The sequence below is a fragment of the Actinacidiphila epipremni genome (genome assembly GCF_012034175.1).
Lineage (GTDB): Bacteria > Actinomycetota > Actinomycetes > Streptomycetales > Streptomycetaceae > Actinacidiphila > Actinacidiphila epipremni.
Window position 1 is genome coordinate 628,711 of sequence record NZ_JAATEJ010000001.1, and the last position, 56,488, is coordinate 685,198.

The following is a 56,488-nucleotide window of genomic DNA, read 5'->3' on the forward strand; positions in this document are numbered from 1 at the left end:
AGGCGCTGGCCGCGGCGGCGGCGCAGGTGCCGGGCGCGGTGGCGGTGAGCGCGGACACCGGCGACGACGCCTCGGTCGCCGCGCTGGCCCGCGAGGTGAACGAGCGGCTCGGCGGGGTGGACATCCTCGTCAACGCCGCCGCCACCCCGAGCTCCGGGCGCTTCGAGGAGAGCGACCTGGAGGCGGAGATCAACGTCAAGGTACGCGGCTATCTGCGCACCGCCCGGGCGTTCGCGCCGGGCATGACGGCCGCGGGGTGGGGCCGTATCGTCAACATCAGCGGCCTGGCGGCCCGGCAGAGCGGCAGCCTGGTCGGCTCGGTGCGCAATGTCGCGGTCGCGGCGCTGACCAAGAACCTCGCCGACGAGCTGGGCCCGCAGGGCGTCAACGTGGTCGTCGTCCACCCGGGCCTGACCCGCACCGAGAAGACCCCGCAGACGCTCGCCGCGATGGCGGCGGCCCGCGGGGTGGAGGCCGCCGACGTCGAGCGCGCCGCGGTCGCCGGTATCTCGATCGGCCGCATCGTCACCGCCGAGGAGGTCGCCTCGGTGGTGGCCTTCCTCGCCAGCCCGCTCAGCGTGGCCATCAACGGCGACGCGATCGCCGTGGGCGTCGGCGCCAAGGGCGCGATCCACTACTGACGCGGCCGGTCCGGGCGGCGGGGCCCCACCGCCCGGACCGGCGACGGGGCCCCTTCCCACCCCCTCACGCGGCTCCGTATGACTGCTGACCACCCAAGGGGCGGGGAAGCTGAGCCCCCAAGGGGCGGGGAATCAGCGCCAGTTCGACACGTTCACGTTCTCCAGCACGCCCAGCGCGTCCGGCACCAGGACCGCCGCCGAGAAGTACGTACTGACCAGATAGCTGATGACCGCCTTGTCGTCGATGCCCATGAACCGGACGTTGAGCCCCGGCTCGTACTCGTCGGGCAGGCCGGTCTGGTTGAGGCCGATCACGCCCTGGTTGTCCTCGCCGGTGCGGACCGCGATGATCGAGCTGGTCCTGGCCTCGGTGACCGGGATCTTGTTGCAGCTCAGGATCGGGACGCCGCGCCAGGCCGGCACGGTGTGGCCGTGCAGCTCCACCGGGTCGGGGTAGATGCCGGCCCTGGTCCACTCCCGGCCGATCGCCGCGATGGTGCGCGGGTGGGCGAACAGGAAGCGGGTGCCGCGCCGGCGGCTGATCAGCTCGTCCAGGTCGTCGGGCAGCGGCGGCCCGGCGTGCGGCTGGATGCGCTGGTCGTACTCGGCGTTGTGGAGCAGGCCGAACTCCGGGTTGTTGATGAGCTCGTGCTCCTGGCGCTCGCGCAGCGCCTCGATCGTGAGCTTCAACTGCTCCTCGGTCTGGTTCATCGGCTCGTTGTAGAGGTCGGCGACCCTGCTGTGCACCCGCAGCACGGTCTGCGCGACGCTCAGCTCGTACTCGCGCGGCCGGACCTCGTAGTCGACGAACGTGCCCGGCAGCTGCTGCTCGCCCCGGTGGCCGGAGGCGAAGGCGATGTCGGCCTCGCCCTTGCGGTTGGTCCGCTGCGAGGGGATGAGCCGGATGGCGGCGAGGTGCTCGCGCAGCGAGCCGGCCTGGGCGAGCAGCTGCTCCAGGTCCTGCCGGGACAGTGCCAGCGCCGTCGTCGCGGTGACCGCGCGGGCGGTGTACGCCCACTCGCTGTCCCCGTCGAGCAGCGCCTGCTCGCCGAAGTGGTCGCCGTCGGCGACCGTGCCGAGACGGTTCTGCTCGCCGTAGGAGCCCTCGCTGAGCTTCTCCACCTTTCCGTGCGCGATCAGGTAGACCGTGTGGGCCGGCTCCCCGGCCTGGGCCAGCACGTCCCCCGGGGCGAACTCGCGCTGCACGAAGCGGTCGGCGAGCGCGGTCAGCGCCTCCTCGTCGCCGAAGGACCGCAGCGCGGCGATCTCGCCCAACTCCTGCGGGATGACCCGGACATGCGACCCGGTCTTGACGAACGTCACCCGCCCGTCCCCGACGGCGTACGAAAGCCGCCGGTTGACGCGGTACGTGCCCGCGTTGACCTGCACCCAGGGCAGCGCCTTCAGCAGCCACCTGGACGAGATCCCCTGCATCTGGGGCGCGGACTTGGTCGTCGTGGCCAGATTCCGCGCAGCCGCGGTGTCGAGGCTCGTCCGCGCGTTGTCCGGGGAATTGCCGAGTGCGGTGTCCTGGCCCGCATCTACCGACATGGTGCCTGTCCTTCCCGTATGGGGGTGATACGGGAGAATTCTTGTCGTTACGCTGCGTGTTGCCTATTGCCGTATCGAGTGAGAATACTTTTGACGGAACGGGGCACTGGTGCAGGAAACGGGCGGCCTACGGCGAACTGCGGCGGCCTACGGCGACCTGCAGCGGCCTACGGCGACCTACAGCGCCTCGACGACCGAACTGCGGTCCGGCCCGGCGGTCCCCTGCGGCGGGATCGACAGCGGCACCGCGGCATACGTGGCGGCGGCCATCGCCGTACGGCGCTCCCGGCGGAAGACGTACGCGGCGAACGCGCCCGCGCCCAGCAGCGCCACGAACGACATCAGCGTCCCCAGCCAGCTCGCGCCCAGCCATTCGCCGCCGACCCAGCCCAGGCCCACGCTGTACGACGCCCAGCACACCCCGGCCAGCGCCGACCACGGCAGGAACTCGCGCGGTCGGCGGCGGGCCGTACCGGCGCCCAGGCTCACCACGCTGCGGCCCGCGGGGGCGAACCGGGCGAGCACCACCAGGGCGCCACCGCCGTGCGCCAGCACCTGGCCGAGGCGGTCGTGGGCGGCCTCCAGGCGGCGCGAGGAGGCCATCCGGCGGGCGAACCAGTCGCCGCCGCGGAAGGCCAGCCGGTAGGCGATCAGATCACCCAGGCAGGAGGCGACGGCCGCGCATCCCAGCAGCGCGAGCACGTCGAGCAGGCCGTCACTGGTGCCGGACGAGCCGGCGGTCGCGGCGCTGACGACGAGCACACCGCTCGGCAGCACGGGAACGAAGACGTCCAGCAGGACGGACAGCGCGACGAGCACATAGATCCACGGCCACTCGAAAAGAGAGCCCAGGCCTTGCAGCACCGCGCCTCCTCGTCTTCGCCGGTCCTACGCTTGCCATCTGGTCCTGTCGGGTCCTGCGGTGCCGTAACGAAGCGCGTTCGGTGACCGTTTGTGCTGGTCAGAGCCTTGCTGGGCTGTCCGTGCCGGTCTCGCGTCAACGGCGGCGGATCTTCATCCGCCGTCAGCCGTACAGGTTACGCCAGCACGGCCCGGCGGTCCCTGCCAGGGTGCGTGACGTACGAGACAATCACGACCTTGTCACGACAGGAATACCTGCCCGATCAACGTGCCGGCCGCCGTGGAAGTGCCTCCGGTACCGCGTCGGCATGCCGCCGCGGCACACGGCCGCGATCCCGCCGGTACCTGAATCTGCCCAGGTCCGGGGTCCCGTACACTGGTCGCAGCAGAAGGGGAGTAGCTCTTCGCCGGACCGTCGACATACTGCCGGGTTCCATGTGCTTCGCCGAACGGCGCGGCAATGGACCGGGCCGGCGCCCGGAGGCAGCGATACGTGATCGATACCGACCGCGTGCCGCCGCCAGCGAGACCTTCGGCCGCAGTGTCCCGACGCTGCCGTGCCGAAGCGACCCCGTTCTCGTGTGTCTCTCGGCAGGGCGGCCCCTACCGATCGAGGAACCCGACCCGTGCTCAGCCTGACCGTCATCGTCGTCGTCTTCGGCGTGATCTTCCTGGCCGAACTCCCCGACAAGACCGCGCTCGCCAGCCTGATGCTCGGCACGCGCTACCGCGCCTCCTACGTCTTCGCCGGCGTCGCGGCGGCCTTCGTGGTCCATGTGGCCCTCGCCATCGCCGCCGGCAGCCTCCTGACGCTGCTGCCGCACCGCCTGGTGCAGGGCGTGGTGGGCCTGCTCTTCCTCGGCGGCGCGGCGATGCTGCTGTTCTCCAAGGGCGAGGAGGAGGAAGAGGTCAGGCCGCCCGCCGACCAGTCCTTCTGGAAGGTCGCGGGCGCGGGCTTCATGCTCATCCTGGTGGCCGAGTTCGGCGATCTGACGCAGATCATGACGGCCAACCTCGCCGCCCGGTACGACAATCCGGTTTCCGTGGCCATTGGCGCGGTGCTCGGCCTGTGGGCGGTGGGCGCGCTGGGCATCTTCGGCGGGCGGATGCTGATGAAGAAGGTGCCGCTGAAGCTGATCACGAAGATCGCCGCCGGCGTCATGGTGGTGCTGGCCGCCTTCAGCCTTGCCGAGGCGATCGCCGGCTGAGCATCCGGGCCGGGCGTCCGGCGGGGCATCCGGCTGGGTATCCGGCATCGGCGTCCGGCTGGGTATCCGGCATCGGCGTCCGGCTGGGTATCCGGCATCGGCGTCCGGCCGGGCGCCCGGCGTCGGCGTCCGGCTCGGCATATTGCCGAGCCGGCTTGGCACATTGCTGCGGCTCAGCCCACGGTCACGGTGAGCAGCCCGCCGGCGGCGCTCACCGTGACGGCCTCCAGCGAGCCGGCGAGCGCGTCCGGCGCGAAGGCCGCGGCCCGCGCCCCGACGCCCACCACCGGCATCCCGGCGGCCCGGGCCGCGGCGATGCCGACCTCGGCGTCCTCGAAGACCAGGCAGTCGGCGGGCCCGAAGCCCAGTTCGGCGGCGCCCTTGAGGAAGCCCTCCGGGTCCGGCTTGCTCGCGCCGACCCGTTCGGCGGTCACCCGCACGGGCGGCATGGCCAGGCCTGCGGCGCCCATCCGCGCCCGGGCCAGGCCCTCGCTCGCGGAGGTCACCAGCGCGTGCGGGCAGCCGGCGAGGGCGGCGAGGAAGGCGGGGGCGCCGGGGATCGGGACGACGCCGTCCAGGTCGGCGGTCTCCTCGGCGAGCAGCACCGCGTTCTCGGCGTAGTTCTCCGCCATCGGGCGGCCCGGCAGCAGCGCGGCCATGGTGGCGTGCCCCTGCCGGCCGTGCACCACGGACAGGACGGCGGCCGGGTCGAGGTCGTGCGCCACCGCCCAGCGGGTCCAGCAGCGTTCGACCACGGCGTGGGAGTCGACGAGCGTGCCGTCCATGTCGAGCAGCAGGGCGCGAGTGGTGAACGTGACGGGCGCGGACGGCATGGGGCTCCTCGGCAGGCGTCGCGGGGTCCGGCGGCGGCCTCGCGGGACGTACGCAGTGGTTCCGCCCGACGGTCAGGGCGAGCGGGCGGAACCACTTTGTTCCTGCACGATACAAAACCGCGGGCCAGTACGCCAGCCCCGATTTCGGCGGCGCGCCGATCGCCGGCGGATACGGCCGACCACGTACGGCCGGCCACGTCGCCGGAACGTCAGCGGTCGGCGACGTACTGCAGCAGGCCCCACGTGAAGTGCGCGACCAGCCGCTCGCCCGTCACCGGCGCGGTGAAGGCCAGCCTCGCACGGCTCGGCGCGTCGGGCGGCAGCGGCTCGGTCGGCGGGAAGGCCCGCACCACGTCCTCGACGACGCACGACCACGGCGCCAGGTCCGCGACGTCCTCCAGCGCCGGCGGCGCCGCGCCCGGGGCGCGGACCAGCCACTCGTTCCACACCGCCTGCCCGCCCGGTGCGCACAGCACCTCGAAGCGCAGGTCGGGCCACAGCGGCAGCGGCCATTGCAGCGCGGTGCACACCAGGTCCCCGACCTGCCGCCGCACCTCACGCTCGGGCACGCCGAGCGTGATCCGGTACCGCTGGGCGCCGCCGGGATGCGTGCGCGAGCGCAGCCGCGCCTGCCAGTTGCGGTGCGCCTCGCGCAGGTCGGCGTGCGTGGCGCCGAGTTCGCGCAGGGCGTCGTCCACCAGCTCGGGGTGGTGGTCGGCCATCCTGCGCAACAGGACCAGCTGGAACTGCTCCCTCGTGAACCGCGGCATTCCGGTGACACTACCCGGACCGGGACGGACCGAGCCGGGAGGGGCGGTCGGGCCGGCGGCTCCTACGGGCGCGGCCGGCGGCCCCAGCGGGCCCATGGCGACGCCCCGGCGGAAGGCCCCGCGCGGAAGCGCTCAGCGGTGGTGGTCGTGCCCGTCGTCGGAGGCGGTCGCGGCCATCAGCGCGGTGCGCGTCGCGGGCCCGTAGACGCCCGACGGGTCGCCCTGGACGCCGTACCAGACCTGGAACATCGCGACGGCCTGCTGCACGCGCTGGTCGTACGTGCCGTTCTGCGGCCCGTGGTAGACCCATACGTCGGTCAGCCGGCGCTGGAGGTCCTGGACCGCCGGGCCGCTGTCGCCGAGCCTGAGCACGGACGGCTGGGAGGCCGGCGGCGGGGTGCCGGTCGGGCTCTGCGACGGCGTGGTGCTCGCCGGGGTGGTCGGCGGCGCGGTCGTGGTGGCCGAGGCGGAGGGCGTGGCGGAGGAGGGCGGCGTCGTCTTCGGCGCGGGCGTCGTCGTGGCCCGCATCGGGTGGTGCGTGACGGGCACCGGCTCGGAGGCCGCGCCCGGCGCCGCGTCGGCGGGCAGCGTGACGTCCGGCGAGGCGGCGGACGGCTCGGGCAGCGCGCGCTTGGCGGAGCCCTCGTCGCCCATCACCTGGCCGGTCACGGCCACCGCCCCGGCGGCCAGCGCGGACGCGGCGACGGCCGCCGCGGCCACCACGATGCCGCGCCGCCTGCGCCGGTGCCGCCCGTGCGCGGCGCCCGTGGCGCCGACCAGGCCCGGCGGTTCCTCGGCGCCGCCGCCGTCCGCGGGGTGCTCCTGCGGGTATTCCTCGGCGGCCTCCATCTCGGCGTAGGCCGCCGGGAAGAGGCCGAGGTCGGTGGTCGCGGGACCGCCGTCGGGGTCGACGTCGATGAGCGGGCGCGCGGTCGTACCGGCGGGGAAGGCGTCCTCCGAGTCGGCGACGTAGGGGCGTACGCGCAGCGGATGGAAGCCCTCGGTCACCGCGAGCGCCGCGGCGCGCTCGGCCGAGCGCTCGTCGGCCCGGGTGGCGCCATCGCCCGCGGCGTCGTCCATTGCCACGCCGCCCGCCACGGCCTTGCCCATTGCCACGCCGCCGGTCATGGCCCCGCCCATGGCGGAGCCGTCCGCAACGGCGTGGCCTATTGCCACGCCGTTTGCCCCGCCGTCCATGACGGCTGTGCCTATGGCGGAGTCGTCGTCGGCGTGCCCGCCCTTGACGACGGTGCCCTGGATGACCTCGCCGGTCCCACTCGTCACATCCGTCACACCGCCGTCGTCGGACTCGTACGACCCGGCTCTTCGGTGCGGCTGCTGCGGCGCCACTGGGTTCCCCTCCTGCCGTCGTTCGCGCGTTCGCGTAGACGTGTCAGTGATTATGCCGACACACCATGCCGCCGCCTACCCGGTCCCTCCCACTGGCGCACTCCCGCACGTCATATCCGTACAAACGGTGCGACGATGAGAGTCCGACCGTCGGGGGGCGACGCGAGGAGCCGTTGATGGCGCAGGACACCGCCACCGCCGTGGCGCCCGGGACGCCCGGCGAGGGCCAGGACCGGCGCCAGGTGCGGATCGCCATCGGTGCCCTCGCGCTCGGCCTGCTGCTCGCCGCCCTCGACCAGACCATCGTCTCCACCGCGCTGCCCACCATCGTCAGCGAACTCGGCGGCATCGACCACCTGTCGTGGGTCGTCACCGCCTACCTGCTCGCCTCGACCGCCGCGACCCCGCTGTGGGGCAAGCTCGGCGACATGTACGGCCGCAAGCGGCTGTACCAGGGCGTCATCGTCCTGTTCCTGGTCGGCTCGGCCCTGTGCGGAGTCGCGCAGTCCATGGGCGAGCTGATCGCCTTCCGGGCCCTCCAGGGCCTGGGCGGCGGCGGGTTGATCGTGCTGTCCATGGCGATCGTCGGCGACATCGTGCCGCCCCGCGACCGTGGCCGCTACCAGGGCGTCTTCGGCGGGGTGTTCGGCGCCGCGAGCGTCCTCGGGCCGCTGCTGGGCGGGGTGTTCACCGAGCAGCTGTCCTGGCGGTGGGTCTTCTACGTCAACCTGCCGATCGGCGTCATCGCGCTCGCCGTCATCGCCGCCGTCCTGCACATCCCGGCCCGCCGCACCGACCACCGCATCGACTACCTCGGCATGGCGGTCGTCGCAGCCGCCGCGACCTGCCTGGTGCTGGTCACCTCGCTCGGCGGCAGCACCCTGGCGTGGGGCTCGGCGGCGATCATCACCCTCGCCGTCGTCGGCGTGCTGCTGGTCGGCGTGTTCGTCCTGATCGAGCGGCGCGCCCAGGAACCCGTCCTGCCGCCGCGGCTGTTCCGGGTGCGGACCTTCGTCGTCTGCTCGGTGATCTCCTTCATCATCGGCTTCGCCATGTTCGGCGCCATGACCTATCTGCCGACCTTCCTCCAGGTCGTGCACGGCTACTCGCCGACGCTCTCCGGCGTCCACATGATCCCCATGGTCGTCGGCCTGCTCGTGGCCTCCACCGGCTCCGGGCAGATCGTCAGCCGCACCGGGCACTACAAGCCGTTCCCGATCATCGGCACCGCCGTCACCGCGGTCGGCCTGCTGCTCCTGCACACCCTCGACGAGCACACCGCCACCTGGGTGATGAGCCTGTACTTCTTCGTCTTCGGCTTCGGGCTCGGCCTGGTGATGCAGGTGCTGGTGCTCGCCGTGCAGAATGCCGTCGGATACGAGGACCTGGGCTCGGCGACCTCCGGCGCGACCTTCTTCCGCTCCATCGGCGCGTCCTTCGGCGTGTCCGTCTTCGGCACCGTCTTCACCAACCAGCTCTCCGACAAGCTCACCGCGGCGCTGCGCGGCGTACCCGTGCCGCCCGGCTTCGACTTCGGGCAGCTCCAGGCCGATCCCACGGCCGTGGGCCGGCTGCCGCCGGTCGTCAAGGCACCCGTGCTGCACGCGTACTCACAGGCCATCACCACCGTCTTCCTGTGGGCGGTGCCGGTCGCCGCGCTCGGCTTCGCCATGGCGTGGCTGCTCAAGGAGCAGCCGCTGCGCGGCAGCGTCACCGTGCCGGACGGCGGCGAGACGGTCGGCGTCAACCCCGTCGAGCGGTCCTCGCTGGACGAGATCGCCCGCTGCCTGTCGCTGCTCGGCAGCCGCGACGCGCGCCGCGACCTGTACGAGCGCATCACCCGCCTCGCCGGCCTCGACATCCGCCCCGCCACCAGCTGGCTGCTGCTGCGGCTGGCCCACGACGGCGGCGCCGACCCCGTCGAGCTCGCGCGCCGCACCACCGTGCCGGCCCAGGTCATCGAGGAGGCCGCCGTCGAGGCGGAGTCCGGCGGCTACGCGGTGCGCGCCGGCAACCCGCTGGTCCTGACCGCCTCCGGCGCCGCGCTCGCCGAACGCCTCACCGACGCCCGCCGCTCGGTCCTGGCCGGCCTGCTGGGCGACTGGGACCCCGCCGGGCACGAGGAGCTGGCCGCGCTGGTCCGCAAGCTCGCCACCGAGCTGTGCGGCGGCGACACCGACCACCCCGACCGCAAGCCCCGCGCGGTCCGCGAGGCCGCCGGCGGCGAGGCCTGAAGCCGCGCCCCCGCGGGCACTTACGGGTTTGCGCCGCCCTTTCGCGGCAAACCGACCGTCTGGAGGGCGACCACCGGAACAGACGGAGGCAGACCATGTCCACAGCAGCGATCATCGCCGTCGTGGCGGCGGTGATCATCGTCGCCGCGGTCGTCGCGGCCCTCGTCCTACGGGGCGGCGGAGCCGGTCCGAACCTGAAGCGGCGCTTCGGCCCCGAGTACGAGCGCACCCTGAGCCTGCACGACGGCGACGCCCGCGCCACCCGGCGCGAACTGGGCGAGCGGCTCAAGCGCTACCGCGGCATCGAGCCGCGCGAGCTGACCGCCGAGGAGAGCGAGCGGTACGCCGCCCGCTGGCGCGCGGTCCAGGGGCAGTTCGTGGACGACCCGGCGGGCGCGCTCGGCGCCGCCGACACGCTCATCGCCGACCTCGCCGTCGACCGCGGCTACCCGCCGGCCGACTCGCCCGAGCACGTCGACGCGCTGTCCGTGCACCACCCGCACCAGGTCCAGGGCTACCGCGACGCGCACGCCGCGACCCTGGCCGCGGGCGGCGGGCACCGCCTCGACACCGAGGAGCAGCGCACCGCGCTGGTGGCCGCGCGCGGCCTGTTCACCGAGCTGCTGCGCTCCGGCACGCACCGGGGCGCGGGCACGCCGGACACCGCCGACGGTACGCAGGCGCCGACGCCGGCGCCCGAGCCCGAGCGGACGGCCGAGCCGGCCGCCGAGCAGGCCCCGGACCCGGCGGAGGGCCCCGTACCGCACGACGGTGCGGCGGACGGCTCCAAGGACGGGCACAAGACGCTCGGCAGGCGGTTCGCGGCACTGACGGAACGTGGACGGACGGAGGCGCACCAGTGAGGGACACCACGGCCCAGGCACGGCACACCCAGGACCCGACGCGTACGGCCGACGGCGAGGACGCGGACCGTACGAGCAAGGCGGCGGACGTGAGCGACCCCGGGCGTACGACCAAGGCGGCGGACACGCGCGACCCTGAGCGTACGACCGAGGCGGGCACGCGCGACCCCGGGCGTACGACCGAGGCAGCGCGTACGACCGCGGCCGGCGGCGGCTCCGCGCGGGCGGGCGACACCGCGGCCACGCGGGAAGCAGCCGGTGCGAGCGGCCCGGCGCGGGGCGCGGGGCCGGCGGGCGACGCACACACCACGGACTCCGCGGGCCGGGACCCGCGGACCGGAAGCCCCGGGCGCGAGAAAGCGACCCCCGACGCTCCGCAGGCCATGAGCCCGGAGCCCCGGGCGGCCCGTGCCGAGGCTCCCCAGGCCGAGCGGACCCGGCCCGTGACAGGGCCGGCGCAAGGGCCCGCTCAGGCGCCGTCGCCGGACGGGACCCCGCAGGGCCCGGACCCGGCGTCGCGCGCCGAGGCCGCGCGGCTCGGCCGCCGCATGGACGACGCGGTCCACACGTTCGTCGACGACCCGCGGGCCGCGGTCCGCGAGGCCGACGCCGTACTGGACGAGGCCATCGCGCGCCTGGAGCGTGCCGTGGAGGCCCGTCGCGACGCCCTGCGGACCGGGTCGGCGGAAGGCGCCGACACCGAGGCGCTGCGCGTGGCGCTGACCCGCTACCGGTCGCTCGCCGCGCACATCCTCACCCTTCCGGCGGAGTGAACGACGTCGCAGGGGAGAACGAGGCCCGCCGGGTCGCCCGCCGCAGCGCGGCGAGCACCGGCGGGCCGAGCGTGCAGGACAGCACCGCGGTCAGGGCCGCGCGCGGCAGGTCCCAGCCGAGCGACGTGGTCAGGCAGTACGCGGCGAAGCGCGCGAGGTTCGCGCCCAGCGAGAGGTGCGGGGAGTAGCTGATGTCCGAGGCCAGGCCGCCGATGTAGGGCCAGCCCTGGAGGTTCATCACCGTCCCGTACGCCACCGCCGCCAGGGCCCCGTACACCGCGAGCATCAGCAGCTCGGGCCGCCCGCGCAGCCATGGGCGCGGCAGCAGCCCCGCGCCCATCGTGACCCACCCCATTGCCAGCATCTGGAACGGCAGCCACGGCCCGACCCCGCCGGTCAGCAGCGCGGAGGCGAACATCGTGAGCGAGCCGAGGGTGAAGCCGAAGCCGGGCCCGAGGACCCGGCCGGAGAGCACCATCAGGAAGAACATCGGCTCGATGCCGGCCGTGCCCGCGCCGAGCGGACGCAGCGCCGCGCCCGCCGCGGCGAGCATGCCGAGCATGGCGACGGCCTTCGGGTCCATCCCGTCGTCCGCGACCGTGGCGATGACGACGGCCACCAGCAGCGGCAGCAGCGCCGCGAACAGCCAGGGCGCGTCCGCGCTGTGCGCGGCGACCGCGGAGCCGTGCGCGGCCAGCAGCGGCCAGCAGAAGGCGGCCACCCCGACCGCCGAGACCAGCGCCAGGACGACGATCCCGCGCGGCCCGAGCCGTACGGGGTCGGTACGTGTCCGGGTCCGCGCCCGGCCCATTGCGCCGGCCTGCGTGCGCCCGCTCATTGTGCCGCCTCCAGGGCTGCCAGCGCGTCGCCGACCTGCGTGACGGTCAGCCAGGGGGCGGGGGCGAGGATCTTGGCCGTCTGGGGGGCGAAGGCGGGGGAGGACAGCACGACGTCGGCGGCCCGGCCGTCGGCGACGACCTCCCCGTCGGCGAGGATCACCACCCGGTCGGCGAGGTCGGCGGCCAACTCGACGTCGTGCGTGGCCAGGACGATCGCATGGCCCGCGGCGGCGAGTCCGCGCAGGTGGGCGACCAGCCGGGATTTCGCCGCGTAGTCCAGGCCGCGGGTCGGCTCGTCGAGCAGCAGCACCGGCGGGCCCGCGGTCAGCACGATCGCCAGCGCGAGGGAGAGCCGCTGGCCCTCCGACAGGTCCCGCGGGTGGACGCCGTCCGGCACGCCGGGCAGCAGCTCGGCGACCAGGGCGCGGCAACTGCCGGGCGGGGCCGCGGCGTCGCGGTCCGCGGCGGCGCATTCGGCGGCGACGGTGTCGGCGTACAGCAGATCGCGCGGCTCCTGCGGCACGAGCCCGACGCGGCGCAGCAGTTGGGCGGGCCGGGTGCGGTGCGGGACGGCGCCGCCCACGCGCACCGAGCCCGCCGCCGGGGCGTGCAGCCCCACCAGCGCCGACAGCAGCGTGGACTTGCCCGCGCCGTTGCGCCCCATGAGCGCGACCGTCTCGCCGGCCCGTACGGTCAGGTCCACCCCGCGCAGCGCCTCGACGCGCCCGCGCCGCACGGCCAACCGCCTTGCTTCTACGAGCAGTTCACCGGCGGCGCCGACCACGGTGGGCGGGGTGCGGCCGGCCAGCCGCTCGCGCAGCGGGGCCGCGGCGCGGCGGGCGTCGCGGACCGACAGCGGCAGCGGGGACCAGCCGGCGAGCCGGCCCAGCGCCACGACGGGCGGGTGCACGGGCGAGACGGCCATCACCTCGGCCGGCGGTCCCACGACGGGCGGGGCGCCCGGCGCGGGCAGCAGGACGACCTGGTCGGCGTACTGCACGACCCGCTCCAGCCGGTGCTCGGCCAGCAGCACGGTCGTGCCGAGGTCGTGCACGAGCCGCTGGAGGACGGCCAGCACCTCCTCGGCCGCGCCCGGGTCGAGCGCGGACGTCGGCTCGTCGAGCACCAGCACCCGCGGGTGCACGGTCAGCACCGAGCCGATCGCGACCCGCTGCTGCTGGCCGCCGGAGAGCGCCGCGATGGGCCGGTCGCGCAGGTCCGCGAGCCCCAGCAGGTCCAGCGTCTCCTCGACCCGCCGCCGCATCGTCTCCGGCGGTACGCCCAACGACTCCATGCCGTAGGCGAGTTCGTCCTCGACGGTGTCGGTGACGAAGTGCGAGAGCGGGTCCTGGCCCACCGTGCCGACGACGTCGGCGAGTTCCCGCGGGCGGTGGGTGCGGGTGTCGCGGCCGGCGACGGTCACCCTGCCGGTCAGGTGGCCGCCGGTGAAGTGCGGGACGAGGCCGCTCACCGCGCCCAGCAGCGTCGACTTGCCGACCCCGGACGGGCCGACGACCAGGCACAACTCCCCTTCGGGGACGGTGAAGTCGAGGCCGCCGAGCGCGGGCGGCGCGTCCGGGTCCGCGCCGTCGTAGCGGAACGACACGCGCTCGAAGCGGATCACTGCGCGGCCCTCTTCGAAGTGGCCGCGTAGGCCGGGGACTTGGCGGCACGCGGCGGCTTCGGCGCCGCGAACGCCGGGAGCAGGCCCAGCAGTACGCAGGCGGCCGGCCACAGCGGCAGCACCGGCGCGGCCAGCGGCACCGCGGGCGGGTCGAGGGCGGCGGGCGCGTACGAGGCGGCGGCGATCGTCGCGGCGGCCACGGCCGCGCCGGAACCGGCGACCAGCCACGCCCGGGCGCCCCACGCGTCGGGCCGGTAGCGGGTCCGCGGCGAGCGCCGCCCGCCGAGCCGCAGCCCCGCCGTGGCCGCCGCGAGGCCCAGCAGCAGCACCGGCAGCCCGTAGCCCGCCCCGGACGCCGCGAGCAGCCCGTAGGTGCCCGCGCACACCCCGAGCAGGCCGCCGACGGTCAGCACGGCGGTGGCCCGGCGTACGGCGGGCGGCACGTCGGCCGTACGCCCGTATCCGCGCGCGTCCATCGCGGCGGCCAGCGCTACGGACCGCTCCAGCGCGCCCTCCAGCACCGGCAACCCGACCTGGAGCAGGGCCCGTACGCCCCGGTCGTCGCGCCCGCGCAGCCGGCGGGCGGCACGCAGCCGCGCCACGTCGGCGACCAGGTGCGGGGCGAACGTCATGGCGACGACGACCGCGACGCCCGCCTCGTACAGCGCGCCCGGCAGCGACTTGAGCAACCGGGCAGGGTTGGCGAGGGAGTTGGCGGCGCCCAGGCAGACCAGCAGGGTCGCGAGCTTCAGGCCGTCGCGCAGCGCGAAGACCACCGCCTCGGCGGTGACCCGCCCGCCGAGCCTGACGCCCTGCGCCCAGCCGGGCAGCGGCACTTGGGGCAGCGTGAAGAGGGTGTGCGTGCCGGGGATCGGCGAACCGAGGGCGACGGCGAAGACCACGCGGATGGCCACGACGATCAGGCCGAGCCGCAGGAAGGTGCCGTAGGAGCGGGCCCAGGGCGCGTCCCCGCGGGTGGTCGCGACGACGTACGCGGTGACGGCGGCGACCAGGCCGAGCAGCAGCACGTTGGTGGTGCGGCTCGCGGCGGTCGCCAGGCCCAGCGCCCAGACCCACCACGCCCCGGCGTGCAGCGCGCGGGCCCGCCGGACCGCCGGGAGGGCGGCCGGTGCCGCGGAGGGTGCCGCGGCGGTCATCGGGCGCGGCGGCGGGACTGCCGGACAGCGGCGACCGCGAGCCCGGCGATGGCCGCGGCGCCGGCGAGCAGCCCGACCGAGGGGCCGGTGTGCGAGGACTCCGGGGCCGACGCGGTGCTGCCGGCCGCGACCTGCTCGCCGCAGCCGGCCGCCGGGTAGCCGGCGATGGCGCACAGGATGCCGGCGGAGTCGTACCGCAGCGGTTTCGCGACCGCGGCGAGCGCGTCGGCGGACGAGGCGTCCGCCGGCACCCGCGCGCACGCCGTACGGGGCGCCGGCGGCGTCGCCTTCGCGTCGGGCGCGTCGGCGGCGGTGCCGGCGTCGATGACGAGCGCGATCCGCTTGCGCCCGGCCTCGGCGGGCGTCCCGCCGCATATGGCCGCGAAGTCGGCCGCCCCGCGCGGCTGTACGGCCTTGTCGGCGGCGTCCTTGCTGACGGCGAACCGCCACCCCTCGACGCTCCCGTCACCCGGCACATGCATCGCGGGACCCGTCTGCGCGTACGTCCACGCCCCGCTGCCGGAGCGCAGCCAGTACGACCAGTAGCGGTAGCCGGCGGCGTGCGCGGGCGCGGCGAGCAGCAGCACCAGGGCGGCGACGAGGCCGAGCACGGCGACGGCGGCCCGTGGGGAGCCGGTTCGCGGCAAGACGGCCCGCGGGGAGGGTAGTTGCGGCGCGGCGGCCTGCGGGGCGCGGCATATTGCGCCGGGAAAGCGGGGCGTGCGCATCAGGCGCGCCGTCGCTTGCGGCCACTGAGCAGGATGCCCGCGCCGGCGCTCGCGACGAAGACGGCGCCGACGATGATCCAGGTCGTGGAGCTGGAGGAGGCGTCGCCCTTGTCGCTGTCGGCCTTGGTCATCGCGCCGGTGGGGCGCTTGGTGGGGGCCGGGCCGAGGGCGATGAGCTGGGCGACCGGGTCGGCGCCGCCGGCGAGGGTGCGACCGCCCTGGACGGCGTCGGCGGCGAAGATCAGCTGGGCGAGCGCGGCCGGGTTGCCCTTGGCCCAGGCGCCGGCGTTCGCGGCGAGCCAGGTGTAGGCGGCCTTGGCGTCGGCGGGGCGCAGGACGGCCAGGGCCGCGGCGGCGTCCGCGGTGGTGCCGTAGTCCGGGGTCGGGGTGTCGGAGCCGGGCGTCACCGCGTCCAAGTGCCCGCCGCCCGCGCGCAGTTGGGCCGCCAGCCAGTCCGCGGCGGCGAAGGCGGCGGCGTGCGGGTCGAGCGTGTCGTACGCCTTGGGGTCCGCGGTGCAGTCCGCGGCCTTCGGCGTGGGCGGCGCGGACTCGGTCTCGGTGTACGTGGTGAGGTTCGCGGCGGCCATGCCGCTCAGCGCGTCGGCGGTGGCCTTCGCGTTGGGCGCCAGCTTGCCGTCGGTGCCGGGGTAGCCGAAGGCGCCGCGGTCGGCGGCCTTGGCGGCGCAGCCGAACTGGAAGGCGCGCAGGGCCTCGTACGGCGACCTGCCCTTCGCGCCGGCCTTCATGGCCGCGTCCTCGCCGAGCGCGCCGAGCGCGATCGCGGTGGAGTCGGGGTCGGAGGGCCCGCCGGGGTTGTACGACCAGCCGCCGTCCGCGTTCTGCACTGTGCGCAGCCACGCCTGCCCGCGGTCCAGCGCCTGCCTGCTCGCGCCGCCGGGACTCATCGCCCGGAGCGTGTCGACCGCCTCGCCGGTGGCGTTGGTGTCCTCGGTCTTCGGGTCGCACGGCTTGGCGGTGTCCGGGCGGTAGGAGGGCCAGCCGCCGTCGGCGCACTGCTGCGCGAGCAGCCATCCGACGGCGGAGGTGGAGGCGAAGTAGCCGGACCTGTTCACCGCGCGTATCGCGTACGACTGCCGCCACACGCCGTCGTACGTCGGGTCGCCCGCGCCGTAGAGGTCCGCGCGGGTGGGCGCCGGGGCCGCCGCGGCGGTGCCGGTGGCCGTACCCGTGGCGGTGGGCGCGGGGTCCGCGGACGCCGCCTGCGCCGGCCCGCCCAGTGCCGTGAGGGCGGCGAGCGTCGAGGCGGCGGTCGCCAGCAGGGCGGCACGGCGGCGCAGAGGCATGGGGCGGGGCCTTTCCGGGGTCGGGGGTCCGTTCACCCTAACCTGCGCCCCGCGGCCCTCCGGCGCGGGCTCCAGGAGGCCGTACGCGGCCCCTGCGCCGCCCGCTCAGGACCCGGCGGCCCCGCGTTTGATCGCGTGCAGGAAGCGGGCCAGCGCCGACGGTGTGGTGGACAGCACGACGCCGGGCTCGTCGCTCTCCCGTATCAGCACCGCACCCCCCTTCGCGACCGCTAGCTCCACGCAGTCGCCCTCTTCGCCCGAGTACGTGGACTTCTGCCAGCTCAGCGTCTGCGCGGTCATCGGCTGCCTTCGGGGGTCAGAGGCCGGGTGGGGGAGGACGGGTCCTCCCGGCCGGGGGTCAGAGGTCTCGGGAGGCGCTGAGGATGAAGTCCCGCGACTGGGACTCGTCGAGCGCGCCGGCGGCCAGCCGCTCGAAGTGGGTGCGGTACTTGAGCAGATGGGGCGCGGCGTGCAGAAAGGTGACGCCGTGCGCGGTGTCGATCTGCACCGTGTCGAGCGCCTGCACCGCGCCGAAGGTGTAGAGGCTCGCGTGCCCGGTGCCGATGTAGCCGCTCCCGGCGAACGGCACGATCCGCACGCTTATGTGCGGCAGGTGGCTCAGCTCCATCAGATGGTCCAGTTGCGCGCGGGTGATCTTCGTGCCGCCGAACCGCATGCGCAGCGCCGCCTCGTGGATCACCGCCTCGTAGGGCGGCGCGGAGTCGCGGTAGAGCACACCGGTGCGCTCCATGCGGTGCGCGACCCGCGCCTCCAACTCGGCGGTCGGCAGCGGCGGGATCACGTAGCCGAAGACGGTGCGGGTGTAGTCCTCGGTCTGGAACACCCCGGGGATGTGGGTGATCTGGATCGTGCGCAGGCCCGTGGCGTAGTACTCCAGCTCCGCGATGTCCAGCATCGCCGCCGGCACCACCCCGCGGTAGGCCTCCCACCAGCCCTTGCGGCCGAGGCCGTTGGCCATCGCCACGAGCGCGTCGATGAGCGCGCCGTCCCCGCACTGGTAGAAGGACGCCAGCCGCCGCAGCCGCTCCTCGCTGACACCGAGCCGCCCGGCCTCGATATGGCTGACCTTCGCCGGGTCGGTGCCGAGCAGACGGGCGGTGTCGCGGGCGGTGATTCCTGCTGCCTCGCGCATCTTCCGTAGCTCCGCACCGAGGCGCTCCTGACGGGCGGTTGCGGTGCTTCTGAGCGGCATGGTGTCCCTTCTTGACGCTGGTTCGAGTGTGCCGTTCCGCTCACGCCGGGTCCAGATCGTTTCTGGAAATTTCGGCGACAACGTTGCAGAGGGGCAGTATTGCCCCATAAAGACCCGCGGCGTGTGCGTACGTGAACAGTCAACTCCCCTATGGCGCACGGTAGTTGACGGGGGATGGGTTACTCCGGGTCCACTGCCGGACCGACGCCGTCAGGCGCTTGACCAGCGTGACGGGGGAGGCGCCGGGGACGGCTGAACATCAACCGGACGGCGTCCGCCCGGCATGTCACGCGGTTGACGCACGGGGCTCGCGGGGCCTGATTTCCGGGCGCGGGCGGTGCCGGCCGGGCCCAGGGCCGAGCGATGCCGGCCGGGGCGTGCGCCGAGCCTGGTGGTGCCACCACCGGTAAAACCGGCACTCTTCACGGCCGGCGCCCGCGCGCCGAGGGTGGAGGGGAGCCCACCGACCACCCGAAAGGCAGCACTCGTGTCGCACTCTGCCACCCCGCCCGCCCGGTCCGTGCTGGTCACCGGCGCCACCGGCGGCCTCGGCCGCGCCGTCGCCCGGCGGCTCGCCGCCGAGGGCTGGACGGTCCACGCGGCCCACCGCGCCCCCGCCGACGCCGCCCGCCTGGCCCAACTCCCCGGCGACGTACGCCCGGTGGCCCTCGACGTCACCGACGAGGCGAGTGTGCGATCCGCAGTCGCACACCTGGGCACCGCCCGGCTCGACGGCCTCGTCAACAGCGCGGGCCTGATCGTCCAGGGCTTCTGGGAGCAGGTGCCCGGCGACGCGCTGCGCCGCCAGTTCGACGTCAACGTCCTCGGCCTGATGGCCGTCACCCGCGCGGCACTTCCCGCGCTGCGGGCCGGCGGCGGGCGGGTGGTCAACATCGGCGCCCTCAGCTCGCTCGTCGCGCTGCCCTTCTTCGGCCCGATCGCCGCGTCCAAGGCCGCGCTGGCCTCGCTGAGCGACTCGCTGCGCATCGAGCTGCGCCACCAGGGCGTGAAGGTCGCCCTCGTCGAGCCCGGCGCGATGCGCACCGAGATCTTCGCGCGCGCCGTCCGCTCCGGGCAGGCCGACGGGCTCGCCGGCGGACCGGAGGTCGGCAGGCACTACGCCCGCGCCCTGGAGAGCGCCGCGGCGGCCGTTGCGGCGACCGAACTGCACCCGGTCGACGCGGCCGTCGACGCCGTCCACCACGCCCTCACCGCCCGCCGCCCGCGCACCCGCTACCTCGTCGGCCCCGACGCCCGCACGGTCCGTATCGCCCGCCGCCTGCCCACCGGCGTGCGCGACCGCGCGCTGCTGTCCGCCCTCAAGCTCACGCCGGCCTCCTTCGGCGGCTGAGCGGGCACGTCCGCCGCCCCGCCCGCGCCGCCCCACCTGCGCCTGCCCGCCCCTGCCCGCGCCCGTACGCCGGCGGCGCCCGGCGCCGGCCGCGCATTCCGCCCGCCGGACCCGTGCGTTCCGCACGGCCATGAGGTGACAACGGTTACTTCTCGGCCGGCCCGCCGCTGTGGAAATCTTTTGTCCGTCACCGCCACAAGGGGGATCGATGGACAATCGCTACGAGGTTTTCTGCCTCGCGGACCGGTATTTCTACGAAAGCCTCGACCGGCTTCCGCTGGCGCAGTCCACCGATTCCGTTTCGGCGCCGGGGGAGCGTACGGGCGGTGCCGGGGGCGAGCCGGCGGGGGAATGTACGGGGGAGCGGGCGGGCGAGCCGGCCGCGGCGCCGCCGCTGGTGGCCGCCTTCGAGACCGCCGAGCGCGACGTGCCCGACGGCTGGCGGCAGATCCGCTTCGGCGACTGGCTCAGCCTCGACCCGCTCGCCACCGTGGAGGGCGGCTCCGGCGGGGCGGGCCACCCGGCGCAGGGCTGGAAGATCCATGTCTCCGCCGGCCTCGGCAACGCCGACAAGGTCGCCGCGAAGGTGTGGGACTACTGCGTGCCGCGCGGCATTCCGTTTAAATTCGTGCCGAGCCCGCAGCTGCTCCACCTGCGCAATTCCAAATACGCCGGCCGCGACACCAGCGGGAAATTCGTCACCGTCTACCCGGACGGCGAGCAGCAGCTGCGCACGATCCTCGAAGAACTCGGCGAACTCCTCGACGGCGAACCCGGCCCGTACATCCTCACCGACCTGCGCTGGCGCGAAGGCCCGCTCTATGTGCGCTACGGCGCCTTCGCCAAACGCTTCTGCGTCGGCGAGCACGGCACCCTCGTGCCGGCCGTCGAGGACGGCGAGGGGCGGCTCGTGCCCGACAGCCGCGCGCCCGCCTTCCACGTCCCCGCGTGGGTGACGCTGCCGGACTTCCTGCGCCCGCACCTGGAGGCGCGCAACGCCACCACCGTCGGCGACCTGCCGTACCGCATCGAGTCGGCGCTGCACTTCTCCAACGGCGGCGGCGTCTACGTCGGCACCGACACCCGCAGCGGCGAGAAGGTCGTCCTCAAGGAGGGCCGCCCGCACGCCGGGCTCGCCTCCGACGGCGCGGACGCCGTCACCCGGCTGGAGCGCGAACGCGACATGCTGCGCGCGCTGTCCGGGCTCGGCGTCGCGCCCGAGGTCCGCGACTGGTTCACCCTCGGCGACCACCGGTTCCTGGTCATGGAGTTCCTGGAGGGCAAGCCGCTCAACAGCTTCTTCGGCCACCGCCACCCGCTGCTCACCCCCGACCCGGACCCGGCCGACGTCGCCGACTACACCGGCTGGGCGCTGCGCGTCCACGCGAACGTCGAGCGCGCGGTCGCCGCGGTGCACGGGCGCGGCGTCGTCTTCAACGACCTGCACATGTACAACATCATGGTCGGCCCGGACGGCGAGTCCGTACGGCTGCTGGACTTCGAGGCCGCGACCACCACCGGCGACAACCTCCGCCAGTCCGTCGCCCACCCCGGCTTCATGGCCCCGCCCGACCGCCGCGGCACCTCCGTCGACCACTACGCCCTCGCCTGCCTGCGGCTGGCCCTCTTCCTGCCGGTGACGACGCTGCTCGCGATCGACCGCACGAAGGCGGCGCACCTCGCGGAGGTCATCGCCGGGCAATTCCCGCTGCCCCAGGGCTTCTTGGACGAGGCCGTCCGCGAGATCACCCGGGGGATGCCGCCCGCGCCCGCGGCCGGCGTACCGGAACCGCACCCAACGCCCTTACGCACGGCCGGCGTTGCCGCGGTACCGGTAACGCGCCCTGCATCCGCGCCGGTCGGGACCGCGGGACGGTACCTGCCCGCCGCGACCACCGACTGGGCCGGGGCGCGCGACGCCATGGTCGAGGCGATCCTGGCGTCCGCGACGCCCGGGCGCGGGGACCGGCTCTTCCCCGGCGACATCGCCCAGTTCTCCGACGGCGGCGGCCTCGGCATCGCGCACGGCGCCGCCGGCGTCCTGCTCGCCCTCGCCGACAGCGGCCTGCCGCCGTACCCCGAAGGCGAGCAGTGGCTGCTGGACCACACCGCCCCGCCGCCCGGCGGCACCCCGCTGGGACTGTACGACGGCGTCGCCGGCATCGCGTACGCCCTGGACCGGCTCGGCCACACCGAGCGCGCCCTCGACCTCGTACGCGGCCTGCTCGCCGAGAAGTGGCAGCAGTTGGCGCCCGACCTGTCCGGCGGGCTCGCCGGCATCGGCCTGGTCCTGGACCACCTCGCCCGCAGCACCGGCGAGAGCGAGCTGCGCGACCGCGCCCTGGAGGCCGCCGGCATCGTCGCCGCCCGGCTCGGCGGCGGCACCACCCGCGCCGGCCTCATGCACGGCGCCACCGGCGCGGCCCTGCTCTTCGTGCGGCTGTACGAGCACACCGGCGCGCCCGCCCTGCTCACCCACGCCGCCCGCGCCCTGCGCCTGGACCTCGACCGCTGCGTGCACACCGCCGCGGGCGGCCTCGACGTGGACGAGGGCTGGCGCACCATGCCGTACGTCGGCGACGGCAGCGCCGGGATCGGCCTGGTCCTCGACGACTTCCTGCCGCTCGCCCGCGCGGCCCGCGCCGCCGGGACCCTCGAAGCCGGCGCTTTCGACGCGGAGTCGGACGCCCGCTTCGAGCAGGCCCGCACCGACATCGTCCGCGCGGCCACCTTGCGGCTGTACGCCCAGCCCGGCCTCTTCGCCGGCCGGGCCGGCATGATCCTGCACCTGGCGCGCACCCGTACCGCGGTGCCCGCCGGCGCGCTCGCCGAACAGGTCGACGCGCTCGGCTGGTACGGCATGCCCTACCGCGGCGGGCTCGCCTTCCCCGGCAACCAGATGATGCGGCTGTCCATGGACTACGGCACCGGCACCGCCGGCTGCCTGCTCGCCCTGGGCGCGGCCATCGGCGGCACCGCCGCCGGGTTGCCCTTCCTGCCGCCGCTCACCGGCGGCTCCTGAACCGGGCCCGGCCACCCGGCCGGGACCGCGCACCACCACACCCATCCGAAAGGAACGGTCATGGCCCTTCTCGACCTGCAGAACATGGAGCCCGAGAACAACCACGGCGCCGGCGCCCCCGCGAGCTCCCTGAGCCTGCTGGGCTGCATCAGCTCCGTGAGCTTCCTGATCTGCCTCTAAGCACCTCCCGGCCCCGGGCGGCGGCCCCAACCGCCGCCCGGGGCCACCTGCGTCGCACCCCGCGCATCCCGCCGGGCGCCGCCCGTCGCGGCCCCGACACCTGGCCTCCGTCGCCCGGCCCCGCCGCGCGCCACCCGGCACCTGCGCACTCCGGTGCGACCGCGGTCCGCCGCACGGCATGGGGCATGCGGCGGACCGTACGACGCGTGGGCTACGCGGGCCGCGTGGGCTGCGTTGGCCGCGCGGGCCGCGCGGCTTCCGGCGCCAGGGGGGCGCCTGTCCCGGGACGGCCGGGGGTCCCGCCCAGGCGGTTCGGGAGCCGGCGTCGCCGGCCCGCCGTACCGGCTCAACCACCGCACCGGAGAGGGGACTTGCCATGGCCGTCATCGCGGACGCGGCCCGGCGCGACGCCGGGCGGGTGGTCGCGCTGGGGGTGCTCGGCCTCGGGTCCGCGGGGCTCGCGCTGGTGCTGCCCGCGGCGCTCGGGCATGCGCTCGACCTGCTGCTGCGCGGCGAGCCCGCGGGGCGCTGGACGGCGCTGTGCGCGCTCATCGTGGGGGTCCAGGCCGCCACCGCCGCCGTCGAGGACCTGCTCACCGGCGTCACCACCGCCCGCGCCACCGCGCACATCCGCCGTACCGCCGTACGGCACATGCTCGCCGCCGGGCCGCGCGCGGCGCACCGCGGCACCGGCGACCTCGTCACGCGGCTGGTCGGCAACGCCTCCGACGCCGCCGGCACCCCCGCCTCCGCCGCGTCGCTGCCGGCCGCGCTCGCCGCGCCCGTGGGCGGCATCGTCGCGCTCGGCCTCACCGACCCCTGGCTCGCCGTCGTCTTCCTCGCCGGCGCGCCCCTACTCACCCTGCTCGTACGGCACTTCGCCCGCGCCTCCGCCGACTGCGTCACCGGCTACCAGCATGTCCAGGGCCGGATCGCCACGCTGCTCGTCGAGGCGCTGGGCGGCGCCCGTACCATCGCCGCGGCCGGCACGAAGGAGCGCGAGGCCGCGCGGGTGCTCGGGCCGCTGCCCGAACTCGCCGCGCACGGGCGGACGATGTGGCACGTGCAGGGCCGGGCGACCGCGCAGGCCGCGGTGCTCGTCCCGCTGCTCCAGGTCGCCGTGCTCGCCGTCGGCGGTATCCGCCTCGCCCAGGGCGCGCTGAGCCCCGGCGACCTGCTCGCCGCCGGGCGCTATGTGCTGCTCGCCACCGGAATCGGCGTCGTCGTCGGCCAGTTGGGAGCGGTGGTACGCGGGCGGGCCGCGGCCGGACGGGTCGCCGACGTGCTCGCCGAGCCCGTACCGGCGTACGGGCAGCGGCAGTTGCCGCCGGACGGTCCCGGCACCCTCGAACTGCGCGGCGTCACCGCGGTCCGCGGCGGCGAGACCGTGCTGGACGGGCTCGACCTGACGGTGCCCGGCGGCAGTTGCGTCGCCGTCGTCGGCCGTTCGGGCGCCGGCAAGTCCGTACTGGCCGCGCTCGCCGGGCGGTTGGCCGACCCGGACGCCGGCACCGTCCTGCTCGACGGCTGCCCGCTGCCCGACCTCACCGAGACGGGATTGCGCGACGCGGTCGGCTACGCCTTCGAGCGCCCCGTCCTGCTCGGTGACACGATCGAGGACACGATCACCTTCGGCCCCCGCCCCCTGCCACCGCGGGCCGCCGAAGAGGCCGCCCGCGCCGCGGAGGCCGACGGCTTCGTCCGGCTCCTCCCGGCCGGTTACGCGACCGCGCGCGACCGCGCCCCCTTCTCCGGCGGCGAGGTCCAACGCCTCGGCCTGGCAAGGGCGTTCGCCCACCCCGGCCGCCTCCTCGTCCTCGACGACGCAACGTCCAGCCTCGACACCGTCACCGAACTCCGCGTCGCCCAGGCCCTCTTCCGCGACCACCCGCACCGCACCCGCCTGCTCACCACCCACCGCGCCTCCACCGCCGCCCGCGCCGACACCGTCGCCTGGCTCGACTCCGGCCACCTCCGCGCCCTGGCCCCCCACGCAACCCTCTGGCCCGACCCGGAATACCGGGCACTCTTCGGAGGTGAGGATGCGTAAGTTCTCTTCCCGGAAAGGCGCCCTCGGCGCCACGCGACGACCAGGTGCGGCGGCCGGCCACCAGGTCGATGCGGTACCCCGGTTGGGCCCCGCGGGTGCCGTCGAGGAGCCGTCCGTAGAGGGCAAGGCGGCTTCCCGGCCGCGTCGTGCCGATGCCCCCGCGGCAAGCGCGTCGCGCCCGCTGCGGCTGCGTGACGCCCTGCGCGGGCAGGCCCGCGTCGTCGGGGTGCTGCTCGCGTGGTCGGTGCTGGAGGCCGGGCAGACGTTTCTGCTCGGGTACGCCCTCGCGCGGGCGATGGACGACGGGTTCCTGCGGGGGCGGCAGGGCACCGGCCTGTGGTGGCTCGGGCTCGCCGCGGTGGGGGTGCCGGTCGGGGCGTACGGGACCGGGCGGGTCTTCCGGGGGGTCGCCGCGCTCGTGGAGCCGCTGCGGGACCGGCTGGTGCGGCGGGTGGTGCGGCGCGGGCTCGGCGACGCCGTGCGCGGCGGGGGGAGCGGGGCCGCCCGGCCGGCGGACTCCGCGGTGGTGTCCCGGCTCACGCACCAGGTCGAGATCGCCCGCGACGCCTTCGGCGGCCTCGTCATGGTGCTGCGCTCCTTCGTCTTCACCGCGGCCGGCGCGCTCGCCGGCATGATCGCGCTCGCGCCCGTCCTGCTGCTCGTCGTGCTGCCGCCGCTCGCCGCCGGCGTCGGCCTCTTCGTCGCCGCCCTGCGCCCGCTCGCCCGCCGCCAGGACCGCTTCCTGAGCGCGGACGAGGCCGTCGCCGAGGAGTGCGGGGAACTCGCTGCCGGGCTGCGCGACATCACCGCGTGCGGCGCGCGCGAGCCCATGGCGGCCAGGGCCGACGTCCGCATCGAGGCCGCGCAGCGCGCCGCCCGCTCACTGGCCCGCTTCGGCGTCGTCCGCACCGCCGCCCTCGCGATCGGCGGCCAACTGCCCCTGGTCCTGCTGCTGCTCACCGCGCCCTGGCTGCTGTCCTCGCACCGCGTCACACCCGGCGCGCTGCTCGGCGCCTTCGCCTACCTCACGCAATCCCTCCAGCCCGCCCTGCAGAACCTCCTGCACACCCTGGGCGCCGCCGGCACCCGCCTCGGCGTCATCCTCGCCCGCCTCACCGCCCCCGAGCCGCCTGAGGCCCCTGAGCTTCCTGAGCCGCCCGCGCCGCCCGCCGTCACCGCCACGGAGCCCGGCCTCGCCCTCCAGCTGCGCCGCCTCACCTTCGCGTACGGCCCCGGCGCCGAGCCGGTCCTGCGCGACCTGGACCTCGGCGTCGCGCAGGGCGAGCACCTGGCCGTCGTCGGGCCCAGCGGCACCGGCAAGTCGACGCTCGCCGGCCTGGTCGCCGGGCTGCTGCGGCCCGCCGCGGGGGAGGTGCGGCGTAACGGCGAGGTCGTGCTCGTACCCCAGGAGGCGTACGTCTTCCGGGGGACGGTCGCGGAGAACGTCGGCTATCTGCGCCCCGAGGCCGGGCCGGACGACGTGCTCGCCGCCGTGGCCGCGGTGGGCGCCGACGCGCTGGTCGCCGCGCTCGGCGGGCCCGAGGGCGCGGTGGACCCCGCGGAGCTGTCCGCGGGCGAGCGGCAGCTGCTCGCGCTGGCCCGCACCTATGCCGCCCGCGGCCGTATCGTCGTCCTGGACGAGGCGACCTGCCATCTGGACGCCGCCGCCGAGGCCCGCGCCGAGCGGGCGTTCGCGGCCCGCCCGGCGACCACTCTGCTGGTCGTCGCGCACCGCATCAGCTCCGCGCGGCGCGCCGACCGTACGCTCGTCCTCGACGGCCCGCGCACCGTGTGCGCCCCGCACGACACGCTGCTGGCGGCCTCACCGCTCTACCGCGACCTCACCGCCGCCTGGTCGCCTGCCCCGGCCGGCTGAGCCGCCCCCGAAGCCCTCCGGACGCCCTCCGAAGCCCCCCAGATGCCCCCGGGCGCCCCGGGGAGCTCACACCCACCCGGCGAAGCGCGAGATGCGGATCGCGTCCACCCGGTTGCGCGCCCCGGTCTTGCGGGTGATCGCCGCCAGGTAATTGCGCACGGTCCCGTTGCACAGGTGCAGGCTGCGGGCGATCTCGGTCACCGACGCGCCCTCCGCGCTGAGCGACAGCACGCTCAGCTCGCGCGGCGTCAGCGGCATGTCCGCCGCCTGGAGGAATTCGACGGCCAGCGACTCGTCGACGAAGCGTTTCCCCTCCGCGACCGCCCGTATGGCCGCGGGCAGCCGGTCGGCGGAGCGGTCCTTGTTGACGAAGCCGAGGACGTCCGCCTCGTACGCGCGCCGCAGGCTGCCCGGCTTGCCGCTGCTGGTCAGCACGATGACCCCGCACTCCTGGTGCACCATCTGCGCCGCGGCGGCCCCGGCACCGGATCCGCCGGGACCCGCCGCCCGGTCGGTGTGCCGGCGCCAGCCGGGGCAGTCCGCGTCCACCACGCACACATGCGGCCGGCCGGTACATCGGCCGGCCTCGCCCACCTGGTGCCACCCCGCGTCGGTCACGTCGAAGTCCGGTTCCTTGACCAGCAGCGCGGCGATCGCGGATCGCAGCAGGCTGGTGTCGTGGGCCACCAGTACGCGTATCAACTCGGCTTTCCCCTTGGCTCGTCGGACCGGAAGAGACCGGTCCATTCCTACCCTGGCGAGTTGTCCCGGAGGGCCCGGATTCCCGTCATTCGGGGGTAGATCGGGGGTGAACGGATGCTCTGGAGGGGCGCACGTGACAACGCCGCGCGCGCCACCCGTGTGGGTGACGTACGGCCTGACGTACGGCCTGACGTACGGCCTGACGTACGGCCTGATGTTCGGCCTGATGTTCGGCCCGACGTACGGCCCTGCGGGAGTCCCGCCTCCAGGCGGCGCCCACCGCCTCCTGCGACTATGGCGCCTCCGCCGGCACGAGCCGGCAGACCGTACGGATGTCCGCCTGCACCTGTGCGACCGGCGCACGGTCCGCCAGCCACCCCACCAGCGCCGCGTGCCAGGTGTGCTCCACCACCCGGATGGCCGAAAGGCACTCCGGCGACGGGTCGGCGCCCAGCCGCATCGCGTCCAGGATGATCGCCCGGGTCAGCACGGACACCGTGTCGACCTCCTCGCGCACCGACCGGTCGGCGAAGATCACCGCCCGCACCATCGCCTCGGCCAGCAGCGGCTCGCGCTGCAGCGCCCGGAAGGCCCGCAGCAGCGTCTCGGCGACCCGCTCGCCGGGCGTCGCGGCGGTCGGCGGCCGGTGCAGCAGCGTGCCGTGCAGCCGCCCCAGCTGGTCCTGCATGACCGCGACCAGCAGATGGATCTTGGACGGGAAGTAGCGGTAGAGCGTGCCGAGCGCGACCCCGGACTCCTCGGCGACCTCCCGCATCTGGACCGCGTCAAAACCGCCGCCGGCCGCGAGCCGGATGCTGGCCTCCAGGATGCGCCGCCGTCTGGCCTCCTGCCGTACGGTCAAGGCGGTGGTGCTGCGGTCCATGGCTGCGTCCGTCCGTCACGCGCGGGGCCGGTGGCAAGCCGCCGGGACCCGCGCCGGGGGCCGTCCGCTTGCCGGGCGATCCGGCTTCTGTACCATCGAGTCTGAAACTTGTTCTAGATTAGCGCGACCGGTTACGCTCCGGCTCAATGCTTGCGAAGGGGGCCGGAGTGACGGCAGAGGCCAGACCGCTGCGGGTCGCGCTGCTGAGCTACAAGGGCAATCCCTACTGCGGCGGCCAGGGCGTGTACGTCCGGCACCTGTCCCGCGAGCTGGCCGCGCTCGGCCACCGCGTCGAGGTCATCGCCGCGCAGCCCTACCCGGTCCTGGACGCCCTCGGCGAGGGCGTGACCCTCACCGAACTGCCGAGCCTGGACCTCTACCGCCAGCCGGACCCGTTCCGTACGCCCAGGCGCGGCGAGTACCGCGACTGGATCGACGCGCTGGAGGTCGCCACCATGTGGACCGGCGGCTTCCCCGAGCCGCTGACCTTCAGCCTGCGCGCCCGCCGCCATCTGGCCGCCCGCCGCGCCGACTTCGACGTCGTGCACGACAACCAGACGCTCGGCTACGGGTTGTTGGACCTGGGCATGCCGCTGGTCACCACCGTGCACCACCCCATCACCGTCGACCGCCGCCTGGACCTGGCCGCCGCCCCCACCTGGCGGCGCCGCGCCTCGATCCGCCGCTGGTACGGCTTCACGCGCATGCAGAAGCGGGTCGCCCGCCGGCTGCCGTCCGTGCTCACCGTCTCCGGCTCCTCCAGCGCCGAGATCAGCGCCGACCTCGGCGTGCCGCCCGCGCGCATCCACACCGTGCCGATCGGCGCCGACACCCGGCTGTTCAGCCCCGACCCGGCGGTGCCCGAGGTGCCCGGCCGGATCGTCACGACCTCCAGCGCCGACGTGCCGCTCAAGGGCCTGGTCTTCCTCGTCGAAGCGCTCGCCAAGGTGCGCGTGCAGCACCCCGAGGCGCATCTGGTCGTCGTCGGCAAGCGCCCCGACGGCGGCCCGGTCGCCGACGCCGTCGAGAGCTTCGGGCTCCAGGAGGCGGTGAAGTTCGTCAAGGGCATCAGCGACGCCGAACTCGTCGACCTGATCCGCAGCGCCCAGGTCGCCTGCGTCCCGTCCCTCTACGAGGGCTTCTCGCTGCCCGCCGCCGAGGCCATGGCGACCGGCACCGCGCTGGTCGCCACGACCGGCGGCGCCGTCCCCGAGGTCGCCGGGCCCGACGGCGAGACGTGCCTGGCCGTACCGCCGGGCGACGCCGGGGCGCTCGCCGCGGCCCTGGACCGCGCCCTCACCGACCCCGGGCTGCGCCGCCGGCTGGCCGCCGCCGGCCGCGCCCGGGTGCTGGCGCACTTCACCTGGACCCGCGCGGCCGTCCGCACCGCCGAGCTCTACCACGAGGCGATCGCGACGCAGGGTGCCAAGTCCCCGGTGGGCGAGCGCGGTTCGGACGCCGGCCGGCGCGGGCGGCCCACCGCCGGCGGGCCGGCCGGCCACGACAGCAACACCCCCTTCGGTGCGGAACCGGAGCGGGCCGCCGCACACGGGAGCCGCACATGCTGACCGTCGACTTCACCCGCTTCCCCGTCGCCGAAGGCGACCGCGTCCTCGACCTCGGATGCGGCGGCGGCCGGCACGCCTTCGAGTGCTACCGGCGCGGCGCCCGCGTCGTCGCCCTCGACCGCAACGGCGAGGAGATCCGCGAGGTCGCCCGCTGGTTCGCGGCGATGAAGGAGGCCGGCGAGGCCCCGGCGGGCGCCACCGCCACCGCCATGGAGGGCGACGCCCTCCAACTCCCCTTCCCCGACGCCAGCTTCGACGTCGTCATCATCTCCGAGGTGATGGAGCACATCCCCGACGACAAGGGCGTGCTCGCCGAGATGGTGCGGGTGCTGCGCCCTGGCGGCCGTCTCGCGGTGACCGTGCCGCGCTACGGCCCGGAAAAGGTCTGCTGGGCCCTGTCCGACGCCTACCACGAGGTCGAGGGCGGCCACATCCGCATCTACAAGGCCCACCAACTCCTGGAGCGGATACGGGAAGCGGGCCTGCGCCCGTACGGCACCCACCACGCGCACGGGCTGCACGCGCCGTACTGGTGGATCAAGTGCGCGGTCGGCGTGGACAACGACAAGGCCCTGCCGGTGAAGCTGTACCACAAGCTGCTGGTGTGGGACATCATGAAGAAACCGCTGGCCACCAGGGTCGCCGAGCAGGCGCTCAACCCGCTGATCGGCAAGAGCTTCGTGGCCTACGCCACCAAGCCGCACCTGCCGGCGGACGCGCTCGACGACGTCCTCGACGAGGCGCTCGGCGACGCCCCGGGCGGCGCGGACTCCGCGGACGCCCTCACGTGACCCGGGCCGGGCGGCAGCGCGGCACGGAGCGGCTGGTCCTGCCCGGCGTGCTGAGCGCCGCGCAGGCCGAGCGGACCGTGGACGCGCTGCTTGCGGTGCAGCGGCCGGACGGCGCCATCCCGTGGTTCCCCGGCCACCACCTCGACCCGTGGGACCACATCGAGGTCGCCATGGCGCTGGACGCGGCCGGCGAACACGATGCCGCGGAGGCCGCGTACGGCTGGCTCGTGACCCACCAGCAGCCGGACGGCGGGTGGTTCGCCGCCTACCAGGACGGCGATCCGGCCCGGCCCACCGACCGCGGCCGGGAGTCCAACTTCTGCGCCTACATCGCCGTCGGCGCCTGGCACCACTACCTGTCCACCGGCGACGACGCGTTCGTCGACCGCATCTGGCCCTCGGTGTCGGCCGCCGTGGAGTTCGTGCTGGCGCTCCAGCAGCCCGGCGGGCAGATCGGCTGGAAGCGCGAGGCCGACGCGGACGGCGGCGCGGCCGTCACCGACGCGCTGCTGACCGGGAGTTCATCGGTGCACCAGGCGCTGCGCTGCGCGCTGGCCATCGCCGAGCACCTCGAAGAGCCGCAGCCGGACTGGGAGTTGGCGACCGGTGCGCTCGGCCACGCGATCCGCCGGCACCCCGAGCGCTTCCTGGACAAGTCCCGCTACTCGATGGACTGGTACTACCCGGTGCTGTCCGGCACCCTGCGCGGGCCGCGCGCCCTGGCCAGGATCGAGGAGGGCTGGTCGCGCTTCGTCGTGCCCGGCCTCGGGGTGCGCTGCGTGCTGCCCAACCCGTGGGTCACCGGCGGCGAGAGCGCCGAACTGGCCCTGGCGCTGTGGGCGATGGGGGAGTCGGACCGCGCGGTGCGCATCCTCGCCGACATCCAGCACCTGCGCCACGACGACGGGCTGTACTGGACCGGCTACGTCTTCGACGACCAGGCGTACTGGCCGGTGGAGCGCACCACATGGACCGCCGGCGCCATGCTGTTGGCGGTGGCCGCACTCGGGGGGGACGAGGCGACCACCGCCGTCTTCGGGGCGGAACGACTGCCGAACGGCCTTGCGCCCGGCTGCTGTCCGCCCCGGCTCTGAAGGGGCACCGGGCGTCAGGCCCGGTTGACCCGGCCGGAGATCGCGTGGGCGATCAGCAGGTAGACCACCGCGGGCAGGCCGTAGTTGAGCACGGTGCGCCACTTGGCGTTGTCCACGGTGAAGAGGTCCTTCGACCAGCCCGCCAGCCAGTTGGCCGCATGGTGAACCCAGTCGACCAGGTCGTTCGCCCGGTTGGCGTCGAAGACGAAGAACAGGATCCACAGGATCAGGATCAGTGCAGCGATGTCTGCGGCGAGCAGGATGATCGCCGCGGCGGGGTTGCCGCCGTAACGTCTGGCCATGACCGCCGCCTTGCCCCGATCGGCCGGTTGAAACCCGCCACCCGCACACCCGCACACCCGCACGGCCCGGGTCCCGGGTCCCGGCGCCCGGCAGGACCGGGCCGTACACGCACGGCGGCCGGCCGCCCCGGATCGGGGTGACCGGCCGTCGTGCGGTTTTCAGACCCGCGTCAGCAGATGTGGTGCGCTGGTGGAGCTATGTGTGCAGATACGGTTCAGCCGCGCTGGATGCCGCTGCTGTCCTGCAGCACACCGCGCCGCCCGTCCTGGGTCTGCGCGATCAGCGAGGCACCCCGCTGGTCGACGGCCAGGTACCAGGTGCCCGGGGTCAGTTCGGCGATCTGCGCGCCCGAGCCGTCCTCCGCGTACAGCGGGCGCGGCACCGGCACGGCGAACCAGAAGGCGCTGAAGTCCGAGGCCGGCGCGGCCGGCTGCGCCGCCTGCGGGGCCGCGGCCTGGGCGCCGTACGGCTGCTGCTGGCCGAAGGCCGGGTCGACGGACTGCGCGCCGCCCGGGTAGCCGTAACCGGCCTGCTGCGGGGCCGGGCCGCCGTAGGGCGCGCCGCCCACCGCGTACGGCTGCGGGGCCGGCGAAGGGGCGCCCGCCAGCGGGGCCTTGAGCGCCGGCAGCCGGCTCGACAGCGGCGCGACGACCGCGATGGCCAGCCCGAAGACCAGCGTCAGCCACAGGCCCGCGCCCTTGTCCAGGCCGCCGGAGTCCGCGAACAGCGTGGCCCACACGGCCGTCCAGCCGCTGAAGACGGCCAGCGCCACCGCCCACTGGTCGAACGTGAGGCCCAGGATCTGCTTGCCGGTGAACTGCGGGGAGCGCGCGGCCAGTATCGCGGCGGCGGCTGCGATCGCGGTCAGCGTCACCGACGGCAGGATCGGGAAGAACTGCGAGTGCCACAAGTTCCTGGACGCGGACCCGAATTCGGACTTGTAACTGTAGAACGGCAAGAAGGAAGCGATCAGCAGCAGCACCGCTGCTCCGATCACCGCGCCGTCTCCTCGGGTCAGGGAGCGGATGTTCACGTCAGGTCCTGTCCTTTGTCGGTACTGCTTCTGTCAGGTCGTGATCTGGTCGTACGTCCGTCAACCGGAGCGGTGCCCCATGGTACGAGGACGATCTTGGCCGGAGGGCCGGGCATGGTCATTGGTGCACGATCCATACCGGACTGCTACAGCCCTGTCACCTCTTGCCTTCCAGGAAGGAGGTGAGCCCGTCGGCGATCCCGACGGCGGCCTTCTGCCGCCACGCGGGATCGGTCATCTCGGCGGCGTCGTGCGCGTTGCGCATGTTGCCGCATTCGATGAAGACCTTGGGCACGGTCGTGAGATTGAGCCCGCCGAGGTCGTCGCGGATCGTCAGACCCTTCCCACCGAGGTAGTTTGCCAGCGGTTCGCCGGTCGCCGCCTGGAAATGCGCGCGCAAAGTGGTGGCAAGGAGCAGGGAAGGCGCCGCGACGGCGCGGGTGTCCGCCGCGCCCTTGTGCACCGACTTCGGTGCGATCACATGGAAGCCGAAGCGGTCGGCGGGTGCGCCGTCCGCATGGATGGACAGGGCCGCGTCCGCATGCGCGGCGTTGCCTATGCGGGCCCTTTCGTCCACGCACGGACCCCACGGCCGGTCCCCGTCGTACGTCAGGATCACCTTCGCGCCGCGCGCCTCCAGCAGCGCCCGCGCCCGGTGGGCCACGTCCAGCGTGTAGGCCGCCTCCGGATAACCGGCGTTGGTGGCCGTGCCGGTGGTGTCGCACGCCTTGCGGTTGGTGCCGATGTCCACGAGCTTGTCGATCTCGGCGGTGTGCTTGGCGTTGCCCAGGTTGTGGCCGGGGTCGATCACGATGGTCCGGCCGGTCAGCTCCTTGCGGGGCGCGGCCGATGTCGCGTCGGGCAGGGCCGGCGCGGTGGTCGCGCCGTCACCGTGCGCCACCGGGGAGCCCGTCGTACGGCCGGCGTCCGCGGTCGCGGAGGCCCCGGCGGAGGGGCCGTGCGCCCCCGCGGGACCTGCGTCGTCGCCGCGCTGCGCGTCGTACACGAACCAGCCCCCGGTCAGTGCCGCCGCCACCACGATCGCCGTGATGACCAGCGGTCTGCCCCGAGCGCCCCCGCGTGACTCGTTGCTGAACACGCCCGCGACTCTATCGGCCCCGCTCGCCGCCTCGCACCGCCCCTGTCGAAAGCGCCCCCGGGCGCCGCCGCGCACTACCGTACGGCGCCGCCCGTCACTCTGCGCAGCAGCCGCAGCGAGCCGGTGCCGGGCTCCTCGGCGAAGACGCCCGACTCCAGGGCGCGGCGGTAGATCCGGTACGGCGCCTGGCCGCCGTCGGCGGGGTCGGGGAAGACGTCGTGGACGGCCAGCAGGCCGCCCTCGGCGACATGCGGGGCCCAGCCCTCGTAGTCGGCGCCGGCGTGCTCGTCGGTGTGGCCGCCGTCGACGAAGACCAGGGCGAACGGCCGCCCCCACAGCGCCGCGACCTGCGGCGAGCGCCCCACGATCGCGACGACGTGCTCCTCCAGGCCCGCGTCGTACAGGGCGCGGCGGAAGTGCGGGAGGGTGTCCATGCGGCCGGTGTGCTCGTCGACCAGGTCCGTATCGTGGTACTCCCAGCCCGGCTGCTGCTCCTCACTGCCGCGGTGGTGGTCCACGGTCACCGCGACCGTGCCCGCCTGCCGGGCGGCGTCGGCGAGCAGGATCGTGGAGCGCCCGCAGTAGCTGCCGATCTCCAGCACCGGCAGCCGCAGCTCCCGCGCGGCGCCGCGGGCCGCCTCGTAGAGCGCCAGGCCCTCGTCCGCGGGCATGAACCCCTTGGCGGCCTCGAACGCCGCGAGCACGTCGGTCATCCCCGTATCGTACGAAGCCGCTGGTGGCTGGGGCCCCGCGGGACCGGGCGATACGGTCGCGGGCTGACGCCGTACGGGTGAGGCGTGCGGTGGGCGGCGTACGACGGGGGCGGGCGGGGCGTAGGGCGCACGCGGTACGGGCCGGCGGGCGGGTCGGTCCCGGGTTGTGGTCCCGGGCCTGAGGAAGTAGGCCCGAAAGCCGATGCGCCGCGCCGGGGCGGGAGGGGACGATGGTGCCCATGAGCGAAATCCTCGGACAGCGCACCACCTCGACATCCGACTGCAAGCCGCGCCGGGCCGCGCCGGCCTGGGCGGTGCTGCTCGCGGTGTGTGCCGGGCAGTTCCTCGTCGTCCTCGACGTGTCGGTGGTCAACGTGGCGCTGCCGTCCATGCGCAGCGCCCTCGGCCTCGGCGAGAGCGCCCAGCAGTGGGTGGTCAACGGCTACGCGCTCACCTTCGCCGGCTTCCTGCTGCTCGGCGGGCGGGCCGCCGACCTCTTCGGCCGCAAGCGGATATTCGTCGCGGGGCTGGGCCTGTTCACGGCGGCGAGCCTGGCCGGCGGGCTCGCGCAGAACCCGACGATGCTGATCACCGCGCGGGCGGTGCAGGGCCTGGGCTCGGCGATCCTCGCGCCCACCACGCTGTCCATCCTCACCACCTCCTTCCCCGAGGGCCCCGAGCGGACCCGGGCGATCGCGACCTGGTCGGCGGTCGGCGCGGGCGGCGGCGCGGCCGGCAGCCTCGTCGGCGGCACCCTGACCGATCTGCTGTCCTGGCGCTGGGTGCTGCTGGTCAACGTGCCGGTGGGCGCGGTGGTGCTGGTCGCGGCGGCGCTGTTCCTGACCGAGGGCCGCGGCACGACCGTGCGGCGCCTCGACATCCCCGGCGCGATCCTCGTCACCGGCGGCGTGGCCGCGCTGGCGTACGGCATCGCCGAGACCGAGACGCACGGGTGGTCCTCGCCGCACTCGCTGGTGCCGCTGGTCGGCGGTGTGCTGATCCTCGCGCTCTTCACGGCGGTCGAGGCGCGCGCCGCCCAACCGCTCGTGCCGTTGCGGCTGTTCACGGTGCGGTCGGTGGCGTCGGCGAACACGGTGCTCTTCGCGTCGGGCGCGGCGACCTTCGCCGTCTGGTATTTCCTGTCCCTCTACATGCAGCAGGTGCTGCACTACAGCCCGATCAAGGCGGGGCTGTCCTTCCTGCCGCACACCATCGCGATCGTGGCCGGCTCCAAGCTCGCGCCACGGCTGATGAGCCGGCTCGACTCGCGGCTGATCGTCGCGTGCGGCGGCGCGATATCCGCGGTGGGGCTGGTGTGGCAGAGCCGGGTCAGCGCGGACGGCACGTTCCTCGGCATCATCCTCGGGCCCGGCATCCTGGCGATGTTCGGCGCGGGCCTGATGATGACGCCGGTCGCCGCGGCGGCGATGTCCGGCGTGGGCCGGGCGGAACAGGGCCTGGTGTCCGGCCTGCTCAACACCTCCCGGCAACTCGGCGGCGCGCTGGGCCTGACGATCCTCGCCACGACCGCGGCCTCCCGCATCACCGCGCGCACGCAGGCCGGCGCCTCCACGGCCTCGGCCCTGTCCTCCGGCTACGGCCTGGCGTTCCTGGTCAGCGCGGCGTTCCTCGCGGCGGCGGCATGCCTGGCGATGCTCCTGCCGAAGCCGCAGCCGCACGAGGTCTGAGCGGGCGGCTGCGCCGGGCTTGCGGGGGTGCGGTGGCGCCCCGGCGCCGGGCGCGGGCTGTAGCGCTGCCGGGTGCCGGGTGGGCCTGGCGTCGGGCCCGCGGGCCCGGAGGGCGTGGTGGGGGTCAGAGCCAGCCGTTCTGGCGGGCGGTGCGGACGGCCTCCATGCGGTTGCGGGTGCCGGTCTTGCCGATCGCGGCGGAGAGGTAGTTCCGTACGGTCGACTCGGACAGGAAGAGCTTGCCGGCGATGTCGGCGACGGTGGCGCCGTCCGCCGCCGCGTTCAGCACGTCCCGTTCACGCGGGGTGAGCGGGCTCGGGCCCGCGCTGAGCGCGGCGGCGGCCAGGGCGGGGTCGATGACGCGCTCCCCGCGCAGCACCCGGCGGATCGCCCCGGCCAGCTCCTCCACGGGCCCGTCCTTGACGAGGAAGCCGGCCGCGCCCGCCTCCATCGCCCGCCGCAGATAGCCGGGCCGCCCGAAGGTCGTGAGGATCAGCACCTGGCAGCCCGGCAGCTTCTGCCGCAACTCGGCGGCTGCGTCCAGCCCACTGCGCCCGGGCAGCTCGATGTCCAGCAGGGCCACATCCGGCCGCGCGGCCAGCGCCTCCGCGACGATCCGGTCGCCCGCGGACACCTGGGCGACGACCTCCATGTCGTCCTCCAGGTCCAGCAGCAGCGCGAGCGCCCCGCGCATCATCCCCTGATCCTCGGCGAGCAGTACCCTCACGGCCTTGGGTGCGTCCTCAGTCACCCCGCCAGAGTACGATCCGACTCCGCCGGACCGTCCGCCGAGATCCACTCCGGGCGAGGCCGTACAGCTCTTGCGGCGTGCGCGGCCGGCTTATGGGCCGGGGCCGGTGGGGGTGGCGGCGTCCGGCGCTGGCTCATGCGCCGGGGGCCGGTACGGGGTGGGCGTCATCGTCCAGCCACACCTGCCGTGCGCCGGTGGCGTCCGCCGTGAGGCCGAAGCGGCTTACCGGCGGGGTGCCCTGCGCTTGCCACCAGGACAGGGCTCGCGTGACCTCGTCCCACAGTCGGCGGGTGCCGGACTGGCGGACGAGGGCCCGTGTCGCCCCGGGGCGGAATTCGGCGGAGGCCCAGGCGCGCGAGCCCGGGCGCATGTCGAAGAACCAGAGGGTGGCGCCGGCGCCGGCGGTGTTGAGCACATGCGCGCAGTCCGGTACGAGCAGGCCGAGGACGAAGGCGGTGCCGCCCATCCGCCGCCGCCCCTCGCCGAGTTCGGTGAGGCTCACGGCGGTCTCGGAGGTGTCGGCGTCGCCGGGGTAGGGCCCGACGTGTGCGCGGAAGCGCCCCCAGTCCAGCCGCTGGGCCCGCAGCTTCATGAACTCCACCGGCCGCAGGAAGGGCCCGCTCGCGGTGCCGTCGCCGCGGACGGTGAGGCGTACGAGGGCGTCACCGTTGCCGTAGTGCGTCCCCCACGGCGCGAGCACCACCCCGCCGGGCCGGGTCTGCTCCAGCCACGCCGCCGGCAGCGCCCGTACGCCCGCGGTTGCGATCAGCCGGTCGTACGGCGCCCCGGCGGCCCAGCCGTCCCGCCCGTCCCCGCACACCACCTCGGCCCGCAGCCCCGCCCGTACCAGCGCGGCCCGCGCCCGTACGGCGACGGCCTCGTCCACCTCGACGGTGACGACACCGCCGCTGCCGCCCAGCCGCGCGGCGAGCAGCCCGGCGTTCCAGCCCGTCCCGGTCCCGACCTCCAGCACGCGCATCCCGGGCCGTACGTCGAGGTCCCGCAGCATGCCGGCGACGACGGACGGCATGCTCGCGGAACTCGTCGGCACATGCCCGGGGCCGGGCCCTTCATGCGCTCCGTCGTCCCACTGCGTGGTGACCGGCACATCCGCGTACGCGGCCCGCTCCCACGCGTCCCCGTCCACCCGCCGGTCCACGACCCGGCTCGCGCCGGACCCCATGTCGTACGGCCATATGACGTCGGGCAGGAACGCCCCCCGAGGCACGGCCTCGAAGACCTCGACCCACTCCGCCGCCAACGCCCCGCCCTCCCGCAGCAACCGCGTGAGCTCACCCCGCGGCCCGCCCGTACTCACTTCCGGTGCTTCCCGTCTCCCTCGGGAGCGTCCCCGTCCGGTGACGGCGGCTCCTTCGGGGGCGTCCAGGGCTGGCCGGGCAGGGGGTCGTCGTCACCCTGGGTGTTCCGCTGCGACATGCGCCGCCTCCTCTCCGTTCCCTCCGATGATGCCGAACTCCGCGCCGGCATATGCCAATTGCCTACGCTTCCCACTCCCACGTGTGACGCCCCGGGTGCGCCGCGAACAGCGAGCAGCCGCCGACGTCGCCGGGCCCGAGGGCAGGGCAATCCGGCAGGACGCAAATGGCCCGGGCCCGGGTCTCGCCCTCCTCCCAGCGGGCCCATACCGCCCCGGCGTCGGGGCCGTCGAGGTGGTCGTAGGCGAGGGCGACGTGCCCGCCGAGGTGCCGGGCCTCCAGGTAACACAGAAGCGTCGCCGCGACGAGGTCCGGCGCGATGCGCGCGCCGAGCGCGAGCACCTGGCTCGTCAGCCCGGGCCCGAGGCGTACGGAGGCGTGGCAATAGGGGGCGGATTCCTCGACCTCCCCGCCGATGTGCGCCCACACGACCTTGCCGGGCTGGCCCTCCCGGGTGGCCACGCCCCACGCGTGCCGCGTGACGGCGTCCACGATCTGCAGCCCCCGCCCCCGCACCTGCTCCTCCCCGGCCTTCCCCAGCGCCGGCAGGCGATACGCGTCGCCGTCCCACACCTCCAGCCGCACACCACCGCGTCCGCGGCGGAGCAGGCGCGTCCCGACCGGCCCACCCGCCGCATGCTCCACGGCATTCGTGAGCAGCTCCGCCAGCACGACCTCCGCCTCATCCCCGAGCCCACCCAGCCCCCACCCCACGAGCACCGCCCGCAGGGCGTGCCTTGCCTGTGGCACGGAGGCCGGCGCGGCCGGCCAGAGCTGCACCACAGGTGCCGGGGAAACCAGCGGTGCCGCAGTGCTCGCAGGTGCCATGGGGCTTGCCCTTCCCTCTGTTCCGGCCCCGGGGCCGGAGCGGTACCTCTAGGTTGGGACCTGTCTACGGTCAGTGACAGAGGTGCCGCGTATTCAGAAGTGACCGAATACGCCGGAGGGGACGGTGCGCGATGGGCTCGGCAAATGGCGACGGCCAGGGGTATATGGCGGTCCGGGCGGACGGTCTGCTGTCCTGGCTGCGCTACTTCGGGGAGGAGTTGCGCCTGGCGCGGGAGGCGTGCGGGATGTCCGTACGGCAACTCGCCGCGCACACCTCGTATTCGTACCAGCAGCTCGCCAACGTCGAGACCGGGCGGCGTACACCGTCCGAGTCGTTCGCCGGCGAGGTCGACGCCGCTTTGGGCGCGGACGGGCGGTTCACGCGCCTGCTGCAACGGGTGCTGGCGGAAGCGCTGCCGGACTGGTTCGAGGGCTTCGTGCGGGAGGAGTCGCGGGCAACCCGCGTGCGGACGTACCAATGCCAGGTCGTGCACGGCCTGTTGCAGACCGAGGAGTACGCGCGCGCCCTGATCCGCGCCGGGTTGCCGAGGGCGTCCCCGGAGCAGGTCGAGGAGCTGGTCGCCCGGCGGATCGCCCGGCGGGCGATCTTCGAGCGGCCGGAGCCGCCCCACCTGTGGGTCGTCCTGGACGAGGCCGCGCTGCACCGGGCGGTGGGCGGCCCCGCGGTGATGGCCGGGCAGCTCAGGCAGCTGCTCAAGGACGCGGAGAACCCGCACGTGATCATCCAGGTCCTGCCGTTCTCCGCGGGCGCGCACGCGGCGACCAACGGCTCCTTCGTCCTCTGGTCCTACCGCGACCGCCCCGACACGATGTACATGGAGGGGATGTACGGCGACCGCGTCGTCCAGCAGCGGGCGAGCCTGGAGGACGTCCGGCTGCGCTACGAGCACCTCCAGGCGGTCGCCCTGCCGCAGGCGCAGTCGGCGGACATGATCCGCGGCGCACTGGAGCGCTTCACCGCGGCCCCGGCGCCAGAGGCCCCGGCGTAAGCGGCCCCCGTGCAAGCGCCCCCGGCGTAACGGATCGCGGGGCCGTTCGGCGTGCCGGAGGGTGGGGACGGGGTACGGGCGGCCCACGATGGGGAAAGCTCTCATTTCCCGTCGAACGAGGAGAAAACGCCCGATGCGCCACGGTCCGCTGGCCCGGCACTATCCCGCGGTGGCGACAATGGTCGTCTTCGCCCTGGTGCCCTTCCTCGCGCTCTCCGCCGCGCTGGGGCCCATCACGCCGATCATCACCCGCGACCTCCACATGAGCGCCCAGACGTTCAGCATCACCGAGGGCATGGCGAACGCCGGGTACGCGTTCGGCACCGTCCTGGCCGTGCAGTTCGCGCAGCACCTCCCGCAGCGGCGGATGCTCCTGGTCTACGGCATCGTGCTGGTCGTCGGCTCCGTGCTCACCGCCGCCGCGACCGGGCCGGGCATGTTCATCACCGGGCACATCCTCCAGGGCCTGTGCACCAGCCTGCTCCTCATCGCGGCCGTGCCGCCGCTCATCATCGGGTATCCGGCGTCCCGCCTGCGCACGACCGTCATCGTCCTGAACGTCTGCATCTTCGGCGCCGTCGCGCTCGGCCCGGTCGTCGGCGGCATCCAGGCCGACGCCCACGGATGGCGTCCGCTCTTCTGGGTCATCGCCGGCATCGCGGTGGCCGCGCTGATCCTCTCCGTCGTGACGTACCAGGAGGTCCCGCCGGCGAACAAAGGCGCCAGGATCGACTGGATCGCCCTCGTCCTGGCCTCCGCCGGCTGCGCCGCGGCCTTCTTCGGCGCCTCCGAGCTGACCACCCACCGCTTCCTCGACCCCGTCGCGAGCGGCCCGCTGCTGGGCGGGCTGCTGCTCATCGTGATCCTCTTCGTCCACGAGTACCTGAGCAGGAACCCGCTGCTGTGTGTGGCCAGCCTGGTCAGCACGCTGCCGGTCGCCGGCATCGTCGCGGCCGTGTGCGCCGCCGCCGCGTCGGTCTCGGCGATCTCGCTGACGCTGACCGGCCTCGCGCCCACCATGAGCCCGCTGCACCTCGGCCTGCTCTACCTGCCCGAGTTCGGCGGCGCGGTGCTCGCCGCGTTCGTCTTCGGCACCGTCTTCCGCACCCACCTCCTGCACTACTTCGTCCTGGTCGGCCTGGCCTTCCTCGCCGTGGGCGTCGTGCTGATGAACGCCGCCTCGCCGCCCACCGGCGTCCTGACCTCCGTCGGCTCGGGCTTCGTCGGCGTCGGCGTGGGCTCCTCCGTCGTGCCGGCGCTGTTCATCGCCGGCTTCTCGCTGCGCTCCAACAATGTGCAGCGGGTCTTCGCGATCATCGAGCTGGTCCGGGCGGTCGCGGCGTTCATGGTCGCGCCGGTCCTGGTGTACGTCGCCGCGACGGTCGGCGGCGGCCTGGCCTCGGGCACCCGTACGGCGCTGTGGGTCTGCTTCGCGATCACCTGCGCCGGCGCGGTGATCGGGGCGGCGCTGTACGCGCTCGGCGGCGTACGACGGCCGCCGCACCCTTCCGTACCGGCGTGGATGAGCGGCGAGCAGCCCGGCTGGGACTCACCGCCGCTGCTGGCCGCCGTGCGGCGGGGCAAGGAGACGCAGCGGGACGACAACTGCCTTTAGGGCCTGCCACCCCTTCAGGGCCTCCTCCCAGGACCCGGCCAAGGCCCCAGGGCCCTACCGCCTCCGGAGTCCGTCGCCTACACCTCGTCCCCACTTGCCTAAAGCTATTAGGCAAGGGCAAGATGGCTGTAGGCAAAAGGAGGCAAGCCCATGGTGAGAGCGGGACTGACCCCGGAGCGGCTGGCGCGCGCGGGAGCGGAGCTGGCGGACGAGGTCGGCTTCGACCAGGTGACCGTCTCCGCGCTCGCCCGGCGGTTCGACGTCAAGGTCGCGAGCCTGTACTCGCACGTCAAGAGCTCGCACGACCTCAAGACCCGCATCGCGCTGTACGCCCTCGCGGAGCTGGCCGACCGGGTCTCCGACGCGGTCGCGGGGCGGGCCGGCAAGGACGCGCTCACCGCCTTCGCAGACGCGTACCGCCGTTACGCCCACGAGCACCCCGGCCGCTACGACGCCGCCCGCTTCCGCCTCGACCCCGCCACCGCAGCCGCGAGCGCCGGTGTGCGGCACGCGCAGACGGCCCGGGCGATCCTGCGCGGCTACGACCTCGCCGAGCCCGACGCGACGCACGCCGTCCGCATGCTCGGCAGCGCCTTCCACGGCTACATCAGCCTGGAGGCCGCCGGCGGCTTCGCCCACAGTGCCCCGGGCCCGCAGGAGTCGTGGGCCTGGATGGTCGACTCCCTCGACCTCCTGCTGCGCGGCCGGGCGGCCACCACCCCCTGACCCGCCCCGGCCCGCCCCATACACCCCCGACAAGCACCAGGCAGAGGCAATGAACCCCCAGCACCACCACGGCAAGAGCCCCACCGTCACCACCCCCGTCACCGCGGACCTGCTCCGCGGCCACCTCGACGTCGAGGCGACCGCGCACGGCCTGCTCCCGCACCGGCTGACCGCCCGGGCCCGCCGGCAGATCCCCGACGACCAGCTCGCCGTCGCCGAGGCCCAGCCCTCCGGCGTACGGCTGGCCTTCCGCACCCGGGCCACCGTCGTCGAGCTCGACACACTCCCCACCAAGCGCGTCTACCAGGGCTTCCCGCCCCCGCCGGACGGCGTCTACGACCTGCTCGTCGACGGCGTCCCCGCAGGCCGGGCCACCGTGCCCGGCGGCAACCTGCGCACGATCACCGACATGTTCACCCAGACCGCCGAGCTGACCGAGGGCCAGCCCGGCACCGCCCGGTTCGCCGGGCTACCGGGGGGCGACAAGGACGTCGAGATCTGGCTCCCGCACACCGAGATCACCGAGCTGATCGCCCTGCGCACCGACGCCCCCGTCGAACCGGCCCGGGCCGCCGGGCGCCGGGTGTGGCTGCACCACGGCAGCTCCATCAGCCACGGCTCCAACGCCACCCGCCCCACCGCCATATGGCCCGCCCTGGCCGCCGCGTCCGGCGGTGTGGAGCTGGTCAACCTGGGCTTCAGCGGCAGCGCCCTGGTCGACCCCTTCACCGCCCGCGCCATGCGCGACACCCCCGCGGACCTGATCAGCGTCAAGCTCGGCATCAACGTCGTCAACGCCGACCTCATGCGGCTGCGCGCCTTCACGCCCGCCGTCCACGGCTTCCTCGACACCCTCCGCGAGGGCCACCCGACGACGCCCCTCCTCGTCGTCTCGCCGATCCTGTGCCCGGTCCAGGAGGACACCCCCGGCCCCCTCGCCCCCGACTTCGCCGACGGCACCCTCCGCTTCAAGGCCCTCGGCGACCCCGCCGAGCGCGCCGCCGGCCGCCTCACCCTCACCGCCGTCCGGGAAGCCCTCGCCGCCGTCGTCACCGCCCGCACCCCCGACGACCCCCACCTCCACTACCTCGACGGCCTCGCCCTCTACGGCCCCGAGGACCACGCCGAACTCCCCCTCCCCGACGGCCTCCACCCCGACGACCCCGGCCACCACCGCATCGCCGCCAACTTCACCCGCCTCGCCTTCACGCCCGGCGGCCCCTTCGCCGAACACGCTGCGTGACCGACCCTCGGACCCTCCCGTTCCGGCACGACCCTGCCGCCCGGCGTGGTGGACGGGGTCCGGGGCCCCGAGGGGGTGGTCGCCGCCTGGCCCGGCGGGTGAACCGCGCGGCTCTGCGCGCCGCTCAGAAGCGGACGTGCAGCGTCGTCGGGCCGCGGACGATGAGGCCCTGGCGCCAGGCGGGGGGTTCGGCGGCGAGGGTGAGGCCGGGGGCGCGGGCGAGCAGGGTGGGGATGGCGACCTTGGCCTCCAGGCGGGCCAGCGGGGCGCCGAGGCAGTAGTGGATGCCGTGGCCGAAGGCGATGTTGCCCTGCGGAGGGCGGAGGATGTCGAACGTGTCGGGCTCGGGGAAGCGCTGCGGGTCGCGGTCTGCGGCGGCCAGCGAGACCAGGACGGAGTCGCCGCGGGCGATGTGCGTGCCGCCGATGGTGAGCGGTTCGCGGGCAAAGCGCCAGGTCGTGGTCTCCACCGGGCCGTCGTAGCGCAGCATCTCCTCGACGGCGCCGTCGATCAGGCCGGGGTCGGCGCGTAGCGCGGCGAGCTGGTCGGGGTGCCGGAGCAGGGCGAGCACGCCGTTGGTGATGAGGTTCACCGTCGTCTCGTGGCCGGCTATCAGCAGCAGGAAGGCCATGCCGACCAGCTCGTCCGCCGAGAGCTTGTCGCCGTCCTCGTCGCGGGTCCTGATCAGCGCGCTGAGCAGGTCGTCGGCCGGGGCGCCGGCCCGCTTGGCCTCGATCAGCTCGGCCAGATACACCGACATCGCGCCGATCGCGGTGCGCTCGGTGTGCGGGTCGCCGGTGATGAAGTCGTTGGACCAGTTGCGGAAGGTCTCCCGGTCCAGGTCCGGGACGCCCAGCAGCTCGCAGATGACGTTCATCGGCAGCGGGAAGGCCAGCGCCTCGACGAGGTCCGCGGACGGCCGGCTCATCGCTGCGTCCAGCAGCTCGTCGGTGATGCGCTGCACCCGCGGTCGCAGCGCCGCGACGCGCCGGGTGGTGAACTCGCGCGCGACCAGGCGGCGCAGCCGGGGGTGCAGCGGCGGGTCGGAGTTCAGCATGTTCGCCCGGGCCGGCGGCTCGTCCCCGCGGTCGGCCATGACGCTGCGGTCCTTCGACAGCCGCCCGTCCGCCAGCGCCTCCCGCGCCGCCTCGTGCCCGACGACGAGCCAGGTCTCCCCGACCTCCGCGGCCCGCACCCAGTGCACCGGCCCCTTGGCCCGTAACCGCTCGTACGTCGCGTACGGATCCGCGGCGAACTCCGCGCCGCCCAGCTCCACCGGCGCCTCCGCCGGCTCAGGCGTCCGACCCATGCCCTGCCCCCAGCCACATGCTGCCTACGGTTGTGTCCTGCACCGCACAACGTAGCGGCAGAGGCGTGCACGGCCGATGGCGTCACGACTCCGTAATTGCCCTGGATGAGCGAACCGGGGGATTCCGGGCCCGGGCAGCCGCCCGCTAGGGTTCCTGCCCATGACCGATGACGCCGGACGCACCGCCGACCCCTCCGCCGACCCCACCGCCCTGCCCCCGCTGGAGCTGGGCTTCCCCGGCGAGCTGCGGGACCGGCTGGTCGCGGCGGTGCTCGACGGCAGCAAGACGGCCACCACCGGCGTCGTCGCCGGCTACGCGCACGAGGGCGAGGAGCTGCCCCGGGTCGGGCGGCGCTCCCTGGTGCTGGACTCGGCGGGGGAGAGCGTCGCCGTGGTCGAGGTCACCGAGGTGCGGGTCGTCCCGCTCGGGGACGTCGACCTCGGGCACGCGGTGGACGAGGGCGAGGGCCACACGACGCTCGCCGAGTGGCGGCGCGACCACGAGGCTTTCTGGCACGGGCCGGACATGCGCACGGCCCTGGACGACCCGCACTTCACCGTCGACGACGACACGCCGGTGGTGCTGGAACGCTTCCGCGTCGTCGCCGACCTGCGCGCCTGACGGCCCGGCCCCCGCGTCGTACGACCCGGCGCGTACGCCTGTACCGCCCGGTGTACGCCCCGCCGGGTACGACCGGCGCCGTACGACCCCGCGCGTACGCCCAGGGACCCGGCCCCGTACGACCCGCGCCGTACCGCCGCCGCCCCCTCAGGCCGGCGTGTCCTCGCCCAGGGGCAGCACCGCCGTGACGCGGAAGCCGCCCGCCGTCGCCGGGCCCGTCGTGAGGGAGCCGCCCGCCGCGGCCAGGCGCTCGGTCAGGCCGCGCAGCCCCGTCCCCGTACGCGTCGACTCCAGCGTCGCCGTCCCGCCAGCAGCCCGCGGCGCCGGGGCGGCCGGCCCGCGGCCGTTGTCGGTGATCGTCAGCCGCGCCTGCCCCTCCGCCGCGTGCAGCTCGATCCGCGCCCGGGACGCGCCACTGTGCCGTACGACGTTGGTCACGCCCTCCCGTACGACCCACCCCAGCAGCGCCTCGGTCTGCGGCGGCAGCGGCGGGCCCGACTCGTGCAGCACGACCTCGATGTCGGAGGCGGCCAGCGCCGAGCGGGCCCGGTCCAGCTCGGTGGCGAGGCTGCCCTCGCGGTAGCCGGTGACGGCCTCGCGGATCTCGGTGAGCGCCTGCCGCCCCACCGCCTCGATGTCGCCGACCTGCGTCAGCGCCGCGTCCAGGTCCCGCCCGGCGATCCGCCGCGCGGCCTCCGCCTTCACCACGACCACCGACAGCGTGTGCCCCAGCAGATCGTGCAGGTCGCGCGAGAAACGCAGCCGCTCCTCGGCGACGGCGTTGCGCGCCAGCTCCTGCCGGGTCGACTTCAGCTGCGCCACCGCCTGGAACAGCATGATGATCACCGACACGACGAAACCCGACAGGAACGTCCCGTACGCCAGGCTCGCCGTGCTCCAGAAGCCCTCGTGGTGCATCCCCGAGACGATCCCCGCCGACGCGCTCAGCAGCATCAGCACCAGCCCCAGATGCCGGCGGCTGCGCGAGGCGCTGCCCGCGCACAGCGACACCAGCACGAACAGCAGCATGAAGTTGCCGCCGTAGCCGATCGCGAGCGCCAGCGTGAGCCCGGCGAGCGTCCACAGCAGCTGGTACGGGACCGGTCCGCGCTTCCAGCGCTCGCCGAAGGCGGTCCGGATCGTGGCGACGTACAGCACGCAGAAGGCGGCGAGCCCGGCGCCGGCCAGCCACGGCAGCGGCACATCGCCCTTGAGGATGTCCGTGCCGGGGCCGATCACCATCAGCAGCCACGGGATGAGCGCCCCGCCGTCCGGCGCCTTCAGGTGCTCGATCTCCTGCTCGAAGTCCGCGGGGCCGCGCTTCCACCAGGCCCGGCGGCAGGAGGCGTCCGCCGCCGGCCGCCGTGTGTCGTCCAGCGTCTCGTTCGATGCCATGCCCGGTCCCCGTCTCCGTCGTCCCCGTCGTCCCGCTCGTCGCCGTCGTGTGCGCGTCGGTCCGGTGCCCGGCGGGGAGCCGACGATCGTACGGTCATACGGTCCGCGCGCTCCGCCGGTACGAGAACACAGCGTAACCGGCGAAAAGAACCAGCCAAAGGGCAAGAACGGACAGCGTCCCCGCCCCCGGGCCGTGGTGGGCCAGCACGCTCCAGCCGAGATCGCCGAAGCGGGCGGTCGGCGTCCAGCGGGAGATCGAGGCCAGCCAGTGCGGGAAGGCGTCCACCGGGAACCACAGACCGCCGATGACCGACAGGCCCATCATGCTGGCCATGCTCACCACACCGGTGGTCTGCGCGCTGAAGCCGTAGCCGTTGCCGAGGCCGAGCAACGTGAACGGGACCGTGCCGAGCCACATCAGGCCCGCCGCCGCGGCCCACTGCCACGCCGCGAGCCGCACGCCGTTGACCAGGGCGCCGGCGGCGAAGACCGACACGATCGCCGGCAGTACGGTGACGCCGGCGGTCAGCGCCCGGCCCACCACCACCTGGAACGGGCTCAGCGGCGTGACCCGCAGCTGCCGCAGCCAGCCGCGCGCCTTGTCCTCCGCGACGCCCGGGCCCACCGCGAGGGCCGCGCCGAGCGCGCCGTACGCGGCCATGCCGATCATCGAGTAGCGGGCGTAGTCCATCGAGTCCTTGGCGCTGTCGCTCGCGCCGATGTTGGTGAAGAGCACGTACATCAGCAGCGGGGTGGCTATCCCGACGATCACGAAACCGGTGTCCCGCAGGGTGCGGCGGATTTCGAGCCGGACGTAGGCGAGCATCATCGGGCGGCCTCCTCGTAGGACTGGGCGGGGTCGGGGGTGGCGCCGGTACCTGTTCCGGCGCCGGTACCTGCTCCGGCGCTGGCGTCGGTGCGGGCATCAGCGCCGGCGCTGTCGTGCGCGGTGAGGGTGAGGAAGGCGTCCTCCAGGCTCGCGGGCGTCACCGACAGGCCGCGCACCAGGCCGGCGGCGGCCAGCGCGAGGACGGTGGCGTCGGAGTCGGAGCTGCGCAGCACCGCGCGGTCGCCGCGTACCTCCAGGGCGAGCACGCCCGGCAGCCCGCGCAGGCCCCGCGTACTGCCGCCGGCCAGGTCGAACGCGACGAGCGTGGCGCCGACCGCGCGCTTGATCGCCTCGCCGGTGCCGTCGGCGACGGTACGGCCCTGGTCCAGGACGACGATGCGGTCGGCGTTGCCGTCCGCCTCCTCCAGGTAGTGCGTCGAGAACAGCACGGTGTTGCCGCGCCCGGCGTACGCCCGCATCGAGCGCCAGAACGCCCGCCGGGCCTCCACGTCCAGCGCGGCGGTCGGCTCGTCCAGCACCAGCAGCTCGGGCCCGCCGGCCACCGCCAGCGCGAACCGCAGCCGCTGCGCCTGCCCGCCCGACAGCCGGTCCGCCCGCCGCTCCGCGAGCTCCCCGATCCCGGCGAGCTCCAGCGCCTCCCGCCACGGCAGGGGCCGCGGATACGTCGACGCGACGAAGCTCACCAGTTCCTTTACGGTCGCCCGGGGCACGGGCTGGCCCTCCTGCAGCATCGCCCCGACCCGCCCGGCCCGCACGGCCGCCTCCGGCACCCCGCCGAACAACTCCACCTCGCCGTCGTCGGGCCGGTCCAGCCCCAGCAGCAGCGCGATCGTCGTCGACTTCCCGGCGCCGTTGCGCCCGAGCAGCGCGAGCGTCTCGCCTGCGGCGATCCCCAGGTCCAGTCCCCTCAGCGCCTGGACGGCCCCGAACCTCTTCCCTACAGCGCGAAACCGCGCGGCTTCCGTCATACCCCGAAGCTAAGCCGCGCCCTTGCGCGGCAGGCAGCGCCGTTTGTCCCCGCCCGCCCAGGACATTTGTCCTGCGGCCCGGGTCGTCACCGGACCAAGGGGGCTGTTGCTGTCGCGTCCGGGCCGGCGGCCGGTGGCAGGAGCTTGGACGTCAGGTCCGAGAAGACCGCACGCTCCTGCGGGCTGAGCCGGGAGGCAAGTGTGGCGACGGACGTCGCGATGGCTGCCGCGCAGCGGGTGGTGAGGGCGCGGCCCTCGGGAGTGAGGGTGACGAGGACGGCGCGGCCGTCGTGCGGGGAGGGCTCGCGGCGGACGAGGCCGCGGCGTTCCGCTCGGGTGACCAGGCCGGTCATGGAGGACTTGTCCAGGCCCAGGTGCCGGGCCAGCTCCAGCATGCCGGGGCGGCGGTCCCGCAGGATGCCCAGCAGCCGCGCCTGCACCACCGAGAGGTCGAACTCCGCCGCCACCCGCGCCAGTTCCGCCTGGACGACGAACGACAGCTGCACCACCGCGTCCATCATCCGCACCTCCTCCGGATCGCCGCCCTCCCCGCCCCACAGCTCGTTCGCACCCACCGCGACCTCCTCCTCCACCCGCGCTTGACGTAGTACGTGCCACAAACTACCGTCGAAGTAGTACGCGGCACAAACCATACGCCGGCCCCATCACCACCCGGAGACCCGCCATGCACGCAGCCCTCGTCCGCTCCTTCGACGCCCCGCCCCGCTACGAGACCGTCGAAGCCCCCACCCCCCGCACCGAGGACCACGTCCTCGTCGACGTCCTCGCCGCCGGCCTCCACCCCCGCGTCCGCTCGGACGCGAACGGCAGCCACTACACCACCTCCGCCGGCAAGCTCCCTTTCGTCCCCGGCATCGACGCCGTCGGCCGCACGGAGGACGGCGAACTCCTCTACTTCGTCGCCCCCGACGACGTCCCCGGCACGATGGCCGGCAAAGCCCTCGCCGACCGCCGCCGCGCGGTCGTACTGCCCGCCGGTACGGACCCGGTCGCGGTCGCCGCGGCCATGAACCCGGGCATGTCCTCCTGGGTCGCCCTGCGCCGCCGCGCCCACCTCGAACCCGGCGGCAAAGTCCTGATCCTCGGCGCCACCGGCAACGCCGGCATGCTCGCCGTCCAGATCGCCAAGCACCTCGGCGCCGGCGAGGTCGTCGCCGCCGGCCGTAACGCCGCCCGGCTCGCCCTGCTGCCCGGCCTCGGCGCCGACGCCACCGTCCCGCTGGCCGGCGACCCGGCCGCGACCGCCGACGCCCTCGGCCGTGACGCAGGCGACGCCGACGTCGTCCTGGACTACCTCTGGGGCCCGGTCACCGAGAGCGCGATGCGCGCCGTCCTCACCGCCCGCCCCGACCGCGCCAAGCCCCTCGCGTGGGTGCAGATCGGCGCGGTCGCGGGCCCCGGCATCACCCTGCCCTCCGCGCTGCTGCGCGGCGCCGCCCTCCAGCTCACCGGCAGCGGCCAGGGCTCGGTCAGCACCGCCGGCATCCTCGCCGAACTCCCCGCGCTCGCCGCCCACATCACCTCCGGGCGGCTGGCGGTCACCCCCGTGCCCGTACCGCTCAAGGACGTCGAGTCCGCGTGGACGTCCCCCGCCGCGCCCGGCCACCGCGTCGTCCTCACACCCTGACCGCAACCCCCGGAAGGGACCCGCTCACAGCCGGGTCACCATCAGCGACACGTCGTCCTGCTGCCCGTCCGGATTCGCCATCTCCGCCAGCAGCCCGTCCGCCAGCTCCTCCGGCGGCAGCCCCCGCATCCCGCGCATCGCCCCGACCAGCCGGTCCAGCCCGACGTCGATGTCCTCGGTGCGCCGCTCCACCAGCCCGTCCGTGTACATCACCAGCGTGTCGCCCCGCCGGTATTCGACCGTCGCCTGGGGTCTGGGCACATGCTCGAACCGCACACCCAGCGGCGGGTCGGTCGCGCCGTCCAGGAAGACGTACGAGCCGTCCGCGCGCATCAGCACCGGCGGCAGATGGCCGGCGTTGCTGTACATCAGCAGCCTGCTGGCCGGATACACCTGGCAGGCGAACGTGGTCGTCGCCATCGCGCCCTTCTGCGCCCTCGCGTACAGCCCCAGCGTCTCCAGCGCCCCGCTCGGCCCGTCCGCGACCCGCATCGCCGCGCTCAGCGCGCTGCGCAGCATGCCCATGACGCTCGCCGCGTCCACGCCGTGCCCGACGACGTCCCCGACCGTCAACCCGAGCCGCCCGCCCGGCAGATCGACCACGTCGTACCAGTCGCCGCACGCGTTCAGCTCGCGCAGCGCGGGGCGGTAGCGCACCGCGATCTCCGGGTGGTCGGCCAGGTCGGGCGTGGCGAGCATCGCCTGCTGGAGGGTGAGCGCGAGATCCCGGGTGCGGCTGGTCATCTCCTGGAGCCGGGCGTTGGCCTCCTGCAACTCCCGCGCCCGGGTGAACAGTTCCGCGCGCGGCGCCTTCACCTGCTCGCCGTCCGCGACCGGTTCGACGCCCTCGCGCTCCCACCGCACGAACGCCGTGACGTCGTCGATACGGTGGACGATCAGCTCCACCCGGCCCTCCGGGCCGATGATCGGCCGGTTGGTGACGTTCCACCAGCGCGGCTCGAACTCGCCGGGGCGGTTGGGGTTCGGGATCGCGAAACGGTGCAGCAGGAGCATGTTCTGCCGGCCGGTCCGCAGCGCCAGCTCCAGCCCCTGGCGCTGCGCCTCGGCGCCCTGCGAGGTGGGCTCGTCGGGGTCGGGCGGATAGGCCTCGAAGAAGTCCGTGCCGGCCAGCTCCGCCGCCGTCCGGCCGGTGACCTCCGTATACGCCTCGTTGAGGGTGACGATGCGGAGGTCGCGGTCGAGGACGACGCAGGCCGCCGGGACGGCGGTGAACAGCGCTTTGTAGTCCAGCGTGTCCGCAGCCGGGCCCCGGCGCCCGCCGCCCTTGCCGTGGCCGCCGCCGGACGCGCTGCCGCCGCCGCCCGCGCTCTCCCTGCCCGCGCCGTCCCGGCCCGTACCGTCCGCGCTGCCCGCGCCCGTACCGTCCGCACCGCCCGTCGCCACCACCGCGCCGCCGCCTCCCTCCCGCATCCGCATCCACCGGCGAGTCAACCCGCGCCGCCGCCCCGCCCCGCGCAGGCGACCCGCGACGCGCCCGTACTGCGCCCGTACAGCGCATTGGCCGCGCGGACGGCCACCGCCCCCACCTGCGGAAACTGACGTAACTCTTGCCACGCACGTGACGGCCCCTTACCTTCCTTGTTTCGAAGCAGTTGTGGGAGCGCTCCCACTCGGATCGAATGGCATCGAACCCGGATCGAAACGAGATCGAACGGAGCCCGCCCGCACCGCGCTTGCTCAATCCCCCCCACCTCCGTGCCTGTCGGAAAGGACAAGCATGAAGTCGATACGGCAAGCTCTCCGCTCCACGCGCCGAACGGCCGTCGCCGCCCTCGCGGCCCTCGGCCTCGGCATCGGCGGCCTGGTCACCCTGACCGTCGCGCCCGCCGCGCACGCCGACACCCAGATCTGCGACCAGTACGGCTCGACGACCGTCGGCGGCAAGTACGTCGTCCAGAACAACCGCTGGGGCACCACCGAGCAGCAGTGCATCAACGTCACCAGCAGCGGTTTCCAGGTCACCACGGCCGACGGCTCGGTCGCGACCAACGGCGCGCCCAAGTCGTACCCGTCGATCTACAACGGCTGCCACTACAAGAACTGCTCGCCCGGCACCAACCTGCCCGCGCAGCTCAGCGCGATCAGCAGCGCGCCGACCAGCATCTCGTACGGCTACGTCAGCAACGCCGTCTTCGACGCGGCCTACGACATCTGGCTGGACCCGACCGCGAAGACGGACGGCGTCAACAAGACCGAGATCATGGTGTGGTTCAACCATGTCGGCTCGATCCAGCCGGTCGGCTCCAAGGTCGGCACCGCGAACGTCGCCGGCCGCAGCTGGGACGTGTGGACCGGCAACAACGGCGGCAACGACGTGATCTCCTTCGTCGCGCCCTCGGCGATCGACAGCTGGAGCTTCGACGTCAAGGCGTTCGCGAACGAGACGATCAGCCGCGGCCTGGCGCAGAGCAACTGGTACCTGACCAGCGTGCAGGCCGGCTTCGAGCCGTGGCAGAACGGCGCGGGCCTGGCCGTCAACTCCTTCTCGTCCTCGGTCAACACCGGCGGCGGCTCGACCAACGGCGGCACCACCAACGGCGGTACGACGTCCGGCACGACCAACGGCGGTACGTCCAGCGGTACGACGTCCGGTACGACCTCGGGCACGACGTCCGGCACGACCTCCGGCACCACCAACGGCGGCCAGACCGGCGGCAGCACGGGCGGCAACGGCTCCTCGTCCTGCAAGGTGACGTACGCGGCGCAGACCTGGAACGGCGGCTTCACGGCGAACGTCACGATCGCCAACACCGGCTCCAGCGCGGTCAACGGCTGGAAGCTCGGCTTCACGCTGCCGTCCGGCCAGAGCGTCACCAGCGCCTGGAACGCCTCCCTGAGCCCCACCTCCGGCGCCGTCACGGCCACGAACCTCTCCTACAACGCGGCCATCCCGGCCGGCGGCTCCCAGTCCTTCGGCTTCCAGGGCTCCGCCACCGGCAGCACGGCCTCCCCGACCAGCTTCACCCTCAACGGCACCCCCTGCTCCTGACCCTTCCCCCCACCCCGGCGCCGCCCGCCCCACCGCGGGCGGCGCCCCGCCATGCCCCTCCCGCCCAGCCCCAAGCCGCGAGGCGGCACGTCACCTCGCCCGGTTCCCCGTGGTCGCGTCCACGATCGCCTTGGACACGGCTGTCGCCGTGGCGGCGTCCGTGGCAAGGCCGGTGACGCGTGAGCCGACCGGCGGTCGGCCGCACACAGCGATGTAATGCGCGTTGCCGGGTGGGGAGTCGGTCCCGAACGCCCGGCACAAGTCGTCGCCGACCGTGACGACGACGGAACACCGCATCTGGACGAGCGTCGCCAGGTAGGTGCTCGGCGTGACACCCGAGGGCAGTGCGAACCTCTCGTCTCGGACGGCGCGAGCACGTACGGCTACACCGCCCGCGGCACCACGACGGGATCGACCGTCACAACGACGGGCTTCACCACGGCCTCCGCCTTCGACGCGTTCGGACAGGAGATCAGCGCCGGCGGCATCACCTACGGCTACGATGCGCTGGGTCGCGCCACGTCGGCAGGCGGCACCCCGCTCGCCTATTCGGGACAGGACAACACCGTCGCCGCGGACGGCACCGGCACGTACACCCACGACTCCGGCGGCTCCCTCGTCGCGGTCGCCCCGTCGGCCGCCCCGGCCACCCTGGCGTTCACCGACCTCCACACCGACCTGGTCGGCGAATACGCCCCGGACGGCACCGCCCTGACCGGCTCCGCTGCCTACGACCCCTGGGGAACCCCGACCGTTCCCAGCACCCTCGCGGGCAGCATCGGCTATCAGAGCGAATACACCGACCCGGCATCCGGCCAGGTCAACATGCACGCCCGCTGGTACACCCCGGCAACCGGCACCTTCATCTCGGCGGACACGGCCGAGAACCCGGCAGTCGGCACATCGGCCGCCGCCAACCCCTTCGCCTACGGCAACGCGAGCCCTTTGAACGGCACTGACTCGACGGGGCACAACTGGGCCGCAGCTCTCGACGCCCTGGAAGGAGTGGCAGGAGCAGAAGCCGCGAACGGCGCAAATGACTGGAATCCTGTCGGGTGGGCCACTGCTGCAGGGATCGCCGTAGTCGGTGGGGCCTACGTAGGCTACAAGTACTACCAAAGCCACAGCGGGCCCAGCTCGCACACCGCATATGACGACTTTGCCTGGACAAGTTCCAGCGTCTACTCAAATCCGATTTACACCTATCAGCCATACGCCGCGCCCTCGTTCTACGCCAGATGCGCAAGCGCTTGGTCGCTCGCATGCGATAGCAATTTCGGTAACCCCGAGAGTTCGCCGAAGGGGACCCACCCTCGCACCCCGCACGGCCTCAACCCCCGCGCGATAGCTGCAGCCGCTGCGGCTGCGGCGGCAGCCCGAGCGGCAGCGATCAAACACAAAGCCGAGCAACTGACCAAGGCTATCGGCAGCGCCACCCTCACTACCCACTCCAGTGCAGTAGCCGCATCACCCACCACTCACATCAACATCCCCGATCTTGGTGATCTCGCCAGGAATGCCGCAGCTGCTGTCAGTGCCGCTAGCACCGCAGTCGCAGTGTGCGTCGTTACTCAGGAATGTGAGGTGAGAAAGAATAAGGAGAAAGATCCTTGCGACCATGGTCCTGTGGGAGTGGGGAGAAATATTGAGTATATGCCGCTGGAGGAGGCGCCGGGGGGTGAAGGGTGCCGGGCTACGGGCGCTGTGGCTCAATTGTCTGAGGACGATGTCCGGAAAAAGAGGGTAGATGCCGGTGTGGATCCGGACGGCTTCTTCAATCTTGAGGCGGAGCCCGCGAGAGGGCATTTGATAGCGTCAGTGTACGGCGGCGCTGGAAACGTGCTAGAGAATTTCGTTCCCATGTACCAGCCGGCCAATCAGCTCATGTACAACACGATTGAGGGTAGGATTGAGCGGTCCCTTAAGGCGGGAGGGCACGTGAACCTGGTGGTGATCCCAAGGTATTCTGGCAGGGATCCTCTGGCGCCGAGCTCCATAGTGGTAATCGCGCGAGGCGATGTGGACGATGATTGCTTTATAGTCAATACTCGGACCCCAGTGTCAAAATGCAGAAGGGATTGAATCTGTGCTTTCCCGCCGTGTGATTGACGCTTTCGGCGACTATCGCCAGTATTCCTCGTTGGATGCCTGGGAGGGTATTGAAGCGTCAACGGGGCAACTGCCCGTCGAATACAAGGAATTTTGCTCATTGTATGGCCCGGGGATTATTGGAAGGTTTATAAAGATCTTCCATCCCGATTCTCAAGTGGCCAATATGCATGATCAAATCTCGCAAATGGCACCGCTCTATCAGGAGCTTTATCCGCAGAAGATTCCGTATGAGATGTATCCGTTTGTTGCTGATGGTGCAATCCTGTGGGCTCTTTCTGCGCAAAGCGACGCCTTCTTTCTTGTCCCCTCTGGTTGGGGTGATTGGCATATCGGTGTTTGGTATAGACAGTGGGCGGAGTGGGAGGAGTACTCGGATGATGTCCCAACGTGGCTAACGCGCCAGGTTGTCGGCGAGCTTGAGATTCCAGGGATTCCACTCAAAAAGTACGGTGGCTTTTCTGGTTTGGCGTGAGATGGCGTCGGCCCTTGCGGTCGACCGGTCTGCTGGTGTAGTCAACCGACAATTCCCTGCTATTTTGGTTTGGTGAGGCGCCGCTACGCCAGCTTCACAGACATCGACGTCCAGGTGCTCGACGCACCCACCCCAGGGCACGTCGGCACCCTCATCGCCCGCGCTCAGGCGGCAGAACCGGCTACCGACTC

50 protein-coding genes (1 of these 50 cut by a window edge) are annotated in these 56,488 nt (G+C 74.0%); 23 read left to right on the top strand and 27 right to left on the bottom strand.

Annotated elements, in window-relative coordinates; genetic code table 11:
• Positions 1–641 carry the 3' portion of an SDR family NAD(P)-dependent oxidoreductase gene (locus tag HCN08_RS02670; RefSeq protein WP_167981153.1) on the top strand. The gene continues 124 nt to the left of window position 1, outside the view, so the window shows 641 of its 765 coding nt (coding positions 125–765); its start codon lies off the left edge, out of view; its stop codon occupies positions 639–641.
• A gap of 132 nt (positions 642–773) precedes the next feature.
• On the opposite strand, the gene HCN08_RS02675 is transcribed toward HCN08_RS02670, so the two are convergent.
• Both HCN08_RS02675 and HCN08_RS02680 read right to left on the bottom strand, forming a co-directional pair.
• Positions 774–2,192, bottom strand: a complete 1,419-nt coding sequence (locus HCN08_RS02675) for a family 2B encapsulin nanocompartment shell protein (protein WP_167981154.1) — start codon at positions 2,190–2,192, stop codon at positions 774–776.
• Between the two features lie 177 nt (positions 2,193–2,369).
• Complete coding sequence (locus tag HCN08_RS02680) at positions 2,370–3,056, bottom strand: DedA family protein (protein WP_167981155.1); 687 nt, start codon at positions 3,054–3,056, stop codon at positions 2,370–2,372.
• A gap of 623 nt (positions 3,057–3,679) precedes the next feature.
• Here HCN08_RS02680 and HCN08_RS02685 point away from each other — a divergent pair.
• Positions 3,680–4,261 carry a TMEM165/GDT1 family protein gene (locus HCN08_RS02685; RefSeq protein ID WP_167981156.1) on the top strand — a complete coding sequence of 194 codons (582 nt, stop codon included), beginning with the start codon at positions 3,680–3,682 and terminating at the stop codon, positions 4,259–4,261.
• Between the two features lie 173 nt (positions 4,262–4,434).
• Here the strand turns inward: HCN08_RS02685 and HCN08_RS02690 are convergent, their stop codons facing one another.
• The 3 genes from HCN08_RS02690 to HCN08_RS36390 form a co-directional block, all read right to left on the bottom strand.
• Positions 4,435–5,094, bottom strand: a complete 660-nt coding sequence (locus tag HCN08_RS02690) for an HAD-IA family hydrolase (RefSeq protein ID WP_167981157.1) — start codon at positions 5,092–5,094, stop codon at positions 4,435–4,437.
• Positions 5,095–5,303: 209 nt separating this feature from the next.
• On the bottom strand, positions 5,304–5,864 hold the full coding sequence (locus tag HCN08_RS02695; RefSeq protein ID WP_167981158.1) for a hypothetical protein: 561 nt from the start codon (positions 5,862–5,864) through the stop codon (positions 5,304–5,306).
• A gap of 132 nt (positions 5,865–5,996) precedes the next feature.
• On the bottom strand, positions 5,997–7,214 hold the full coding sequence (locus HCN08_RS36390; RefSeq protein ID WP_167981159.1) for a peptidoglycan-binding domain-containing protein: 1,218 nt from the start codon (positions 7,212–7,214) through the stop codon (positions 5,997–5,999).
• Positions 7,215–7,390: 176 nt separating this feature from the next.
• On the opposite strand from HCN08_RS36390, the gene HCN08_RS02705 reads away from it, so the two are divergent.
• From HCN08_RS02705 to HCN08_RS02715, 3 genes are all read left to right on the top strand, one after another.
• Positions 7,391–9,448, top strand: coding sequence for an MFS transporter (locus HCN08_RS02705; RefSeq protein ID WP_167981160.1), 2,058 nt, complete (start codon positions 7,391–7,393; stop codon positions 9,446–9,448).
• A gap of 95 nt (positions 9,449–9,543) precedes the next feature.
• Positions 9,544–10,311: a hypothetical protein gene (locus HCN08_RS02710; RefSeq protein WP_240969664.1), complete on the top strand. Its 768-nt coding sequence runs from the start codon at positions 9,544–9,546 to the stop codon at positions 10,309–10,311.
• On the top strand, positions 10,308–11,084 hold the full coding sequence (locus tag HCN08_RS02715; RefSeq protein ID WP_167981161.1) for a hypothetical protein: 777 nt from the start codon (positions 10,308–10,310) through the stop codon (positions 11,082–11,084). The genes HCN08_RS02710 and HCN08_RS02715 overlap by 4 nt, the downstream gene beginning before the upstream one ends.
• Here the strand turns inward: HCN08_RS02715 and HCN08_RS02720 are convergent.
• From HCN08_RS02720 to HCN08_RS02750, 7 genes are all read right to left on the bottom strand, one after another.
• Positions 11,065–11,922 carry an ECF transporter S component gene (locus HCN08_RS02720; RefSeq protein ID WP_206318196.1) on the bottom strand — a complete coding sequence of 286 codons (858 nt, stop codon included), beginning with the start codon at positions 11,920–11,922 and terminating at the stop codon, positions 11,065–11,067. The genes HCN08_RS02715 and HCN08_RS02720 overlap by 20 nt on opposite strands.
• Entirely contained in the window at positions 11,919–13,547 is a 1,629-nt protein-coding gene (locus HCN08_RS02725; protein ID WP_167981162.1) for an ABC transporter ATP-binding protein, read from the bottom strand. Before HCN08_RS02725 ends, HCN08_RS02720 begins: the two co-directional genes overlap by 4 nt.
• Positions 13,544–14,704 (bottom strand): CbiQ family ECF transporter T component, encoded by a 1,161-nt coding sequence (locus tag HCN08_RS02730; protein ID WP_167981163.1) that lies wholly within the window; start codon positions 14,702–14,704, stop codon positions 13,544–13,546. The genes HCN08_RS02725 and HCN08_RS02730 overlap by 4 nt, the downstream gene beginning before the upstream one ends.
• Positions 14,701–15,351 (bottom strand): SCO2322 family protein, encoded by a 651-nt coding sequence (locus HCN08_RS02735; protein WP_167981164.1) that lies wholly within the window; start codon positions 15,349–15,351, stop codon positions 14,701–14,703. The genes HCN08_RS02730 and HCN08_RS02735 overlap by 4 nt, the downstream gene beginning before the upstream one ends.
• Positions 15,352–15,431: 80 nt before the next feature.
• Complete coding sequence (locus HCN08_RS02740; RefSeq protein ID WP_167981165.1) at positions 15,432–16,736, bottom strand: prenyltransferase/squalene oxidase repeat-containing protein; 1,305 nt, start codon at positions 16,734–16,736, stop codon at positions 15,432–15,434.
• A gap of 105 nt (positions 16,737–16,841) precedes the next feature.
• Positions 16,842–17,036, bottom strand: coding sequence for a DUF397 domain-containing protein (locus tag HCN08_RS02745; RefSeq protein ID WP_167981166.1), 195 nt, complete (start codon positions 17,034–17,036; stop codon positions 16,842–16,844).
• A 58-nt stretch (positions 17,037–17,094) separates the two neighbouring features.
• A complete protein-coding gene (locus HCN08_RS02750) occupies positions 17,095–17,949 on the bottom strand; it encodes a helix-turn-helix domain-containing protein (RefSeq protein ID WP_167981167.1) in 855 nt (284 codons plus the stop codon).
• A 487-nt stretch (positions 17,950–18,436) separates the two neighbouring features.
• Here HCN08_RS02750 and HCN08_RS02755 point away from each other — a divergent pair, with 487 nt between their 5' ends.
• From HCN08_RS02755 to HCN08_RS02775, 5 genes are all read left to right on the top strand, one after another.
• Entirely contained in the window at positions 18,437–19,300 is an 864-nt protein-coding gene (locus tag HCN08_RS02755) for an SDR family NAD(P)-dependent oxidoreductase (protein ID WP_167981168.1), read from the top strand.
• Positions 19,301–19,508: 208 nt separating this feature from the next.
• Complete coding sequence (lanKC, locus tag HCN08_RS02760) at positions 19,509–22,322, top strand: class III lanthionine synthetase LanKC (protein ID WP_167981169.1); 2,814 nt, start codon at positions 19,509–19,511, stop codon at positions 22,320–22,322.
• Between the two features lie 60 nt (positions 22,323–22,382).
• The gene (locus HCN08_RS02765; protein WP_167981170.1) at positions 22,383–22,502 is read left to right on the top strand and encodes a SapB/AmfS family lanthipeptide; all 120 of its coding nucleotides are present in this window, start codon (positions 22,383–22,385) and stop codon (positions 22,500–22,502) included.
• Positions 22,503–22,878: 376 nt separating this feature from the next.
• Complete coding sequence (locus HCN08_RS02770; protein ID WP_167981171.1) at positions 22,879–24,552, top strand: ABC transporter ATP-binding protein; 1,674 nt, start codon at positions 22,879–22,881, stop codon at positions 24,550–24,552.
• Positions 24,553–24,634: 82 nt separating this feature from the next.
• A complete protein-coding gene (locus tag HCN08_RS02775) occupies positions 24,635–26,428 on the top strand; it encodes an ATP-binding cassette domain-containing protein (RefSeq protein WP_240969666.1) in 1,794 nt (597 codons plus the stop codon).
• A 66-nt stretch (positions 26,429–26,494) separates the two neighbouring features.
• Here HCN08_RS02775 and HCN08_RS35005 read toward each other — a convergent pair whose 3' ends face one another.
• Both HCN08_RS35005 and HCN08_RS02785 read right to left on the bottom strand, forming a co-directional pair.
• On the bottom strand, positions 26,495–27,130 hold the full coding sequence (locus HCN08_RS35005) for a response regulator transcription factor (RefSeq protein ID WP_167981173.1): 636 nt from the start codon (positions 27,128–27,130) through the stop codon (positions 26,495–26,497).
• Positions 27,131–27,422: 292 nt separating this feature from the next.
• Positions 27,423–28,013: a TetR family transcriptional regulator gene (locus HCN08_RS02785; protein WP_167981174.1), complete on the bottom strand. Its 591-nt coding sequence runs from the start codon at positions 28,011–28,013 to the stop codon at positions 27,423–27,425.
• Between the two features lie 167 nt (positions 28,014–28,180).
• On the opposite strand from HCN08_RS02785, the gene HCN08_RS02790 reads away from it, so the two are divergent.
• The 3 genes from HCN08_RS02790 to HCN08_RS02800 are packed head-to-tail and all read left to right on the top strand — an operon-like array spanning position 28,181 to position 31,466.
• Positions 28,181–29,581 (top strand): glycosyltransferase family 4 protein, encoded by a 1,401-nt coding sequence (locus HCN08_RS02790; RefSeq protein WP_322974185.1) that lies wholly within the window; start codon positions 28,181–28,183, stop codon positions 29,579–29,581.
• On the top strand, positions 29,575–30,372 hold the full coding sequence (locus HCN08_RS02795) for a class I SAM-dependent methyltransferase (RefSeq protein ID WP_240969667.1): 798 nt from the start codon (positions 29,575–29,577) through the stop codon (positions 30,370–30,372). Before HCN08_RS02790 ends, HCN08_RS02795 begins: the two co-directional genes overlap by 7 nt.
• Positions 30,369–31,466, top strand: a complete 1,098-nt coding sequence (locus HCN08_RS02800) for a prenyltransferase/squalene oxidase repeat-containing protein (protein WP_167981176.1) — start codon at positions 30,369–30,371, stop codon at positions 31,464–31,466. The genes HCN08_RS02795 and HCN08_RS02800 overlap by 4 nt, the downstream gene beginning before the upstream one ends.
• A 14-nt stretch (positions 31,467–31,480) precedes the next feature.
• On the opposite strand, the gene HCN08_RS02805 is transcribed toward HCN08_RS02800, so the two are convergent.
• The 4 genes from HCN08_RS02805 to HCN08_RS02820 all read right to left on the bottom strand — a co-directional run bounded on the left by HCN08_RS02805 (position 31,481) and on the right by HCN08_RS02820 (position 34,614).
• On the bottom strand, positions 31,481–31,768 hold the full coding sequence (locus tag HCN08_RS02805) for a hypothetical protein (RefSeq protein ID WP_167981177.1): 288 nt from the start codon (positions 31,766–31,768) through the stop codon (positions 31,481–31,483).
• Positions 31,769–31,983: 215 nt separating this feature from the next.
• Positions 31,984–32,802: a hypothetical protein gene (locus tag HCN08_RS02810; protein ID WP_167981178.1), complete on the bottom strand. Its 819-nt coding sequence runs from the start codon at positions 32,800–32,802 to the stop codon at positions 31,984–31,986.
• Between the two features lie 157 nt (positions 32,803–32,959).
• On the bottom strand, positions 32,960–33,901 hold the full coding sequence (locus tag HCN08_RS02815) for an N-acetylmuramoyl-L-alanine amidase (protein ID WP_322974186.1): 942 nt from the start codon (positions 33,899–33,901) through the stop codon (positions 32,960–32,962).
• A gap of 74 nt (positions 33,902–33,975) precedes the next feature.
• Positions 33,976–34,614 carry a class I SAM-dependent methyltransferase gene (locus tag HCN08_RS02820; RefSeq protein ID WP_167981179.1) on the bottom strand — a complete coding sequence of 213 codons (639 nt, stop codon included), beginning with the start codon at positions 34,612–34,614 and terminating at the stop codon, positions 33,976–33,978.
• A 230-nt stretch (positions 34,615–34,844) separates the two neighbouring features.
• Between HCN08_RS02820 and HCN08_RS02825 the strand changes: the two genes are divergently transcribed.
• Positions 34,845–36,302, top strand: a complete 1,458-nt coding sequence (locus tag HCN08_RS02825; RefSeq protein ID WP_167981180.1) for an MFS transporter — start codon at positions 34,845–34,847, stop codon at positions 36,300–36,302.
• A 124-nt stretch (positions 36,303–36,426) separates the two neighbouring features.
• Here HCN08_RS02825 and HCN08_RS02830 read toward each other — a convergent pair whose 3' ends face one another.
• From HCN08_RS02830 to HCN08_RS34675, 3 genes are all read right to left on the bottom strand, one after another.
• Positions 36,427–37,053 carry a response regulator gene (locus HCN08_RS02830; protein WP_167981181.1) on the bottom strand — a complete coding sequence of 209 codons (627 nt, stop codon included), beginning with the start codon at positions 37,051–37,053 and terminating at the stop codon, positions 36,427–36,429.
• A 133-nt stretch (positions 37,054–37,186) separates the two neighbouring features.
• Positions 37,187–38,314 (bottom strand): methyltransferase domain-containing protein, encoded by a 1,128-nt coding sequence (locus tag HCN08_RS02835; protein WP_240969669.1) that lies wholly within the window; start codon positions 38,312–38,314, stop codon positions 37,187–37,189.
• Between the two features lie 238 nt (positions 38,315–38,552).
• The gene (locus HCN08_RS34675) at positions 38,553–39,317 is read right to left on the bottom strand and encodes an ATP-binding protein (RefSeq protein ID WP_240969670.1); all 765 of its coding nucleotides are present in this window, start codon (positions 39,315–39,317) and stop codon (positions 38,553–38,555) included.
• Positions 39,318–39,481: 164 nt separating this feature from the next.
• Here HCN08_RS34675 and HCN08_RS02845 point away from each other — a divergent pair, with 164 nt between their 5' ends.
• From HCN08_RS02845 to HCN08_RS02860, 4 genes are all read left to right on the top strand, one after another.
• Positions 39,482–40,327, top strand: coding sequence for a helix-turn-helix domain-containing protein (locus tag HCN08_RS02845; RefSeq protein ID WP_167981183.1), 846 nt, complete (start codon positions 39,482–39,484; stop codon positions 40,325–40,327).
• A 133-nt stretch (positions 40,328–40,460) separates the two neighbouring features.
• A complete protein-coding gene (locus HCN08_RS02850; protein ID WP_167981184.1) occupies positions 40,461–41,942 on the top strand; it encodes an MFS transporter in 1,482 nt (493 codons plus the stop codon).
• 150 nt (positions 41,943–42,092) lie between these two features.
• Entirely contained in the window at positions 42,093–42,668 is a 576-nt protein-coding gene (locus tag HCN08_RS02855; RefSeq protein WP_167981185.1) for a TetR/AcrR family transcriptional regulator, read from the top strand.
• Between the two features lie 49 nt (positions 42,669–42,717).
• The gene (locus HCN08_RS02860; protein WP_167981186.1) at positions 42,718–43,911 is read left to right on the top strand and encodes an SGNH/GDSL hydrolase family protein; all 1,194 of its coding nucleotides are present in this window, start codon (positions 42,718–42,720) and stop codon (positions 43,909–43,911) included.
• Between the two features lie 124 nt (positions 43,912–44,035).
• Here HCN08_RS02860 and HCN08_RS02865 read toward each other — a convergent pair whose 3' ends face one another.
• Entirely contained in the window at positions 44,036–45,220 is a 1,185-nt protein-coding gene (locus tag HCN08_RS02865) for a cytochrome P450 family protein (RefSeq protein WP_167981187.1), read from the bottom strand.
• Between the two features lie 160 nt (positions 45,221–45,380).
• On the opposite strand from HCN08_RS02865, the gene HCN08_RS02870 reads away from it, so the two are divergent.
• Entirely contained in the window at positions 45,381–45,842 is a 462-nt protein-coding gene (locus HCN08_RS02870) for an ASCH domain-containing protein (protein WP_167981188.1), read from the top strand.
• 147 nt (positions 45,843–45,989) lie between these two features.
• On the opposite strand, the gene HCN08_RS02875 is transcribed toward HCN08_RS02870, so the two are convergent.
• From HCN08_RS02875 to HCN08_RS02890, 4 genes are all read right to left on the bottom strand, one after another.
• Positions 45,990–47,237 carry a sensor histidine kinase gene (locus HCN08_RS02875; protein ID WP_167981189.1) on the bottom strand — a complete coding sequence of 416 codons (1,248 nt, stop codon included), beginning with the start codon at positions 47,235–47,237 and terminating at the stop codon, positions 45,990–45,992.
• A 94-nt stretch (positions 47,238–47,331) separates the two neighbouring features.
• Positions 47,332–48,063, bottom strand: a complete 732-nt coding sequence (locus HCN08_RS02880; protein ID WP_167981255.1) for an ABC transporter permease — start codon at positions 48,061–48,063, stop codon at positions 47,332–47,334.
• Complete coding sequence (locus HCN08_RS02885) at positions 48,063–49,055, bottom strand: ABC transporter ATP-binding protein (RefSeq protein ID WP_167981190.1); 993 nt, start codon at positions 49,053–49,055, stop codon at positions 48,063–48,065. Before HCN08_RS02885 ends, HCN08_RS02880 begins: the two co-directional genes overlap by 1 nt.
• A gap of 86 nt (positions 49,056–49,141) precedes the next feature.
• Positions 49,142–49,708 carry a MarR family winged helix-turn-helix transcriptional regulator gene (locus HCN08_RS02890; protein WP_240969671.1) on the bottom strand — a complete coding sequence of 189 codons (567 nt, stop codon included), beginning with the start codon at positions 49,706–49,708 and terminating at the stop codon, positions 49,142–49,144.
• Positions 49,709–49,740: 32 nt separating this feature from the next.
• Between HCN08_RS02890 and HCN08_RS02895 the strand changes: the two genes are divergently transcribed.
• Entirely contained in the window at positions 49,741–50,703 is a 963-nt protein-coding gene (locus HCN08_RS02895; RefSeq protein ID WP_167981191.1) for a quinone oxidoreductase family protein, read from the top strand.
• Between the two features lie 24 nt (positions 50,704–50,727).
• On the opposite strand, the gene HCN08_RS02900 is transcribed toward HCN08_RS02895, so the two are convergent.
• Positions 50,728–52,134 carry a PP2C family protein-serine/threonine phosphatase gene (locus HCN08_RS02900; RefSeq protein ID WP_206318198.1) on the bottom strand — a complete coding sequence of 469 codons (1,407 nt, stop codon included), beginning with the start codon at positions 52,132–52,134 and terminating at the stop codon, positions 50,728–50,730.
• A 307-nt stretch (positions 52,135–52,441) separates the two neighbouring features.
• Here HCN08_RS02900 and HCN08_RS02905 point away from each other — a divergent pair, with 307 nt between their 5' ends.
• The 3 genes from HCN08_RS02905 to HCN08_RS02915 all read left to right on the top strand — a co-directional run bounded on the left by HCN08_RS02905 (position 52,442) and on the right by HCN08_RS02915 (position 56,297).
• Positions 52,442–53,713 carry a GH12 family glycosyl hydrolase domain-containing protein gene (locus tag HCN08_RS02905; protein ID WP_167981192.1) on the top strand — a complete coding sequence of 424 codons (1,272 nt, stop codon included), beginning with the start codon at positions 52,442–52,444 and terminating at the stop codon, positions 53,711–53,713.
• Between the two features lie 216 nt (positions 53,714–53,929).
• On the top strand, positions 53,930–55,795 hold the full coding sequence (locus tag HCN08_RS02910) for an RHS repeat-associated core domain-containing protein (protein ID WP_167981193.1): 1,866 nt from the start codon (positions 53,930–53,932) through the stop codon (positions 55,793–55,795).
• Positions 55,796–55,799: 4 nt separating this feature from the next.
• Positions 55,800–56,297, top strand: a complete 498-nt coding sequence (locus tag HCN08_RS02915) for a hypothetical protein (protein WP_167981194.1) — start codon at positions 55,800–55,802, stop codon at positions 56,295–56,297.
• The last annotated feature ends 191 nt before the right edge of the window (positions 56,298–56,488 follow it).

Excerpts from the sequence above, each read along its gene's own strand:
- HCN08_RS02795 (WP_240969667.1), top strand. The coding sequence starts at position 29,575 with ATGCTGACCGTCGACTTCACCCGCTTCCCCGTCGCCGAAGGCGACCGC.
- HCN08_RS02900 (WP_206318198.1), bottom strand. The coding sequence starts at position 52,134 with ATGCGGGAGGGAGGCGGCGGCGCGGTGGTGGCGACGGGCGGTGCGGAC.
- HCN08_RS34675 (WP_240969670.1), bottom strand. The coding sequence starts at position 39,317 with ATGGCACCTGCGAGCACTGCGGCACCGCTGGTTTCCCCGGCACCTGTG.
- lanKC (WP_167981169.1), top strand. The coding sequence starts at position 19,509 with ATGGACAATCGCTACGAGGTTTTCTGCCTCGCGGACCGGTATTTCTAC.
- HCN08_RS02705 (WP_167981160.1), top strand. The coding sequence starts at position 7,391 with ATGGCGCAGGACACCGCCACCGCCGTGGCGCCCGGGACGCCCGGCGAG.
- HCN08_RS02805 (WP_167981177.1), bottom strand. The coding sequence starts at position 31,768 with ATGGCCAGACGTTACGGCGGCAACCCCGCCGCGGCGATCATCCTGCTC.
- HCN08_RS02855 (WP_167981185.1), top strand. The coding sequence starts at position 42,093 with ATGGTGAGAGCGGGACTGACCCCGGAGCGGCTGGCGCGCGCGGGAGCG.
- HCN08_RS02880 (WP_167981255.1), bottom strand. The coding sequence starts at position 48,063 with ATGCTCGCCTACGTCCGGCTCGAAATCCGCCGCACCCTGCGGGACACC.
- HCN08_RS02740 (WP_167981165.1), bottom strand. The coding sequence starts at position 16,736 with ATGCCTCTGCGCCGCCGTGCCGCCCTGCTGGCGACCGCCGCCTCGACG.
- HCN08_RS02885 (WP_167981190.1), bottom strand. The coding sequence starts at position 49,055 with ATGACGGAAGCCGCGCGGTTTCGCGCTGTAGGGAAGAGGTTCGGGGCC.
- HCN08_RS02865 (WP_167981187.1), bottom strand. The coding sequence starts at position 45,220 with ATGGGTCGGACGCCTGAGCCGGCGGAGGCGCCGGTGGAGCTGGGCGGC.
- HCN08_RS02870 (WP_167981188.1), top strand. The coding sequence starts at position 45,381 with ATGACCGATGACGCCGGACGCACCGCCGACCCCTCCGCCGACCCCACC.
- HCN08_RS02875 (WP_167981189.1), bottom strand. The coding sequence starts at position 47,237 with ATGGCATCGAACGAGACGCTGGACGACACACGGCGGCCGGCGGCGGAC.
- HCN08_RS02765 (WP_167981170.1), top strand. The coding sequence starts at position 22,383 with ATGGCCCTTCTCGACCTGCAGAACATGGAGCCCGAGAACAACCACGGC.
- HCN08_RS02745 (WP_167981166.1), bottom strand. The coding sequence starts at position 17,036 with ATGACCGCGCAGACGCTGAGCTGGCAGAAGTCCACGTACTCGGGCGAA.
- HCN08_RS02905 (WP_167981192.1), top strand. The coding sequence starts at position 52,442 with ATGAAGTCGATACGGCAAGCTCTCCGCTCCACGCGCCGAACGGCCGTC.
- HCN08_RS02895 (WP_167981191.1), top strand. The coding sequence starts at position 49,741 with ATGCACGCAGCCCTCGTCCGCTCCTTCGACGCCCCGCCCCGCTACGAG.
- HCN08_RS02690 (WP_167981157.1), bottom strand. The coding sequence starts at position 5,094 with ATGCCGTCCGCGCCCGTCACGTTCACCACTCGCGCCCTGCTGCTCGAC.
- HCN08_RS02860 (WP_167981186.1), top strand. The coding sequence starts at position 42,718 with ATGAACCCCCAGCACCACCACGGCAAGAGCCCCACCGTCACCACCCCC.
- HCN08_RS02710 (WP_240969664.1), top strand. The coding sequence starts at position 9,544 with ATGTCCACAGCAGCGATCATCGCCGTCGTGGCGGCGGTGATCATCGTC.
- HCN08_RS02820 (WP_167981179.1), bottom strand. The coding sequence starts at position 34,614 with ATGACCGACGTGCTCGCGGCGTTCGAGGCCGCCAAGGGGTTCATGCCC.
- HCN08_RS02750 (WP_167981167.1), bottom strand. The coding sequence starts at position 17,949 with ATGCCGCTCAGAAGCACCGCAACCGCCCGTCAGGAGCGCCTCGGTGCG.
- HCN08_RS02910 (WP_167981193.1), top strand. The coding sequence starts at position 53,930 with ATGCGCGTTGCCGGGTGGGGAGTCGGTCCCGAACGCCCGGCACAAGTC.
- HCN08_RS02695 (WP_167981158.1), bottom strand. The coding sequence starts at position 5,864 with ATGCCGCGGTTCACGAGGGAGCAGTTCCAGCTGGTCCTGTTGCGCAGG.
- HCN08_RS02730 (WP_167981163.1), bottom strand. The coding sequence starts at position 14,704 with ATGACCGCCGCGGCACCCTCCGCGGCACCGGCCGCCCTCCCGGCGGTC.
- HCN08_RS02785 (WP_167981174.1), bottom strand. The coding sequence starts at position 28,013 with ATGGACCGCAGCACCACCGCCTTGACCGTACGGCAGGAGGCCAGACGG.
- HCN08_RS02825 (WP_167981180.1), top strand. The coding sequence starts at position 34,845 with ATGGTGCCCATGAGCGAAATCCTCGGACAGCGCACCACCTCGACATCC.
- HCN08_RS02770 (WP_167981171.1), top strand. The coding sequence starts at position 22,879 with ATGGCCGTCATCGCGGACGCGGCCCGGCGCGACGCCGGGCGGGTGGTC.
- HCN08_RS02850 (WP_167981184.1), top strand. The coding sequence starts at position 40,461 with ATGCGCCACGGTCCGCTGGCCCGGCACTATCCCGCGGTGGCGACAATG.
- HCN08_RS02890 (WP_240969671.1), bottom strand. The coding sequence starts at position 49,708 with ATGGTTTGTGCCGCGTACTACTTCGACGGTAGTTTGTGGCACGTACTA.
- HCN08_RS02720 (WP_206318196.1), bottom strand. The coding sequence starts at position 11,922 with ATGAGCGGGCGCACGCAGGCCGGCGCAATGGGCCGGGCGCGGACCCGG.
- HCN08_RS02675 (WP_167981154.1), bottom strand. The coding sequence starts at position 2,192 with ATGTCGGTAGATGCGGGCCAGGACACCGCACTCGGCAATTCCCCGGAC.
- HCN08_RS02845 (WP_167981183.1), top strand. The coding sequence starts at position 39,482 with ATGGCGGTCCGGGCGGACGGTCTGCTGTCCTGGCTGCGCTACTTCGGG.